Source organism: Streptomyces sp. BE303 (assembly GCF_036290945.1).
GTDB lineage: Bacteria > Actinomycetota > Actinomycetes > Streptomycetales > Streptomycetaceae > Kitasatospora.
Genome location: NZ_JAQYWZ010000343.1, coordinates 1 through 54,935, shown reverse-complemented (window position 1 = coordinate 54,935; position 54,935 = coordinate 1). Strand labels below are relative to the sequence as shown.

General features: G+C 74.6%; 54 protein-coding genes and 1 pseudogene (1 of these 55 running past the window's edge). 23 read left to right on the top strand and 32 right to left on the bottom strand.

The genetic code is table 11. From position 1 onward, the window contains the following. A protein-coding gene (locus PUR56_RS04890) for an NAD(P)-binding domain-containing protein (protein ID WP_329947982.1) crosses the window boundary here: on the bottom strand, positions 1–548 show its 5' portion. Its footprint begins 121 nt before the window's first position; only the first 548 of its 669 coding nucleotides appear in the window; the start codon lies at positions 546–548; the stop codon falls past the left edge of the window. 106 nt (positions 549–654) lie between these two features. Here PUR56_RS04890 and PUR56_RS04885 point away from each other — a divergent pair, with 106 nt between their 5' ends. Further along, entirely contained in the window at positions 655–1,155 is a 501-nt protein-coding gene (locus PUR56_RS04885; protein ID WP_329947981.1) for a winged helix-turn-helix transcriptional regulator, read from the top strand. An 83-nt stretch (positions 1,156–1,238) separates the two neighbouring features. Here PUR56_RS04885 and PUR56_RS04880 read toward each other — a convergent pair whose 3' ends face one another. The 3 genes from PUR56_RS04880 to PUR56_RS04870 all read right to left on the bottom strand — a co-directional run bounded on the left by PUR56_RS04880 (position 1,239) and on the right by PUR56_RS04870 (position 3,054). Then, positions 1,239–2,048, bottom strand: coding sequence for an alpha/beta fold hydrolase (locus PUR56_RS04880; RefSeq protein ID WP_329877394.1), 810 nt, complete (start codon positions 2,046–2,048; stop codon positions 1,239–1,241). 72 nt (positions 2,049–2,120) lie between these two features. After that, on the bottom strand, positions 2,121–2,843 hold the full coding sequence (locus PUR56_RS04875; RefSeq protein WP_329877392.1) for a hypothetical protein: 723 nt from the start codon (positions 2,841–2,843) through the stop codon (positions 2,121–2,123). Between the two features lie 10 nt (positions 2,844–2,853). Continuing rightward, on the bottom strand, positions 2,854–3,054 hold the full coding sequence (locus tag PUR56_RS04870; protein WP_329947980.1) for a hypothetical protein: 201 nt from the start codon (positions 3,052–3,054) through the stop codon (positions 2,854–2,856). A gap of 297 nt (positions 3,055–3,351) precedes the next feature. Between PUR56_RS04870 and PUR56_RS04865 the strand changes: the two genes are divergently transcribed. Then, positions 3,352–4,212 carry a helix-turn-helix domain-containing protein gene (locus tag PUR56_RS04865; protein ID WP_329947979.1) on the top strand — a complete coding sequence of 287 codons (861 nt, stop codon included), beginning with the start codon at positions 3,352–3,354 and terminating at the stop codon, positions 4,210–4,212. Next, complete coding sequence (locus PUR56_RS04860) at positions 4,209–4,442, top strand: DUF397 domain-containing protein (RefSeq protein WP_329947978.1); 234 nt, start codon at positions 4,209–4,211, stop codon at positions 4,440–4,442. Before PUR56_RS04865 ends, PUR56_RS04860 begins: the two co-directional genes overlap by 4 nt. Positions 4,443–4,520: 78 nt before the next feature. On the opposite strand, the gene PUR56_RS04855 is transcribed toward PUR56_RS04860, so the two are convergent. Further along, positions 4,521–5,144 carry a hypothetical protein gene (locus PUR56_RS04855; protein WP_329947998.1) on the bottom strand — a complete coding sequence of 208 codons (624 nt, stop codon included), beginning with the start codon at positions 5,142–5,144 and terminating at the stop codon, positions 4,521–4,523. A gap of 137 nt (positions 5,145–5,281) precedes the next feature. Next, positions 5,282–5,668 carry a VOC family protein gene (locus PUR56_RS04850; RefSeq protein WP_329947977.1) on the bottom strand — a complete coding sequence of 129 codons (387 nt, stop codon included), beginning with the start codon at positions 5,666–5,668 and terminating at the stop codon, positions 5,282–5,284. Between the two features lie 551 nt (positions 5,669–6,219). Here PUR56_RS04850 and PUR56_RS43285 point away from each other — a divergent pair. The 8 genes from PUR56_RS43285 (at position 6,220) to PUR56_RS04815 (ending at position 12,490) form a co-directional block, all read left to right on the top strand. Beyond that, positions 6,220–6,336: a tryptorubin family RiPP precursor gene (locus PUR56_RS43285; protein ID WP_355405772.1), complete on the top strand. Its 117-nt coding sequence runs from the start codon at positions 6,220–6,222 to the stop codon at positions 6,334–6,336. 96 nt (positions 6,337–6,432) lie between these two features. Continuing rightward, on the top strand, positions 6,433–7,479 hold the full coding sequence (locus PUR56_RS04845) for a cytochrome P450 (RefSeq protein ID WP_329947976.1): 1,047 nt from the start codon (positions 6,433–6,435) through the stop codon (positions 7,477–7,479). A 260-nt stretch (positions 7,480–7,739) separates the two neighbouring features. Beyond that, positions 7,740–8,195, top strand: a complete 456-nt coding sequence (locus PUR56_RS04840) for an SSI family serine proteinase inhibitor (protein WP_329947975.1) — start codon at positions 7,740–7,742, stop codon at positions 8,193–8,195. A 195-nt stretch (positions 8,196–8,390) separates the two neighbouring features. Further along, positions 8,391–8,756, top strand: a complete 366-nt coding sequence (locus tag PUR56_RS04835; RefSeq protein WP_329877377.1) for a PadR family transcriptional regulator — start codon at positions 8,391–8,393, stop codon at positions 8,754–8,756. After that, positions 8,753–9,400 (top strand): HAAS signaling domain-containing protein, encoded by a 648-nt coding sequence (locus tag PUR56_RS04830; protein WP_329947974.1) that lies wholly within the window; start codon positions 8,753–8,755, stop codon positions 9,398–9,400. Before PUR56_RS04835 ends, PUR56_RS04830 begins: the two co-directional genes overlap by 4 nt. Before the next feature lie 254 nt (positions 9,401–9,654). Beyond that, positions 9,655–10,020, top strand: coding sequence for a hypothetical protein (locus PUR56_RS04825; RefSeq protein ID WP_329877372.1), 366 nt, complete (start codon positions 9,655–9,657; stop codon positions 10,018–10,020). Between the two features lie 149 nt (positions 10,021–10,169). Next, positions 10,170–11,162 carry a serine/threonine dehydratase gene (locus PUR56_RS04820; RefSeq protein ID WP_329947973.1) on the top strand — a complete coding sequence of 331 codons (993 nt, stop codon included), beginning with the start codon at positions 10,170–10,172 and terminating at the stop codon, positions 11,160–11,162. Between the two features lie 143 nt (positions 11,163–11,305). After that, positions 11,306–12,490: an alpha/beta hydrolase family protein gene (locus tag PUR56_RS04815; protein WP_329947972.1), complete on the top strand. Its 1,185-nt coding sequence runs from the start codon at positions 11,306–11,308 to the stop codon at positions 12,488–12,490. A 159-nt stretch (positions 12,491–12,649) separates the two neighbouring features. Here the strand turns inward: PUR56_RS04815 and PUR56_RS04810 are convergent, their stop codons facing one another. Both PUR56_RS04810 and PUR56_RS04805 read right to left on the bottom strand, forming a co-directional pair. Continuing rightward, a complete protein-coding gene (locus PUR56_RS04810; RefSeq protein WP_329947971.1) occupies positions 12,650–12,865 on the bottom strand; it encodes a hypothetical protein in 216 nt (71 codons plus the stop codon). A 61-nt stretch (positions 12,866–12,926) separates the two neighbouring features. Further along, positions 12,927–14,003: an ArsR/SmtB family transcription factor gene (locus PUR56_RS04805; RefSeq protein ID WP_329947970.1), complete on the bottom strand. Its 1,077-nt coding sequence runs from the start codon at positions 14,001–14,003 to the stop codon at positions 12,927–12,929. Between the two features lie 116 nt (positions 14,004–14,119). On the opposite strand from PUR56_RS04805, the gene PUR56_RS04800 reads away from it, so the two are divergent. Together PUR56_RS04800 and PUR56_RS04795 are read left to right on the top strand one after the other, a co-directional pair. Further along, positions 14,120–15,373 (top strand): MFS transporter, encoded by a 1,254-nt coding sequence (locus PUR56_RS04800; RefSeq protein WP_329947969.1) that lies wholly within the window; start codon positions 14,120–14,122, stop codon positions 15,371–15,373. Positions 15,374–15,503: 130 nt separating this feature from the next. Further along, positions 15,504–15,773 carry a hypothetical protein gene (locus PUR56_RS04795; protein WP_329877360.1) on the top strand — a complete coding sequence of 90 codons (270 nt, stop codon included), beginning with the start codon at positions 15,504–15,506 and terminating at the stop codon, positions 15,771–15,773. A 142-nt stretch (positions 15,774–15,915) separates the two neighbouring features. Here the strand turns inward: PUR56_RS04795 and PUR56_RS04790 are convergent, their stop codons facing one another. The 6 genes from PUR56_RS04790 to PUR56_RS04765 form a co-directional block, all read right to left on the bottom strand. Further along, positions 15,916–16,185, bottom strand: a complete 270-nt coding sequence (locus PUR56_RS04790; protein WP_329877358.1) for a hypothetical protein — start codon at positions 16,183–16,185, stop codon at positions 15,916–15,918. 269 nt (positions 16,186–16,454) lie between these two features. Then, positions 16,455–16,868: a hypothetical protein gene (locus PUR56_RS04785; protein ID WP_329947968.1), complete on the bottom strand. Its 414-nt coding sequence runs from the start codon at positions 16,866–16,868 to the stop codon at positions 16,455–16,457. Next, the gene (locus tag PUR56_RS04780; protein ID WP_329947967.1) at positions 16,865–19,429 is read right to left on the bottom strand and encodes an Hsp70 family protein; all 2,565 of its coding nucleotides are present in this window, start codon (positions 19,427–19,429) and stop codon (positions 16,865–16,867) included. Before PUR56_RS04780 ends, PUR56_RS04785 begins: the two co-directional genes overlap by 4 nt. A 27-nt stretch (positions 19,430–19,456) precedes the next feature. After that, the gene (locus PUR56_RS04775; RefSeq protein ID WP_329947966.1) at positions 19,457–20,269 is read right to left on the bottom strand and encodes a nucleotide exchange factor GrpE; all 813 of its coding nucleotides are present in this window, start codon (positions 20,267–20,269) and stop codon (positions 19,457–19,459) included. A 5-nt stretch (positions 20,270–20,274) separates the two neighbouring features. Then, positions 20,275–20,700 carry a hypothetical protein gene (locus PUR56_RS04770; protein ID WP_329877350.1) on the bottom strand — a complete coding sequence of 142 codons (426 nt, stop codon included), beginning with the start codon at positions 20,698–20,700 and terminating at the stop codon, positions 20,275–20,277. A 142-nt stretch (positions 20,701–20,842) separates the two neighbouring features. Further along, positions 20,843–25,600: a hypothetical protein gene (locus tag PUR56_RS04765; RefSeq protein WP_329947965.1), complete on the bottom strand. Its 4,758-nt coding sequence runs from the start codon at positions 25,598–25,600 to the stop codon at positions 20,843–20,845. A 201-nt stretch (positions 25,601–25,801) separates the two neighbouring features. Between PUR56_RS04765 and PUR56_RS04760 the strand changes: the two genes are divergently transcribed. Further along, a complete protein-coding gene (locus PUR56_RS04760) occupies positions 25,802–27,601 on the top strand; it encodes a protein kinase domain-containing protein (RefSeq protein ID WP_329947964.1) in 1,800 nt (599 codons plus the stop codon). A gap of 51 nt (positions 27,602–27,652) precedes the next feature. Here PUR56_RS04760 and PUR56_RS04755 read toward each other — a convergent pair whose 3' ends face one another. After that, positions 27,653–27,808, bottom strand: a complete 156-nt coding sequence (locus PUR56_RS04755; protein ID WP_329947963.1) for a hypothetical protein — start codon at positions 27,806–27,808, stop codon at positions 27,653–27,655. A 222-nt stretch (positions 27,809–28,030) separates the two neighbouring features. On the opposite strand from PUR56_RS04755, the gene PUR56_RS04750 reads away from it, so the two are divergent. Further along, positions 28,031–28,612 (top strand): TetR/AcrR family transcriptional regulator, encoded by a 582-nt coding sequence (locus PUR56_RS04750; protein WP_329947962.1) that lies wholly within the window; start codon positions 28,031–28,033, stop codon positions 28,610–28,612. 237 nt (positions 28,613–28,849) lie between these two features. Then, positions 28,850–29,356 (top strand): hypothetical protein, encoded by a 507-nt coding sequence (locus PUR56_RS04745; protein WP_329877340.1) that lies wholly within the window; start codon positions 28,850–28,852, stop codon positions 29,354–29,356. 211 nt (positions 29,357–29,567) lie between these two features. On the opposite strand, the gene PUR56_RS04740 is transcribed toward PUR56_RS04745, so the two are convergent. Continuing rightward, on the bottom strand, positions 29,568–30,932 hold the full coding sequence (locus tag PUR56_RS04740) for an FAD-dependent oxidoreductase (RefSeq protein ID WP_329947961.1): 1,365 nt from the start codon (positions 30,930–30,932) through the stop codon (positions 29,568–29,570). Between the two features lie 379 nt (positions 30,933–31,311). Here PUR56_RS04740 and PUR56_RS04735 point away from each other — a divergent pair, with 379 nt between their 5' ends. Beyond that, entirely contained in the window at positions 31,312–32,424 is a 1,113-nt protein-coding gene (locus tag PUR56_RS04735) for a YncE family protein (RefSeq protein ID WP_329947960.1), read from the top strand. A 349-nt stretch (positions 32,425–32,773) separates the two neighbouring features. Here the strand turns inward: PUR56_RS04735 and PUR56_RS04730 are convergent, their stop codons facing one another. After that, positions 32,774–33,388 carry a TetR/AcrR family transcriptional regulator gene (locus PUR56_RS04730; protein ID WP_329947959.1) on the bottom strand — a complete coding sequence of 205 codons (615 nt, stop codon included), beginning with the start codon at positions 33,386–33,388 and terminating at the stop codon, positions 32,774–32,776. A 133-nt stretch (positions 33,389–33,521) separates the two neighbouring features. On the opposite strand from PUR56_RS04730, the gene PUR56_RS04725 reads away from it, so the two are divergent. The 4 genes from PUR56_RS04725 (at position 33,522) to PUR56_RS04710 (ending at position 37,244) form a co-directional block, all read left to right on the top strand. Further along, positions 33,522–34,505, top strand: a complete 984-nt coding sequence (locus PUR56_RS04725; protein ID WP_329947958.1) for an NADP-dependent oxidoreductase — start codon at positions 33,522–33,524, stop codon at positions 34,503–34,505. A gap of 859 nt (positions 34,506–35,364) precedes the next feature. Further along, positions 35,365–35,592 (top strand): hypothetical protein, encoded by a 228-nt coding sequence (locus PUR56_RS04720; protein ID WP_329947957.1) that lies wholly within the window; start codon positions 35,365–35,367, stop codon positions 35,590–35,592. After that, positions 35,585–36,775 (top strand): type III PLP-dependent enzyme, encoded by a 1,191-nt coding sequence (locus PUR56_RS04715; protein ID WP_329947956.1) that lies wholly within the window; start codon positions 35,585–35,587, stop codon positions 36,773–36,775. Before PUR56_RS04720 ends, PUR56_RS04715 begins: the two co-directional genes overlap by 8 nt. A gap of 109 nt (positions 36,776–36,884) precedes the next feature. After that, positions 36,885–37,244, top strand: coding sequence for a DUF6204 family protein (locus tag PUR56_RS04710; RefSeq protein WP_329947955.1), 360 nt, complete (start codon positions 36,885–36,887; stop codon positions 37,242–37,244). Between the two features lie 148 nt (positions 37,245–37,392). Here PUR56_RS04710 and PUR56_RS04705 read toward each other — a convergent pair whose 3' ends face one another. The 3 genes from PUR56_RS04705 to PUR56_RS04695 all read right to left on the bottom strand — a co-directional run bounded on the left by PUR56_RS04705 (position 37,393) and on the right by PUR56_RS04695 (position 40,126). Then, a complete protein-coding gene (locus PUR56_RS04705; protein WP_329947954.1) occupies positions 37,393–38,043 on the bottom strand; it encodes a hypothetical protein in 651 nt (216 codons plus the stop codon). Between the two features lie 166 nt (positions 38,044–38,209). Continuing rightward, a complete protein-coding gene (locus PUR56_RS04700; RefSeq protein ID WP_329947953.1) occupies positions 38,210–38,728 on the bottom strand; it encodes a hypothetical protein in 519 nt (172 codons plus the stop codon). 384 nt (positions 38,729–39,112) lie between these two features. Further along, positions 39,113–40,126 carry a YncE family protein gene (locus tag PUR56_RS04695; RefSeq protein ID WP_329947952.1) on the bottom strand — a complete coding sequence of 338 codons (1,014 nt, stop codon included), beginning with the start codon at positions 40,124–40,126 and terminating at the stop codon, positions 39,113–39,115. Positions 40,127–40,332: 206 nt separating this feature from the next. On the opposite strand from PUR56_RS04695, the gene PUR56_RS04690 reads away from it, so the two are divergent. After that, positions 40,333–41,370, top strand: a complete 1,038-nt coding sequence (locus PUR56_RS04690; protein ID WP_329877320.1) for a LysR family transcriptional regulator — start codon at positions 40,333–40,335, stop codon at positions 41,368–41,370. A 116-nt stretch (positions 41,371–41,486) separates the two neighbouring features. Here PUR56_RS04690 and PUR56_RS04685 read toward each other — a convergent pair whose 3' ends face one another. The 3 genes from PUR56_RS04685 to def all read right to left on the bottom strand — a co-directional run bounded on the left by PUR56_RS04685 (position 41,487) and on the right by def (position 44,752). Next, positions 41,487–42,941, bottom strand: coding sequence for an RsmB/NOP family class I SAM-dependent RNA methyltransferase (locus PUR56_RS04685; RefSeq protein WP_329947951.1), 1,455 nt, complete (start codon positions 42,939–42,941; stop codon positions 41,487–41,489). 164 nt (positions 42,942–43,105) lie between these two features. Continuing rightward, a complete protein-coding gene (gene fmt, locus PUR56_RS04680; RefSeq protein WP_329947950.1) occupies positions 43,106–44,065 on the bottom strand; it encodes a methionyl-tRNA formyltransferase in 960 nt (319 codons plus the stop codon). 141 nt (positions 44,066–44,206) lie between these two features. Then, positions 44,207–44,752, bottom strand: a complete 546-nt coding sequence (gene def / locus PUR56_RS04675) for a peptide deformylase (protein WP_329877314.1) — start codon at positions 44,750–44,752, stop codon at positions 44,207–44,209. A 242-nt stretch (positions 44,753–44,994) separates the two neighbouring features. Here def and PUR56_RS43280 point away from each other — a divergent pair, with 242 nt between their 5' ends. Further along, the gene (locus PUR56_RS43280) at positions 44,995–45,699 is read left to right on the top strand and encodes a hypothetical protein (protein ID WP_443034435.1); all 705 of its coding nucleotides are present in this window, start codon (positions 44,995–44,997) and stop codon (positions 45,697–45,699) included. Positions 45,700–45,748: 49 nt separating this feature from the next. Here PUR56_RS43280 and PUR56_RS04665 read toward each other — a convergent pair whose 3' ends face one another. From PUR56_RS04665 to carB, 9 genes and pseudogenes are all read right to left on the bottom strand, one after another. Next, on the bottom strand, positions 45,749–47,836 hold the full coding sequence (locus tag PUR56_RS04665; RefSeq protein ID WP_329947949.1) for a primosomal protein N': 2,088 nt from the start codon (positions 47,834–47,836) through the stop codon (positions 45,749–45,751). 109 nt (positions 47,837–47,945) lie between these two features. Continuing rightward, a complete protein-coding gene (gene metK / locus PUR56_RS04660) occupies positions 47,946–49,154 on the bottom strand; it encodes a methionine adenosyltransferase (RefSeq protein WP_329947948.1) in 1,209 nt (402 codons plus the stop codon). Between the two features lie 151 nt (positions 49,155–49,305). Beyond that, positions 49,306–50,541, bottom strand: a complete 1,236-nt coding sequence (coaBC, locus tag PUR56_RS04655) for a bifunctional phosphopantothenoylcysteine decarboxylase/phosphopantothenate--cysteine ligase CoaBC (protein WP_329947947.1) — start codon at positions 50,539–50,541, stop codon at positions 49,306–49,308. Between the two features lie 147 nt (positions 50,542–50,688). After that, positions 50,689–50,955 carry a DNA-directed RNA polymerase subunit omega gene (gene rpoZ, locus PUR56_RS04650; protein WP_030240625.1) on the bottom strand — a complete coding sequence of 89 codons (267 nt, stop codon included), beginning with the start codon at positions 50,953–50,955 and terminating at the stop codon, positions 50,689–50,691. Between the two features lie 36 nt (positions 50,956–50,991). Continuing rightward, positions 50,992–51,549: a guanylate kinase gene (gene gmk / locus PUR56_RS04645; RefSeq protein ID WP_327675652.1), complete on the bottom strand. Its 558-nt coding sequence runs from the start codon at positions 51,547–51,549 to the stop codon at positions 50,992–50,994. Between the two features lie 48 nt (positions 51,550–51,597). Continuing rightward, positions 51,598–51,924: an integration host factor, actinobacterial type gene (gene mihF, locus PUR56_RS04640; protein ID WP_030056187.1), complete on the bottom strand. Its 327-nt coding sequence runs from the start codon at positions 51,922–51,924 to the stop codon at positions 51,598–51,600. Positions 51,925–52,328: 404 nt separating this feature from the next. Then, positions 52,329–53,162: an orotidine-5'-phosphate decarboxylase gene (gene pyrF / locus PUR56_RS04635; RefSeq protein ID WP_329947946.1), complete on the bottom strand. Its 834-nt coding sequence runs from the start codon at positions 53,160–53,162 to the stop codon at positions 52,329–52,331. 28 nt (positions 53,163–53,190) lie between these two features. After that, positions 53,191–54,303 (bottom strand): quinone-dependent dihydroorotate dehydrogenase, encoded by a 1,113-nt coding sequence (locus PUR56_RS04630; RefSeq protein ID WP_329878688.1) that lies wholly within the window; start codon positions 54,301–54,303, stop codon positions 53,191–53,193. Positions 54,304–54,369: 66 nt separating this feature from the next. Next, positions 54,370–54,935, bottom strand: a pseudogene (gene carB, locus PUR56_RS04625) (carbamoyl-phosphate synthase large subunit); the annotation flags it as partial.

Below are 54,935 nucleotides of genomic sequence, written 5' to 3'. Positions count from 1 at the left end.
GCCCGCTCCAGTCCCCCGCAGCGGACGGCCGTACAGCCCATCGACGCGACGAGCTCGGTGACCAGTTCGGCCGCGGCCGGCGCGTCCGCGCAGAAGGGCACGGTGAGCGACACGCCCTCGAAGGCCGGGCGCGGCATGGTCCAGATGCTCTCGTGGCAGATGCCGAACACCTTGGCCACCCGGGCGCCGGGCGCCGCGGCCGCGAGCCGGACCGCCATGGAGTCGCCACCGCCGGCCGTGGTCAGGACCGGGCCGCCCGAGCCGGGGGCCATGGGCACGGTGCAGTCGAGGACGGTCCGGCCGGCCAGGTCCCCCGCAAGCCCTGCCACCACCCCGGCCGCGACCTCGGCGGGCAGGGCGACCAGCACCGCCTCGCCGAACCGTGCCGCGTCCGCCGGGCCGCCGCTGCCGACGGCCCGGATACGGGCGGCCGTCCTCGCTGCCGCGCCGGGGTTGCGCCCGCCCACCACGACCTCGTGTCCGGCCCGCACCCAGGCTCCGCCGAGGCCCGCCGCCATGGCGCCCGTTCCGAGAATGCCGATCCGCATACCGTGCTCCCCACCACTGTCCCGATGGCGGCCGACTGCCGCACCCCGGACCCTAGGCGGGCCGATACGCACCATCCGGTAGGCAATGGACCGGCAGGATGTGCGTATGGGAGACGCCGAGAGCCTGCGCAGCCTGCACGGACCGGTCGGGACCGTCGGAGTGGCCGGGACGGCCGGGGCTGTCGGGGCGGCCGGGCCTGAGGGACCGGACGACCTCGGTGGAGACGTGTTCGCGGCCGACTGCCGGGCCCGGATCGCCTTCGAGGTGATCGCCAACCGCTGGGACAGCGTGGTGGTCTACGTCCTCGGCGAGCAGGGTCCGATGCGCCCGCGCGCGATGCTCGCCCGGATCGGCGGGATCAGCCCGAAGGTGCTGAACGACGCGTTGCGGCGGCTGGAGTACAACGGGCTGGTCGAGCGCCGGCGCTACGCCGAGAGCCCGCCCCGGGTCGACTACACCCTGACGGCGGCCGGTGCGGCCCTGATCGGGCCGATCCGGGCGCTGGGCGCCTGGTCCGCCGTCCACGGCGACGCCGTCCTCGCGGCGCAGGAACGCTTCGCGACCGAGGATGCCGACCGCGCCGCCCGGCGCTCCCCGCCCGCGTGAGCCGACGACCCACGACCGGCCCACGACCGGCCCACGACGCCCCTGGGGCGTGAACCCCGCCCCGCACGCCCCCACCGCGCGCCTCACCCCAAGACGCGCGGCAGCATGACCCGCACCCATTCCTCGGGTTGCGACAGATGCGGAGCGTGACCGGCGCCGTGGTAGAGATGGCGTTCCGGCTTGGGCAGCGAGAGATCGATCAGGTCCAGCACCTCGCCGTACATCGGCTGGCTGTCGTCGCTCTGGGTGAGCAGCACGGGTTCGGTGAAGCGGTTCAGCGCCGTGAGGTCGAGGTCGAGCGCGTCGGGGTCGCGAAGCTCGTCCAGGTACGTGGGCGCGTTGCGGATGTACGTGTGCCGGACCGGCGCGGGCAGCTGCTCCCACGCCCCCGGGCCGAGGGCGATGGTGTCCACGTACAGCTCGGCCGCCGCGGCCGACTCCGCCTGCTCCAGCAGCTCCCGGACGGCGCTGATCCGCTCCGCGAAGGCCACCCCGATCGGACGAAGCTCGGGGTCGGCGAGCAGCACCCCGGTGGCGGGCGGTTCGTGCACGGCCACGCCGCGCAACAGGTCCGGCCGGGCGGCGGCCAGGCGGAGGGCGACGAGCGAACCGTAGGAGTCGCCGCAGACGTACGCGGGCGCGAGCCCGAGGCCCCGGATCAGGCCGGCCAGGTCGGCGGCGTCCTCGTAGACGGAGCCCTGGGTGAGGAGGTCCTCGCTGCGGCTGTGCCCGCGCCGGTCGTAGGCGACGACGGTCGTCTGCTCGGCGAGACCGGGCAGGACGCGCGCCCAGCTGTCGGCGTCGGTCCACGACCCGTGGACCAGGACCAGGCCGGGCCCGGCTCCCCGGGTCTCGTAGTACAGCGACACCCCGTTCACCCTGATCTCGGCCATCGCGAGCCTCCCGACCTCGGTCGTGCTCCAGCCCCGCCCCACCCCCCAGCGTGACACACCCGGTCGAACCGGTCAGATCAGCGGACCGAAGACCCCGCGTTCCCAGTGGCCGAGCCAGGACGCGGTCACGGAGTGCTGCGTCTGGCCGTCGGTCGACTCGTCGTACGGGAGGACGGCGGTGGGCGCGAACCAGCCCTCACCCGGGTCGATGCGCAGGCGCAGGACCCGCAGGGGGCGGCGGAGGGTGACGTAGAGGCCCAGGTCGGAGGTGGCGGGGCGGTGGCTCTCGTAGCGGTCGTGGACGGTGCGGCAGACGGACTTGATGTCGGTGTCGGCGAGGAGGACGTACCGGCTGCCGGGGCCGAGGTTGACGCAGAGGCGTCGACGGGCGGTCTCGCGGTCGGCGTACGCGAGGCTCTGGTGGTTGTCGACGTGGAGGCCGGGACGGAGGCCGGAGTCGGGGCTGACGTGGGTGACGGGCAGGCCGGGGGCGTCGCAGGTCTCACCGAGGGTGACGGGGAAGGGGTCGCCCAGCCCGTACACCAGGGTGGCGAGGGTGCGGATGTCGACGACCGAGTCGGGGAGCCGGAAGAGTTCGACCAGCCCGCCGTCCCGGGTGAGGAGGCCGGGCGCGAACCGCTCGGGGTAGCCGGCCGGAAGCGGTTCCCAGGCGCCGTCGGGGAGGACGACGGAGCTCTCGTACCCGGGCTGGAAGGTGAGGCGCCGGACGCCGGCGATCTCGCAGCGCGCGTGGAGGCGGCCGGGGTCCTGGAAAGCGATGGCAGCGGGGTGCATGGGGCGGGTGTCACTCCCTGTCGTGGCGGCGGGTGTCGAGGAAGTCGTCGGACCAACGGGTCTCCCGGTTCACGGCAGTGGCGAACGTCATCCACCGGATGAGGCCGGCGGAGGGCGGATCGACGAGGGAGAAGGCGAGGGAGGAGGCGAGGGACCCGAGCCCCGCGGCGGCGACCTCGACCGGGGCAGGCCGGTCACCGCTTCTGGACATGGGGTCAACTCCGGATCTCCGGAGATGGATTGACTCGCTCGTCGAGCAGGACCCGCACCCACACCCGCTTGCCGACCCCCCGCCTGATCACGACACCGAAGCCGAAGGCGAGCCGACGGACCATCGATCGCCGGACGCTCGGTCAGAAGCATTCTCATACAGTCACGTTGAGTGTGGGTCTCCTTGATTCGAAAACACAACAGAAAGCCGAAGAAAATAGGTGGATCTTGAGGGCGCTTGAGTGCCGCCGCAGAACAGAGCAAGACTGTTCATCAACATCCGAAGGGAGGGACCCACTTGACCACTGACCTCTCCGCGATCCGGCAGATCAGACTCGGCGACGAACTGCGAGCCCTACGACTGGATCAGAACAAGAAGCTCCTGGAGGTGACGCGCGGACTGAAGGGCTGGAGCGCCGCCAGGCTCAGCAAGATGGAGCGAGCCGACCAGCCTGTCGGTCCCCAGGACCTCGCCACACTCCTTGACTACTACGGAGTCGGAGGAGCGGACCGCGAGTACTACGAGAACCTCCTCGGCAGCGGCCCGCCCAAGCAGTGGTGGCGCAACCTCGACTTCGCGAACTCCATCACGGCAGCCTTCGCCGAGTACCTGGCACTCGAGGCCGACGCCTCGCACATGCTGGAGTACTTCCCATCCGCCTTTCCAGGGCTTGTCCAGACTGAAAGCTACGCGCGGGAGATGATCGCCGCCGGCCTCAGCGCACCCAATGACGAGCAGATCGAGACCGCAGCCGAAGTTCGAATGATGCGGCAGCGTCGCCTGGCCGACGAGAATCCGCTCGATCTGGAGACCTACTTCGGGGAGGTCACGCTCCTGGTCGCAGGCGACCGAGACACGCTCATCGCGCAGATCCGCCACACCATCGAGGTTGCGCAGCGTCCGAACGTCACGATCCGGATGGTCCCTCTGAGCGCCGGACGCCAGGGGATCCTGACTTCAGGACTCGTACTCATGAGATTCCCCGACGACCTCGAAAATGGCTTCGTATTCATCGAAGCCGTCGGCGGTACGCTCCCGCGTAGAACGGGACGCGATGTACGCCGTGCCGAACGGGCCTTTGCCCGCGTCAAGGCGTGCGCGCTGTCACCGGAGGAGACCATCGCCGCACTTGAGCGCAGGCTGGAAGAGATCACGTGAGCGAGAAGCACGACCCGTACGACCACAACCCCGCCGACGCCGTTTGGACAAAGTCCCCGTTCTCCGGCGACGACAACGGCTCCTGCGTGATCATCGCCCGCTTCCCCAACGGCGATGTCTGGCTCGGCGACGACAAGAACCCCGACCGCCCCCACCTTGCCTTCGACCAGGCCGAGTGGGCCGCCTTCGCCAAGGCCATCACGAGCGGCTCCCCCGACTTCACCGCCTGACCGACGACCGAAGGCCCTACCCACCCCGGCAGGGCCTTCGGCGGCGCCGGCCCCTGCCCCGACCCAACCTGCGCCGACTCAACCGACGCCGAAGGAGGCGACGACGCGGGCCGGGGCACGGAAGGCGTTGCCGTCGACGGGGGAACCCTCGACCGTGAACGTGACCGCCGTACCCGGGCCCGGCCTGTCGTACCGCCAGGCCGGCCCCCTGAGGGCCGGGCCGCAGAGCCCCTCGGGCAGCTCGCGTTCGTCCGGCCCCAGACCGTACGAACTTCCGCCGTCGCCCCTGTCGAACAGGGACGTCCCCTTCGTGACGAACCCCGCACGGCGCAGGTGGTCCGGCATCCGGTCACTCAGGAAGGAGACTCGGGCGACGCCGGCCCTGGTGAAGTAGTGGATGTCCGAGGCGTCGGCGGGGAGCGCCGTTCCCCCGGCCGAGATGACCGGCGGCAGCATGGTGTCACTGCCCTTGCACGCCCGGGTGTCCCCGAACGGGTGGAACAACTGGTCCTGGAGCACCCAGACGACGCCTCCCGCCACCAACCCGACGACGGCCACCACGAACGCCAGGCACGACAGCGGCCCCACCCGCCCGGAGGCCGGACGGGGCACGTCCTCCGCGAACTCCGACCAGGCCCCCTCCTCGTCGAGCCCCTCCGGATCGGGCAGAAACCCCGGATCCTCCCCGCCCTCGGACCGCATCAACTCCCCCTCCGTACACGTCCGTCCGCAGCATAGTCCGGACCGACGCGCACCCGGCGGGAACCCCCGGAACGCGCCACGCACTCCCCCCGCGCACGGGAAGTCGGACCCGCCGACTTCCCGTGCCGGCCGAGTCCCTACGCGTGGTGGGTGATCTGGATCAGGTTGCCGCAGGTGTCGTCGAGGACCGCGACGGTGACCGGCCCCATCTCCTGCGGCTCCTGGGTGAACCGCACCCCGAGCGCGCGCAGGCGCTCGAACTCCGCGGGCACGTCCTCGACCGCGAACGAGGCGGCCGGGATGCCGTCCCTCACCAGCGCGGTCTTGTACGGCTTCACGGCGGGGTGGCCGTCGGGCTCCAGCAGCAGTTCGGTCCCGTCCGGGTCCTCCGGCGAGACGACGGTCAGCCAGCGGTCCGCACCCACGGGGACCTCGGTCTTCTTCACGAAGCCCAGCGCGTCCGTGTAGAAGCGCAGGGCCTTGTCCTGGTCGTCGACGAAGACGCTGGTCAGGTGGATCCTCATGGGGTTCTCCGGGACATCGGGCCTGAGCCACCGCGTCACGGCGCACCCAGGGAGGCTTAGGCGTTCCGACCATGAAACCGGGTGTCCCGGCCCCGCCCGGCCAACGACACGGGCCGCCCCGGCCGGCGACGCGATCTCCCCGCCGCACCGGCCCGCGCCACTTGATCGCGTACTGCCCAAAGGGGCATACCTAACGTTCGGTCGGGCAGCGGGCCATCCCGACGCCGAGTCGGCGACATGCTGCCGCAATGCCCCGTTCACGTTTCCGCGGGCTGCGGGCGCAGCGTCTCCGACCAGCGCTGTCGCGTGCACCTCACGTCGCAACAACCACCCCCATCGACAGAATCCGCCCGAATCGGACCATCTCCCCCATTCCGCCACCAACCAGATTCCGGCGAACTTCAAACATGCAGCCTCGCGGCAATCGGCAGATGGAACCGACCACTTGACGCTAAATCCCGACGAAGATTCACTTCTGGGCGACGGGAAGCGGGCCTCGGATTCCACGGGATCCGCAGGGCTTTCCACCGCGACCCGTCGAGCACCGTTCCATGAATCGCCCGGTTCGCCGGCTGTCGAAGGGATTTTCCATGAAGCTCGTGCATTTCGTGAGGAAGGCCATGCCGGAGAAGAGCCTGAAGGCCTACGCCTGGTACCGCTGGATCTGACCGTTCGGCCCCCCTTCCTGATTCGTGCCCGGCGGACTCGAACCCGCCGGGCACGATCCGTTCACGAGCCGGCCGCTCACCCCTGGAGTGCAACCGATGTCCCTGTCCAGCACGGGAAGAAACGCCCGGGTCACCGTCTTCGCACCGCGGATCGAAGAACTCCTCCGCACGCACCGCGGGGCGGACCTCTTCCGCCTGGAGCGCGACACCGTCGGGGTCGCCGGCGCCGACCTGTTGGACGGCCTGCTCCGCGCCAGGCCGGCCAACCCCGAGGAGCGGCCCACCTTCAAGCCCGTCCTGGGGAGGCAGATCGGCCGGACGGACGCGTCGGCCCTCATGCAGGCCGTGTCGTCCGACGTCCGGGCCGCGCTGAAGAAGCCCCTGGACGAGACGGACGACCTCACGGGGAGGTGGCCGCACGCCCCCCACGTCCACCTCCGGGACCTCGTCTTCGGTCGGGAGAGCCTGCGTTTCAGAATCCTCGTGGACCGAAAGCTGGAACTCACGCCCAAACTGACCTGGATGGCCGTCGCGGCGGGCACCGCCATGCTCGGAAAGCCCGGGACGGAAATCCCGCTCTCCCATCTGGCGGCCCGGGTGATGGAGGCCGATTCGTACGCCGACCGGCGCTACGCCATGTATTTGTACCGGCGGGTCGCCGCTCCGATCTGCTTCACCGTGGCGGCACTCGTCACGAACGCGGTCTGGCTGGGTTCCCCGTTCGACGACGACGTACCGAACCGGGACATCCTGTGGGAGACGCTGCGGCTGCTGCCCCCCTCCTGGAACATTCTCCGGGTGGCCTCCCCCGAGTTCCACGCCCTGGACGACCGGATCGGGGTGCGGGACGACATCCTGATGCTCCCGCTGCTGAGTCACCGCGACCCCCGACTCTGGGACGCCCCCGACGAGTTCCGCCCGCAGCGGTGGGCCGAGCTCGACCCCGAGAGCCACCCCGGGTACCTCCCGTTCGGGCACGCCAACGAGCGCTGCTGGGGGCGGCACATGGTGCTGCCGCTGGCGGAACGCCTCCTCGACATCGTCCGCCGCGACGGGCTCGTGGTGAGCCCCGACCAGACCGTCGGGAAGGTCGAACTGGACGGCCTGCTGGAGGTCTCCGGCGTCCGGATGGTCCGCCGCTGACCCGGTCCGGACCTGATCCGATCCGATCCCCGGTCCTGCGCCGGGGCGCCACCCGGCCGACCGTGAACTCCCGCCCCTCCGGCCCGTCCTGCCCCGGGCCGCACGCCGAAGGCGCACCCCGAGGCTTCGCACCAGGACTGCGCACCGGGACTGCGCACGGGACTGCGCACGGGACTGCGCACGGGACTGCGCGCCGGATCGCGGGCCACGCACGCCGGGCCAGGGGTTACCAACGTCCGCACACGCTCGTTTCCCGGGGTGTGAAGACCCGAGCCTCCGCCTCCGCCGCCGTCGCGGCCGTCCTGCTGTCCGTAGGCCTCACCGCTGCCGCCGTGACCGCGACGACGACCGCGACCGCCGCCGAAGTCGACACCGGAGCCGCCGCCGCAGCCGATGTCGAAGCCGTCACCAGCCTCCGTCTGACCGTCACCCACGGCGCGACCCCCGTCGCCGGCACCCCGCGCCTCGCCACCCTGGAGTGCCCGCCCGGCAGCGCCACCACCCATCCGGACCCGGCCACGGCGTGCCGCCTCGTCGACGCGGTCGACGGCGATCTCGACCGCCTCGACGTCGACCCCGGCATCTGCACCGCCGAGTACGACCCGTACACCGTCACCGCCTCCGGCACGTACCGGGGCCGGCCGCTCTCCTTCCGGCGCACCTACGGCAACCGTTGCACCCTGGCCCACACCACCGGCGCCGTCTTCGCCTTCTGACCCGGCGGGCGGACCCTCCCTCGACGGCCCCGGCCCACGCCCGCCACGGGCGGGGCCGGGGCCGCCGCACGTCTCCCCCGGCCCCGGACCGAACCCGCCCCGGCCCCTCCGCCGGGCCCCTCCGTCCCCCGGGACCGCGTCACCCACCTGCGGATCCTTGCTTCGCCTGCTATCTTGCTGTGCATGGTACCTGGTATGACAGACCCTGACGGGGCCGGCGCAGCCGACGGGTCGGTGGCCACCCAGCTGCGCAAGGGAGTGCTGGAGTACTGCGTGCTGGCCCTGCTCCGGGACGGCCCGCGCTACGGCGTCGAGCTGCTCCAGGAGCTCGGCCGGTTCCCGATGCTGGCGACCAGCCAGGGCACGATCTACCCCCTGCTGTCCCGGCTGCGCCGCACCGGCCTGGCCGACACCTTCCTCCGCGACTCGGCCACCGGCCCGTCGCGCCGCTACTACACCCTCACCCCCGCCGGCCGGAGCGCGCTGGAGGAGTTCGCCACCCTGTGGCCCGACTTCCGCACGGCCGTCGACCACGTCCTCACCCCGGGAGAGCAGTCATGAACACCCCGATGGAGCACCCGCTGGTCCTGGCCTACCTCGACGAGATCACCCGCCGCACCAGCGCGTTGCCCGCCGAGCGCCGCCGCGAACTCCTGGCCGACCTGCGCGAGCACGTCGAGGTCGCGCTCGCCGAGCACGGCCACGGCCACGGCCCCGTCGACGACGGTGCGGTGCGGCAGGTCCTCGACCGGCTGGGCCGCCCGCAGGAGGTGGCCGGCGCCGCTCTCGCCGAGGAGGGCCAGGGGCGGCCCGAGCCGGAGAGCGCCGTCCGCACCCACCTCACGCTCGGCCTCGTCCTCCTCTCGCTGCCGCTGCTGGTCGTCCCGGCCGTCGGGCCCGTCCTCGCGACGGCTGCCGCCGTCACCGCCCTGGTCAGGATCTGGCGGTCCCCCCAGTGGGACCGCCGGGAGAAGAGGCAGGCGACCCTGCTGCTGCTCTCACCGGTCCTGGTCACGCCCCTGGTCGCGGGCGCCCTCTCGATGTCCTCGATCGGCCTGGGCCCGCTCGCCGTCCTCGCCGCCTGCCTGGTCGGCGCCTGCCTGCCCGGCATCGCCGTGATCCGGCTGGCCCGCTCCGCCGCCCTCCTCCGCGCCGACACCGGCCGAAGCGGCGGCGGCAGCAGCGGCAGTGCCGTGACCGTCTGACCCCCGGCCGCCCCACCACCGCTGCCGCGCCCGCCCGCCGACGCGGCCCCCGCGGGCGAACCGGTGCAGCCGGTGGACGCGGACGACGTGGTCATCGGCGCGGCGGAGCTCGGTCAGGTCGTCCGGCACGGCACCGACCGGGCCACCGGCCGAACCGCCCGGGGGCGCGGCCCTTCAGGACCCGCCCGACTGCCGCCGCGATCACGGCCTGTGGAATGCTCTTCCCTTCCACCACACCGGGGACAGGGGAGGCCATGGCGGTAGCGGAGCTTCTGCAGGACCACGACGAGCGGGCGTGGCGGAACGCCCACCGCCGCCACCGCTGGGGCGTGAACCTCCTCGGGGTACTGGCGGTCGTCGGGTGGATCTGGGCGATCGGCCTCGCCTTCCTTCCGGTCGCGGCGGGCAGTAGCAGCTCGACCGGCTGCGGGTCGCCGGCGCTCGTCGACGACTCCCCGCGCACCTACTCCCGCGAGCGCTGCGCCCGCGTCATCGACGGGCGCATCCGCGGGGCGGTCGGCCTCACGGTCCTGACGGTCCCGCTCTCCGCGGCGTGGATCTGGGGCGCGGCCACCCTCCGCCTCCAGCGCCTCGCGGACACGGCCACCGCCGAGCGGTAGCCCCGGGGACGACAGGGCCCGGCGGGACAGGGCACAGCACCGGCACCGGCACCGGCACCGGCACCGGATTTCCCCGACGCCGCGGCGGCTGCGAGGCTGGACCCGATCCCCCCGCCACCGGCCGACCGTTTCCCCACAGGAGCAGCGACGTGCACGACCTTTCGTACGACGACATCAAGTCCGCCGCCGACCGGATCGCGGGGCACGTGCGCCCGGTCGCGATAGCCCCGGGGCCGGACGGGGTGTGGCTGGCGCTGGAGCACCTCCAGCACACCGGCTCGTTCAAGGCGCGGGGCGCGCAGAACTTCCTCCGGGCCCACCGCGAGGCCGGCACCCTCCCCGACGCGGGGGTCACCATCGCCTCCGGCGGCAACGCCGGCCTGGCCTGCGCCTGGTCCGCCCTCCGCCAGGGCGTGCGGGCCACCGTCTTCCTGCCCGCCAACGCGCCGCGCGTGAAGGTCGCCCGGCTCCGCTCGTACGAGGCCGACGTCCGGCTCGTCGGTACGGAGTACGCCGAGGCGCTGGCGGCCTGCGAGGAGTTCGCCGCCGCCTCGGGTGCGCTCGCCAGCCACGCCTACGACCACCCGCTGATCGCCGCCGGGGCGGGCACGCTGATGGAGGAGATCAAGCAGCGGATCCCGGACCTGGACACGGTGGTGGTCGCGGTCGGCGGCGGCGGGCTATTCGCCGGGGTGGCGACCGCCGCCCGGCAGCACGGCGTCCGCACCGTGGCGGTCGAGCCGGAGAACTGCCGCGCGCTGGACGCCGCGATCGCGGCCGGCGCGCCGGTGGACGTCACCGTCGACTCGGTCGCCTCCGACTCGCTCGGCGCCCGCCGCGCCACCTCCCTGGCCGTGCAGGCCGCCCGCCGGGGCGACGTCCGCCCGGTGCTCGTGCCGGACGGCGGGATCGTCCGGGCCCGCCGGGCCCTGTGGGACGACCACCGCCTCGCGGTCGAGCACGCCGCCGCCACCGCGCTCGCGGCCCTGCCCGCCGCCTCCGACCCGGCCGCCGGCCCCGGCACCGCCGCCTACCGGCCCGAGGACGGCGAGAAGGTCTGCGTCATCCTCTGCGGCGCCAACACCGACCTCCGCACCCTCACCGACGACGAGCGGGACGGGACCGACGGTCCGGTCACGTAGCAACGCCTGTCCGGCAGTTCACGTCGGATCGGCACGCGGGGCCGAGGGGTGTGCGCCCGGACGGGGCGGGTGCGCACCCCTCCCCCCTGTCGCCTTCCGGAAAATTTAGGTAAGCCTTGCCTATGTTCTCTAGGATGCGATCCATGAAGAAGATCATCCGCACGTTAGCGGCCGTCACCGTCGGCCTGATCCTGGCCGCCCCCGGTGTCGTCGCGGCCCCGGCCACCGCCGCCACCGGCCCGTCGGAGAGCCCGGCCGGAAGCCCGGCCCGGCTCGAACTCCCGCGCCCCACCGGCGACCTCGCCGTCGGACGGGACACCCTCCACCTGGTCGACCGGAGCCGCAAGGACCCCTGGGTACCCACCGAGGACCGGGAGCTGATGCTGTCGCTCTACTACCCGGCGGTCGCCCGCACCGGATCCCCCGCCCCCTACATGGCCGTCGCCGAGGCCAAGGCCCTGCTCACCGACCGGGGACAGCTCGGCGAGTACACCACCCCCGAGCGCGTGGCCGCGACCCGCACCCACGCCCGCACCGACGCGGTGCCCCGGATCTCCGCCCACCGCTACCCGCTGGTCGTGCTCTCCCCCGGTTTCACCATGCCGCGCGCCGCACTGACCAGCCTGGCCGAGGACCTCGCGAGCCGCGGCTACGTGGTGGCCGCGGTCGACCACGCCTACGAGTCGGACGGCACCGTCTTCCCGGGCGGACGGGTACTCACCTGCAAGGCGTGCGAGCAGGTGTTCCCCGACGGCTCGCTGCACCGGGTGTCCGACGGCCGGGCCCGCGACGCCTCCTTCGTCCTGGACCGGCTGACCGGCCCGCACCCGGCGTGGCGGTACTCCTGGCTGATCGACGCCCGGCACATCGGCATGGCCGGTCACTCCATCGGCGGCGCGGCGGCCTCGGCCACCATGGCCACGGACCCGCGGGTGGACGCGGGCGTGAACATGGACGGGACGTTCTTCACCCCGGTCCCCGAGGCGGGCCTCGGCGCTCGCCCCTTCCTGATGCTCGCCGGTGACCCCGCCCTGCTGCCGCCGGACTTCCCCGACACGTCCTGGGAGGACACCTGGCCCCGGCTGGACGGCTGGAAGCGCTGGCTGACCGTCACCGGGGCGGGCCATCCCGCCTTCACCGACTGGCCGGTGCTCGGCGACTCGGCCGGCTACCCGCACCCGGAGACCCCGCTCTCGGGCACCCGCTCGCACCAGATCACCCGGGGCTACGTCGGCGCGTTCTTCGACCTGCACCTGCGCGGCCTCGCGTCGCCCCGGCTGGACGGCCCGACCGCGGCCGACCCGGAGGTCGTGTTCCACCGCCCCTGAGGCACGGGCCTGGGGTGCCTGCCTGCGGCGGGCACCCCAGGCCGGAGGAACAGGGCGCCCCTCCGGGGCCTGCTGGAACGGGCCGTCGCCTCCCCGTGAGCCTCGCGCGGGTGAGGGGCAGCTCCGGGCCCGACGCCTGCGCCCGGCCCGGCGGCCGGGTCACTCCCCGTCGCCTCCGTCACCGCCCCGGTCGGCCGTGATCCCCCTCCCGCCCCGCCGCCGGTTCCGCCCGGACCGGCGCACCAACTCACCGGCGCCGAGCGTCACGGCGGCCACCCGACGCGCCCAGCGAGGCCCGCCGCGCTCCGCCCACACCACGCACGCGCACCCGCCGACGACCACCACCAGGATCCCCAGCAGCACCAGACCGATCATGCCTTCCCACCTTCGTACTCGCACGGTGCCGGCGATACTCCCAGACCGCGGCGGAAACGCCTCACGCTTCCGGCCGCGTCTTCCCGTTCCGCGACTCGGCCACGCCCGCCAACCCCGCCGCACCCGTCCGCGCCTCATCCGCCACATCCGCCTCGCCTGCCGCGCCGGTCAACCCGTCGCCCAGCGCGCTGCGGCGGTAGAGCACCTGGCGGCCGTCGCGGGCACGGGTCAGCAGGCCCGTGGCGTGCAGGACGCGGAGGTGCTGGGAGACGGCGCTCGGGGTGACCCGGAGGCGGCGGGCGATCTCGACGGTGGGCAGGGGCTCGTCCAGGAGGCCGAGCAGCCGGGCCTTGGGCGCGCCGAGGAGCGCCACCAGCGCGGCGGAGTCCGGGGCCGGCGGCCGGAGCCAGAGCGTCGCCACGCCCCGGCTCGGGTAGGCGAGCGTCGGCGCCTCGTCCGGACCGACCGGGGGCGCCGGCTTGTGGGCGAAGACGGACGGCACGAGGAGCAGACCGCGGCCGGACGCGGCGACGTGGTGGTGGCTGATCATGTCGGCGATGTGCAGGGCCCCTTCGTGCCACCGCAGGTTCGGGTGCATGTCGGCGAAGAGCAGCCTGGCCCCGCCGAGGGCGAGCCGGCGCGCGCGGTAGGTCATGTCGGCCTCCAGCACCAGCCGCATCTGCGGCCACACCGGCCGGACGGCGATCTCCCAGTACCGGCCGAGGAGTTCGCAGATGTCGTCGCGGAGGCCGGCGACCGGCGCGTCGGCGGCGTCGCCGGCGGCCGCGAGCAGGGGCGCGGGCAGCGGGTCCGGTGCGTGGGTGGCCAGCAGGTCGCGGCGGACCACCTCGGGGGCGGTCCGGCGGACGGCGGCCAGTTCGTCCTCGAAGGCCGGGGCGAAGACCACCGGGCGCGGCGTCAGGAAGTCCGGCACGGTGCGCCGCACGGCGACCAGGGAGAGCAGCAGACGGGTGTCGAGCGCGCCGAGGCGGCCGAGGACGGCCCGCCGCCACGGCAGGTGCAGCGCGGAGAGCCCCGGCTCGCGCAGGACCCGGAGGCTGAGCACGGTCTCGTGCAGGGGCGAGAGCGCGAAACGGGTGTCCGCGAGATCCTCGACGCCCAACCCGAAGCTGATCATTGAGCCCCACGCTACATCGGTTGGCGGCGGCGCGGGGATGCCGTGCACTTCGGGTATGACACACCTGGCAACCCGGACGCAGCGCCCCAACGCCCCGCTCGGGGCGGTGGTTTGAGGTGAGCCGCCGGCTTCTCCTGCTCCTGTCGCTGACCTGCGCCGTCGGCGTGGGCACCCTCTACTTCCCGCAGGCGATCACCCCGTTGGTCGCCGACGGCCTGGGCGAGCCGACCGACGCCGCCGCCCTCGTGGTGACCGCCACCCAGATCGGTTACACGGTCGGGATCTTCCTGCTGGTCCCGCTCGGCGACCGGCTCCCGAACCGGTCGCTCCTCGTCACCCTGCTCGGCCTCACCGGCATCGCCCTGCTCGCCGCCGGCTGCGCCCCGGTCCTCCCCGCACTCGTCGCCCTGAGCGCCGTCATCGGCGTCACCACGGTGGCCGCGCAGATCATCTCGCCGATGGCGGCCGGACTGGTGCCCGCCGACCGGCGCGGGTCGGTCGTCGGCACCCTGATGAGCGGGTCGATCGGCGGCATGCTGCTGGCCCGCACCTTCGGCGGGACGCTCGGCGAGTGGCTGGGCTGGCGCGCCCCGTACCTGGCGGCCGGCACCGTGGTCCTGCTCCTCGCCGCCGTCCTGGCCCGCGTCCTGCCGGCCGGAGCCGCCCCGCCGGCCCCGCACCGGCCGTACCCCGCGCTGCTGGCCGAACCGCTGCGCCTGCTGCGCACCGAACCGGAGCTGCGCCGCTCGTGCTTCTACCAGGCCACGGTCTTCGCGGGGTTCTCGGCCGCCTGGACGTGCCTGCCGCTGCTGCTCACCGGCCCGGCGTACGGGCTCGGCGCCCAGGCGGTGGGCCTGCTCGCCCTGGTCGGTGCGGCGACCATGGTCTGCACCCCGCTCGCCGGGCGTCTGGCGGACCGTCGGGGGCCGGACCCGGTGAACCTGGTCTGCCTGGTCGGGACCCTCGCCTCCGCCGGGGTGCTCGCCGCGGGCGGGTGGGGCGGCGCGGCGGGCATGACGGCCCTGGTGGTCGGCACGCTGGTGCTGGACGTGGCGATGCAGTCGGGCATGGTGGCCAACAAGACCCGGGTGTACGCGCTCGATCCCGACGCCCGGGGCAGGCTCAACACCGCCTACATGAGCTGCGCCTACCTGGGCGGCAGCGCCGGGTCCTGGCTCGGGCTGCGTGCGCACGACCGGGCGGGCTGGCCGGGCGTGTGCACGCTCGTCGCGGTACTCGCGGCCCTCGCCCTGGCCCGTCACCTGCTGCCGCCGCGCCGGGACCGGACCTCGGCCGGGCGGGCCGCCGGCCCCGGAACCGCCGCCGGCGCGACCGCTCCGGCCGACGCCACGCCGACCCGGCCGGCCTGATCACGGCCGGGCACCTCCGTTCTCACCGGGTGGAACAGGGGGTTCCGCTCACGGAGGTTCCTGACAGACTGTGCCCCACATGCGCCCGACACCACGGGCCCGTACCCAGCGACCGTGCCAGGAGGCCGACATGACCGCGCCCAGCACCACCAACACCGACATTCGCGACGCCGGAACACCGGGTGTCGTGCGGACCTCCCTGGTCAGCGGTGTCATCGGCGGCGTGATCGGAGCGGTGATGAGCGCGGCCGCCAACTACCTGATCGTCGGCACCCCGGACGACGAGACGGCGAACGCCGTCAACCACGCCGTGTCCGGCCTGATCAGCGGGTTCATGGCCGGCTTCGTCGGCCTGCTGATCCACCAGCGCAAGGCGGCCTCCGCGGCCCGTGCGCGGTAGCACCACCCCGGCGGCCCGGCCCCGGTGGCGCGAACCCCGGTGACACCGCCTCGGTGACGCGGCCGCGCCCCGCCGAACGCCGCGGCGGTCCGCCCCTCCTCCGGTCCCGGAGGGGCGGACCGCCGCGGCTTCTTTTCACGGGTCAGTCCCAGTTGACCGAACCGCACTTCCGGCAGATCGTCGGCTGGCCGGCGATGAGGTTGAAAATGGGATTCCAGTCGGCGCCGATCCGGTTGACGACCTCGCTGAAGGTGCCGGGCTTGGCCCCGAAGGCCCTGGCGTTGCTGATCCTGACCTGGTCGGTCACCTGCCGGCAGGCCTTGTTGTCGCAGTAGGCGGACACGGCCTCGCCCACGCCGGTGTTGAGCAGTCGCTTGATGATCGACGACGGGACGGAGATATTCGCGGTCACGGAACCCCCTCGAACGGTTTCTGTCATGCGCAACGCCGAATTCGTTGCGAGAAACTCGACCTGCAAGCAGGTTAACCACACGTGCGGTCGCCCCGAAAGGGAATTCACGAAACACGGAAAACAACGCCCCGGCGCCACTCGGAATTGATTCCCGAATTCCCGCGAACCCGCAACAGGACCGGGACGGCGGCCGAAAAACCCGTGGCCCACCCCCTCCGCGAGGGGGTGGGCCACGGGCCGGACGGACTCGGAAGCGGGCTGCCGGAGCGTTAGTCCGCCGGACGGCGGGCCGCCGCGAGCCGGGCCGAGACGGCCGTGAACAACTCGCGGGCCGGGTGCAGGTCCGGCTCCACCGCCAGCGCCCGCCGCAGCAGCACCAGCGCGGAGGGGCCGTCGCCGGACCGGGCCAGCTCCAGCGCCTCGTTGTAGTCGATCCGCCCGGCGTAGCGCAGCCTCACCAGGGCCGCCAGGTCCTCCCGGCAGGAGGGGCAGCGCAGGGTCTCCGGATCGGCGGGGACGGCGCACTGCGGGCAGGGCACCTCGATCGGCGCGACCGTGTCCGCCGGCCCGTCGCCGGGCGGGCCCTCACCCGGCCACGCGTCACTCACCGGCGCCCCGCCCGCACGCTCCCCGTCCACGGATGCCCCGCCCGCACGCCCCCCGTCCACGGATGCCTCGCTCATCGCGGCCCCGCCTCCTCCGGGCGGACCGGGCCGAGCGACTCGGCCGTCGGCTCGCTGCCCATCTCGCGCTGCGCCTCCGCGTACAGCTGCAGCAGGGCCGAGGTGTGCCGGTTCGCCGCCTCCATGTTGGCCGACTCGACCGCCGAGTCCAGGCCGCGCAGCTCCGCCATGATCCGCTGGGCCAGGGCCGGCGAGACCAGGTTCTGGTTGACGTAGACGTTGCACATGGTGAGCATCCGGAAGGTGTGCCCGAGCGAGTCGCACAGCTCGTCCGCGCGGGCGGCGGCGGCCATCGCGCCCTCCCAGTCGGCCGCCTCCCGGCGCAGCCGCAGCTCCGCGGCCACCGAACGGAGCCGGTCCAGGTCGCTCGGATCGAGGTGCTTCTCGCAGTAGTGCAGGAACAGGCTCAGGTACGCCTCCGAACCGCGCACCCAGCGCTGGGCCTTGAGCTGGCGCTGGGCCCGCTCCAGGGCCTCGTCCACCGACTGGCCACGGCTCTGGCCGGCGGCCAGGTCGTCGAGGGTGTCCATCAGCCGCTGCGCGTCGCGCATCTCGGCCTCGGTGAGCTCGGTGCCCCAGCGGTCGGTGAAGCTCTCGATCTGCCGCTGCTGCTCCTCCACCTGGACCTTCAACTCCGGGTCGAGGGTGACGCGTTCCAGCTTGACCGTCTTCTCGCCGCCGCCCTGGATGCGTACCGAGAGCGTGATGGTGCGGTCCCGGTCGAGGCCGAAGGAGACGTCGATCGGGGTACGGCCACCGAGTCCGGCCGGCAGGCGCAGGGTCAGGTGCCCGATCAGCTCGTTCCGCTGGGCGGTCTCGTGCTCGCCCTCGTAGACGGCGACCTCCAGCCGCTGGCGCCCACTGCCGGAGACCACGAACTGCCGGCTGACCGGCGAACTCGTCGGGTAGCTGGTGTTCTTGGGGATGATGACGGCGAGACGGCCGTCGTTGAGCTCGATGCCGAGGTTCTTCGGGGTGATGTCGAAGGGGTTGGTGACCTGCATCAGCTCGCCGCAGCCCGTACACACCTCGACGCCGGGCGGGTTGACGATGCCGCAGGATGCGCAGCGCAGGCCCATGTCCTCGGCGGCGGACGGGCCCACCCGGGTGTTCCCCGGGGCGGCGGAGTTCAGCGCCTCCCCGCAGAGTTCGCAGGAGGTGACGCCGGGGGCCGCCGGGGTGCCGCAGCGGGGGCAGTTGTCGCTCCGGACGACGGTGGCGGCCCGGGACGGCTGCGGGGCCGCACCGCCGGCCGAACCCGCCATTTCCTGACCGCACTTGGGGCATTCGGAGGCCGCGGTGTCCACCGGGACGTGGCAGCCGGGGCAGGAGATCCGGTCGCCGCCCAGCAGCGAGGTCGCGCAGTTGGAGCAGGCCGAGGCGGCCAGGTCCGCGGGGGCCCGGCACTCCGGGCACTCCACCTCGCCGACCAGCGCGGACTGGACGGCCGCGCCGAGCGCCACGCACTGCATCGGGTTGACGCCGCGGCGGACCCGCCGGGGCCCGAACACCTCGCCCAGCCGGCGCGCCACCAGCGGGATCGAGGTGGAGCCGCCGACCAGCAGCACCTCGTCGATGTCCCCGACGGTGAGGTTGGCCTGCATGATGGCCTTGTGGGTCAGTTCGATGGTGCGCTCGATCTGGGCCTCGATCAGCTCCTCGAAGCGGGCCCGTTCGAACTCCGTCTCCAGCACCAGCTGACCGGCGCCGAGGCCTGGCAGGATGACCTCCGAGGCTTCCTGGTGGGACAGTTCGATCTTGACGGTCTCCGCCGTGGACGCGATCTTGGGCCGGTCCCGCAGGTCGGGCTGGTAGTCGGAGCCGTACTCGGCCCTGATGTCCTCCAGCAGCGCGGTGGTGATGGCGCGGTCGAAGTCGTCGCCGCCGAGCAGGTTGTCGCCCTCGATGCCGAGGACCGACACCGAGCCGGGCACCAGCAGCAGGATCGAGATGTCGAAGGTGCCGCCGCCGAGGTCGTAGACGAGGACGGTCCGGCCGTCGACCCCGGCCTCGGCCGTGATCCCGTAGGCGAGGGCGGCGGCCGTGGGTTCGTTGATGACCCGCAGCACGTGCAGGCCGGCCATCCGGCCCGCCTCCTGGGTGGCCGCGACCTGGCGCTCGCCGAAGTAGGCGGGGACGGTGATGACGGCCCGGTGGAAGGGCTCGCCGAACCGCTGCTCGGCGTCCTCCTTGAGCCGGTGCAGGATGATCGCGGAGATCTCGATCGGGGTGTAGGAACGGCCGTCGAACCAGACGTTGACGTCGCCGTCGGCGCCCGCGGTGACCCGGTAGTCCAGCTCGCCGAGGGCGGCCTGGACCTGGGGGTCCTTGAACTTCCGCCCCATGAAGCGCTTGACCGAACGGATCACGTTCTCGCCGTCGAGGGCGAGGCGGCTGCGGGCGGTGGAACCGACCAGCAGTTCCCCCTTGCGGCCGCGGCCGACGACGGAGGGTGTGGCCTCCTGGTTCTGCCGGTTGAAGACGATCTCCGGCTCGCCGCGGCGCAGGTGGGCCACCACGGAGTTGGTGGTGCCCAAGTCGATACCGAGTGTGCGGTACATGTCGTTCCCCTCTTGCCCCTCGTGTTCCTAACGCTTCTTCCGCTTGCGCCGGTTGGCCGCCGGACCACCTCTGGTGCTCCCGGTCCGGGTCCGCCTCGCCTGCTCGGGGGCGGCCGGCGGTTCGGGAGACGTCCGTTCGGCGGCCGGCGGTTCGACCGCGGCGGCGCCGGTTGCGGCGGCGGGTCCGGCGGGTCCGGCGGGTCCGGCGACGCGCGGGTCGGCGAGCGGGTCGGCGCCGGCGGTCCCGGCGGCAGGCTGCGGCACGTACACGGTGTCGTCGTCCGCATCGACGCCGGTACCGGCCCCGGTACCGGCCGCGGGCCCCTGCCCGGAGCCCGGCCCCGGCTCCCACGGCACGTGCTCCGCCGGCGCGGGCACGTGCGCGGCCACCACGACCTGGGCCCGGCGCAGCACCTCGTCCCCCCAGAAGAAGCCGGTGACGACGGTCTCCACCACCGTCTCCGGCTCCACGCCGCGCCTCGGCTCGCTGCCCACGATCTCGGTCAGCGCCGGGTCCGCCGCGAGCCCGTCCAGCCGCATCGGCCGCACCCCGGCCTTGGCGAGCTTGCCCAGCAGCCGGCGGCGGGTGGCCTCGATGCCGCCGCCCCGGCCCAGGAGCACCAGTTCACGGTCCAGCCCCAGCGACGCCAGCGCGTCGTCCACCTCCACCAGGGCTGCGATCAGCTCCCGCTGGGCGGCCTTGGCCGCCTGGGCCTCCTCGGCCCGGCGGCGCTGCAGCATCGAGGCCCGGAAGAGCAGTTGGCCGAAGGCCTGGGGCAGGTCGACCTCCAGGGCCCGCTGCGGGACCTCCAGCGGCTTGCGCGGCTCGGGCGTCGTCACGTGGTTCACTCCGGGATCTCGATCTGCGGCAGCACCGACAGGTCGGCGGCGAAGCGGGCGGGGACGGCGGGCTCGGGGTCGACCCCGGCCGGGGCGGGCTCGGCGAAGTCCGCGGCCAGCTCGGCCCCGTGCAGCACGAGCAGCGAGGAGACGGGCGGCAGCGGCGGCCGGTCGATCACCAGCAGGGGTTCGTTCAGCGCGGGTGCCAGCAGGCCGGCCGCCTGGTCCACCGGCTCGGGCGGGAGCGGTTGTTGGAGGTCGAGTTCCAGCCGCCGGTCCGGGTTGCGGAGCTGCGCCGCGGCCTCCTGGATCTGCTGACGGCTGAAGCGGCCGGCCCGCATGGCGGGCCCTACGGCGAGGTTGATCTCGCGCACGCCGGCCGAGAGCGGGACGCCCAGGACCTCGTACGGTGACGGTTCGTGCAGTGGCATGGCGAGGGTCGTCTCTCCTTCTTTCCTCCGGGCGGACGGCCGGGCCGCGTCTGACGGCCGGGCCGGGCCGACCGGTCGCCCCGGCGGCCGGGGCCCCGGGTGACCGGGCGGCCCCGGCCACCGGACGGCGGGGGTGGTGGCCTCAGTAGAGCGAGCTGATCTTCTTCTGGAGCTTCTTCAGCTCCCGGTCGTCGGGGCAGTACTGGACGGCCGTCTTGACCAGCTCCCGGGCCTGCCGGAACTCCCGCAGGTTGGCCCGGGCGACGGCGTAGCTGCCGTACACGACGCCGAGCTCCCGGTGGAGCTTGGCCGTCTCCTCCTGCGAGGGGGAGAACTCCAGCGCCTGCTCCAGCAGTCTGGTGGACTCCAGGTAGCGCGTGGCCTCGAACAGGTCGGCCGCCTCGCTGCGCCAGACCCCGACCATCAGCTGGCGGATGTCGACGGAGTCGTCGAACGACCGCGCCTTGCGGAGGATCGCGGCGCGCTCGGAGAACGGGCGGCCGGTCATGTCGTCGAGCATGTGGTTGGCCAGCATCACCGAGACCCTGCGGCGCGACTCGTGCCCGGTCTCACCCGTCCACTCCGGATCGGCCTCCAGGGCCGCGGTCATCCGGCTGACGGCGAGGGCGGCCTTGTCGGCCATCGCGGCGTGACGGGCCAGGTGGCGCATCACGAAGACGTAGCCGAGCAGGTGGTCGGCGTCCGGGTTGAGCGCGTGCAGCTCCTTCCAGAGCTCGGCCGCCTCCAGCAGGTCGGCCTCCGGGGCGTCGGCCTCGGTCAGGGCGCCGGCCCGGTTGCCGAGCACGGCCTCCAGGAAGTGCCGGGCCGTCGGGTCCTCGGGGGCGAGGGCCATGCCCTTGCGGAGCAGCGCCAGGGCGCGGAAGTAGTCCTTGTTCTCGTTGTTGATCTTGCGGGCCCACTGGGCGTAGGTCGCGCCGAGGTCGCCGCGCACCTCGGGGTGGTCCGGAGCCAGCTCCAGCGCCTGTTCCAGCAGCTTCGCCGCCCCTTCCTGGTCGTCGTCGCTGGCCTTGAGCAGGGCGCGGGCCGCGCGCACGCCGGACTCGGCGGCGATGTCGGCGACGTCCGAGGGGAGTTCGACGCCCGGGACGGTCCGGACCCGGGCCAGGCAGTCCAGCGCCTCACGCCACTCCTGGTGCCGGTGGTGCTCCCGGGCCTGGCCGACCAGTGCCTCGGTCAGCAGGTCGCGCCAGGCTTCGCCGCGATCGCCGCCGGCTATCGCGTCCAGGGCGCTGACGGCGGCGGACTGGCGTCCCTGGAGCAGCAGGTAGCGCTGCGGGCCGAGCTCGTCGAACAGGCCGAGCGACTGGCCGAGCGGGTGGTTCTCCTCACCCCGCCAGGCCCGCACCGCACGGTTGAACTGCCGCTCCCACAAGGGGATCCCGGGCTCGTCGCAGAGTTCCCGGTGGAGCAGGGGGCCGATCACGAGGCGCCGGAGCGGGCGGTCCGGCAGGGTGATCCGCGCGTCCTCCCCCGCGAAGGCGGCGGCGCAGTGCGTCTCCATACCGAGGCGCACGGTCCAGGCGTCCAGCTCGTCGCCGCTTCGGCCGCGGGTCACGTCCAGCTCGCGCAGGTCCGTACGGAGCCGGTCGAGGAGCGCGGTCCGGGCGGCGGCGACGCGCTGCTCCTCGGCCGGGCGGCCGGTGACCCGGGCGGCCTCCGCCCAGAGGTCGGGCAGGTGCAGGGCCGCGGTCAGGCAGCCGACGGTCCAGGCCCAGAGCTGCTCGTCGGCGAGCGGGGCGGCGCCGCCGGGGGCCGCGCTCCCCGCCCCCTCGGTGGTGGACCCGGCCCCGGACGCGGACACCGACGCGGACACGGCGCCGGGCGCGGCGAGCCGGTAGCCGGCCAGGCCCAGCGCGTGGAGCAGCCGGGGGTGGGCGGGATCCTTGAGCAGCAGCGCCCGGTAGCCCTCCCAGGCCTCCCGGTGCCGGCCGTCCACCGCGTGCTGCCGGGCCTCGTGCTCGGCCAGCAGGCCGAGGGCGGCGGCGGCCTGCGGGTGGTCCGGTACCGGCTCCAGCGCCCGGCGCAGGTCCGCGGCGGCCCGGCCCGCCTCCCCCGCCTCCAGCGCGGCCGCCGCCCGGCGGACCAGCACGGCCGCGCGCTCCCGGCCGGCCGTGTCCGGGAGCTGGGCCAGGGCGGCGTCCAGCAGCCCGAGTTCGGCGCGCAGCAACGCGAGGTCGAACCGGACGGGTGCGGCGGCGGGGCTGTCGCCGAGCGCCTCGGCCCAGTCCGCGAGCACGTCCTCGGCCTGTTCGGGGAGTCCGGCCCGGCGGGCGCAGTCCAACACCGCGCGCAGCGCGGGGGCCGCGCAGTGGACGCACCGCGGCGAGGCGGCGGAGCCGGGCCGGTGCAGGTGTGCGGCGCAGCCCTCCCGGCCGCAGCCGCCGCAGGTCGCGGTCGCGGGGGCTTCGCAGGTGGTGCAGGTGCCGGACGGCGGGCCCGCGGGGTCGGGATCCGTGGCGGACGCGGACCGGGGGCCGGGTACGGTCCCGGAGACGGCAGCGGACCGGGCCGCGGGGACGGCGGGGCCGGACCGGGTGTCCGGCTCGGACCGGGCGCCGGGGGCGGCCGGCGCCGAGAGGAAGTGCCGGTGCCACTCCAGCGCACCGGACCAGTTGCCGGCCCGTTCGGCGAGCAGCGCCCGGAGCCGGGCGACGCCCGGGTCGCCGGCCGGGTCGGGTTCGAGCGGCGCGAGCAGGGCGATCGTCTGGACCGGGCGGCCCGTCAGCAGGGCGACGGCGGCCAGGTGGTAGCGGTCGCGCGGTGCGGCGGCGGCCTCCAGCAGGCCGCCCGTCCGCTCGGCCGAGCCCTCGGCCAGGGCCAGCGCGGCCCGCAGCCGGTTCCGCCGCAGCAGGGCGACACCGGGCGCGGGGGTGAACGCGGGCGCCGGTGTCGCGGGCCCGGTGCCCGCCGCCGCCCCGACCGGGGCCGGCGCGCCGGTCGGGTCCGCCTGCGGCAGGACCCGTCCGAGGACCAGCGGCGCTTCGGCCTGCCGTCCCGACGGACCGGAGCCCGGAGCCGGGCCCGTCGCCGGGGGCGGCCCCAGCACGACCGTGCCCGTCCGGGGCGTCGCCGGTCCGGCCGGCGGCGCCCCACCGACGGAGGCCCCCTCGGGGGAGGCCCCGCCGGACCGGGGCGCCGGGAGCGCCTCCACCGGCAGCGAGTCGGCCAGGTCGAGCGCGGCGCCGGCCCGGTCCCGGTCCTCGGCCCGGTCCCGTCCGGTGACCAGCAGGTGGGCGGCCTCGCGCAACGCGGCCTCGGCCAGCGCCACCGGGTAGCCGGGTGCGGCCGGGTCGTCCGCGGCGGCCCGCTGCCACAGCTCGCGGGCCGCCACCGGGTCGGTGGCGAGCCGCTCACGGGCCAGCCGGTCGCGCAGCAGCGCCAGCCGGTCCAGCAGGTCGGCCGCGCGCAGGGGCTCCCAGCGTTCGAGCGCACCGGCCGGGTCGCCGGTCCGGGCCAGGGCCAGGCCGTGGTGGAAGGCGGCGATCTGTCCCCAGCGGGAGTCCGTCCCGGACTCGGCGCGCAGCAGCGGTTCCGCCTCCGCCGTCCGTCCGGCCGCGAGCAGCGCCGCGCCGAGCCTGACCCGCGCGGGGCGCCAGCCGGGCGTGAGGGCGAGCGCCGCCTGGTAGTCGACGGCGGCCTCGGCCGGGTGCCCGGCGCGTTCGTGCACCAGGGCGAGTCCGAGCCGGGCGGGGGCGAACGAGGGCCGGGCGGCCAGCGCGGCGGCGAACTGTTCCTGGGCGCGGTCGTCGGCGCCGAGCAGCAGGGCGAGCCGCCCGAGCGCGTACCGGGGGCGCGGGTCCGCGGGGGCCTCGGTGGCGGCGGCGTTGAGGTCGGCCCAGGCCGCCCCGGTGTCGCCCAGGCGCTGCTGGGCGAGGCCGCGGAAGAGCAGGATCTCGGCCCGCAGGGCGGTGCCCCGGGACCACGGGGAGGTCTCGCCCGGACCGCGTCGCAGCGCCTCGTCGAGGGCGGCCACGGCCGGGGTGTCCTGGTGCAGGGCGTAGAGCTGGGTGCCCCAGCGGAACCAGAGTTCGCCGCTGCCACCGGGGGCGGCGGCGGCGAGCAGCGGTTCGGTCTCGGCCGCCCGGTCGGCCAGTGCGCGCAGCAGCGCGGCACGGGCCAGCACCGGCCACTCCCGGTTCGGGAGGGCGGCCATCGCCTGGGCGGTCGCGGTCTCCCGCCACTCGGGTGTGCCCTCCCGGCAGAGACGTTGCAGCCAGTCCAGGGCCAGGGCGGCCGTCGCGGCGTCGGCGCCCGCCTCGGCCGTCAGGTCGAGCCCCCGCCCGGTGTCCGGAACGGCGCCGGGCACGCCGGTCCGCACGCCGCCCTGCACACCGTTCTGCGTGACGCCCCGGCCGGTGACCGGTCCGGCGACCGGCTCGGTGACCGGGTCGGTCCCGTCGGCGGTCCCGTCTGCGGTCCCGCGCACGGCCGCCCCGGCCGCCGCCGGTTCCATCGCCCGGAGGAAGGCGAGCAGCGGCCCGAGTTCACCGTCCGGGGCCTGCATCCGTTCCTCGGCCATCCGCCGCAGGCTCCACCGGGGGAGCTGCCGGGCCGGGTCGGACAGCAGGGGGAACGCCTCGCGGTGCAGCGCGGACGTGGCCGCGGCGTCCCCGGCCGCGGTGGCCGCCTCGGCCTGTCCGAGCAGGGCGAGGCCGCGCTGGGGCCGGAGCGCCTCGGGCGCCGCCGCCAGCCGCTTGGCCAGCCGGGCGTACCGGCGGCGGGCACGCTGCGGCTTGCCGGCCGCGAGCTGGGCGGCGGCCCGGCTGAGCGCCGTCGCCACCGATGCCGGGTCATGGGCCTGTCGGCGGCGGACGAGGACGGTGCCGCCCGCGCCTGCCAGTGCCGCCACGACCAGCAGCAGCACCACGAGCTGCGCCATGCACTGTCCCCCTGCAGTCCGGAATCCGCCCAGTTCATGATCAACATCCTTCTGTCGATCACGAGTTGACGGCTCTTCATGATGTTGCTCGGTGGCCATCAGGATAGGCCCTCTTCAGGGCGGACGAACAGAAAAGAGCACTATCCTGAGTTCCGCGAAAGACCGACGGCGAGTCGGTGCCGGTCGTCGGTCGGGGGTCGAGTGTCACAGTCGCGTTGGGTTCCCGGGCTCCGGTTCGGGCCGGAGTTCGACCCCGAGCAGTACGAACTCCTGGAGTTCCACCACCGGGGCGGCGAGGCCGAGGTCTGGCGGGCCGTCCGCACCGGCCACAGCGGCCTCAAGGAGCTGGTCGCCGCGAAGATCATGCTGGAGCGCGACCCCTCCGAGGTGCGTCGCTGGCTCGGACGCTGGGACGACGTCTCGCACAACGCCCACCGACTGGGCGTCAACGACCTGGTGGTGCCCAGCTTCCTGCTCGGCCCCTCCCCGCACCGGCCGGGCAGCCGGCCGACCGGCGGACTGCTCGGCTACCAGATCTCGCCCTGGGTCGAGGGCGTGCCGCTGCACACCTGGGCCCGCACCAACCGCGGCGGACTGCCCGCCGCGGCCGAGGTGCTGGCCCGGCTCTGCCTGATCGTCGACGAGTTGCACCGCAAGCGCTGGGTGCACCGGGACATCTCCCCCGCCAACGTCCTGGTCGACGGCGAGGGCCAGGTCAAGCTCATCGACCTCACCTTCCTCGCGCCGCTCGACCACGCACTCACCGTCGCGGTGTTCACCCCCGGGCACGTCCCGCCGGAGGCCGAGCGGGTCGGCGGGTTCCCGACCACCGCCAAGGACCTGTTCGCCGTCGGGACCCTGGCCCGGACCCTGCTGCTGCCCGAGCACGGACGGCTCGACCACCGGCTCGCCGCCGACCAGGCCCGGAGCGAGCTGCTGGCCGCCGGGTTCGGCGAGGACCTCGCCCAGTGGGCCTGTGAACCGCTCGCCCGCGAACCGGACCGCCGGCCCGCCCCGCTCGGTCCGTGGGCCGCGCGCGGACGCGAACTCCTGCGCGCCCACCGGACGATGCCGCGCACCTCCTGCCTGGCCGTCCTGCCGGACGCGGCCGGTCGGCCGCTGCTGGTCGCCGGCGGCGCCGACGGGGTGGTGTTCGCCGGCCCGGGCCTCGCCGGGCACCGGCCCCTGCCCGGCCCCGGGCCGCGCGCCGTCCGCACCCTGGTCTGCGGCTGGGCCGGGCCGCAGGCCGAACTCGTGGTGTTCGCCGAGGACCAGACCGGCACCCTCTGGGTCGGCAACGCGGCGGGCTGGTGGGAGGCCGCCCGCGGTGTCGGCGGGCTCGCCGGGGCGGTCAACTCGGCCGGCGAGCTGGCCGTGTGGACGGCCTCCGGCGGCACCCTGCGCTCGTACCGCTGGGCGCCCGGCCTCACCCTGACCGGCCAGGAGCTGGCCGGCTGCCCTGCCGACCGCGTCCTGGCCGCCATGGAGGAACGGCCGGGCGTCTGGCTGCTCCTCGTCGAACACCGGGAACGGCTGCTGCGCTGGCGGGTGGGGGCGGAGGAACGGCCCGAGCCGCTGGGCCGCCCCGGCCCGGTGCGGGCCGGGGCGCTCGCCCGCTCCTCGGCCGGCCCGCAGGCCGCCGCACTGCGCCGGGACGGCTCGGTCCAACTGCACGGCGCCGACCCGGCCGGGGCGGCGAGCGAGATCGGCGACGGCGAACCGGCGCTCGACGTCGCGATGGCCGGACACCGCGGCGGCCCGACCGTCGCCCTGGCCGGCGAGGGCGGCGTACGGCTGCGCCTGCCGGCCGTCGGCAGCTCCCGCCGCCCCCGCTGGTGGCGGCCGACGCTGCGCCCGGCCACCCAGGTCGCACTGGCCGTCGGCGACGACTGGCGGCTCTGCCTGGCCGCCGTGGTGGAGGGCGAACTCCATTGCTGGCACGAGGACTCCGGCTACCGCTGGCAGCCGGTCACGCTCCCCGGCCAGGGCGGGGAGGACTGAGCCCCCCACGAGGACCCGGCCCCGGGCGGCCCCGCCCGGTGCGCCCCGGAGCTACTGCCCGGTGCCGCCCGGGGAGCGACGGCGGACACGGCGGTCGCAGCGGATCCGAGCGTCCCGGCGGTCCCCCGTGCCACCGGTGCCCGGGACCGCGCGGGCGTCGGGGGCGTCGGGGGTGTCCGCGACGTCCCAGGCCGTGTCGTGCGTCATCAGGGCTCCTCGATTCCTCGCGAGCGCGCCGTCCCGGCGCAGGGCCTACGGGAGGGCCCGAACGGGCACGACCCGACCGGGGACACATCCGGAGAGCCTCTCCGTTTCCCCCGGACCTACGATACGGAGAACCTCTCCGCTTGACCACCCACCCAGGGCCGGGACGCCGGCCCCGACCCCCGACCCGCCGACCGCCCGCCCCTTGGAGACCAGAACCCGCCGATGCCCACGACCCAGCGCACCGACGCCCGACGCAACCGCGAACGCCTCCTCGACGCCGCCCACGAGGCCTTCGCCGAGGCGGGCGCCGACGCCTCGCTCAACGACATCGCCCGGCGGGCCGGCGTCGGCCCGGGCACCCTCTACCGGCACTTCCCCACCCGGTCCGCACTGCTGGCCGCCGTGCTGCACGAACGCATCGAACGCCTCTGCGCCCACGCCGACCACCTGATCGAGACCCGGCCCGCCGACGAGGCCCTCGCCGAATGGCTCCGCGCCTTCATCGCCCACAACCTCGCCTACCACGGCCTCGCCAGCGCGCTCTTCCTCGAAGCCCCCGACACCCTCAACGCCAACTGCCACGAGGACATCAGGAACGCCGGAGCCGCCGTCCTCACCCACGCCCAGCGGTCCGGCACCGCCCGCCCCGACCTCTCGGCCCCCGAACTCCTCCTGCTCGCTCTCGGCATCGCCCTCACCACCGCCCGCCCCGCCTCGCGGCCCGCCCCGGCCGGAACCCCCACCCCCGACCGCCTCCTCGCCCTCCTCCTCGACACGGTCCACCCCCGGCCGCACACCCCCTGAACCGGCGACGCCGTCGACGCCCCCGACCCGCCCGGCCGCCACCCCGGCGATCCGGAGTACGGGGTTCACCTGCCGGTCCCGGGCCGGGAAAGCTATAGTCGGCAACGTAGTCGCGAACATGACAAAAGAGTGCCGCGCTCCCACCCGGCGCCGGCGCCCGTCCCGGCAGGCCGTAGATTCGCACTCCACCGCTCCACGCCCCGCTCCCCAGCCCGTTCCGCTCATCGGAGGTCACCCGTGGCCCGGCTGCATGTCCGTACCGGCATCAACCCCGACGACCCGGACGCGCCCGTGGTGGCGCTGCTCGTCGACCCGGAAGGCCCGCCCGGCGAGCAGGCCGTCGCGAAACTGGGCTGGTACGGGCACGAGGGGGACGGCGCGCTCTTCCTGCTCCCGACCGACGGGTGGGCGGAACACGCCCTCGACGGGGACCGGCTGGCCGTCGAGGTCGCCGTCTACCCGTTCACGCTGGAGCAGATCGGGGCCGACCCGGCGGACTTCCCGGCGCGCTCGCCGATCGTCCCGGAGGCGACGCTGGTGCTGCGCGCCGAGACGGCGGTGGACCCCGCGCTGTACGCGCGGGCCGCCGACACCGGAACCGCCGTCTTCACGGCCGCACCGGACCGCACCCTCGACGAGGTGCTCGCCGGCGACGACGCCTGGCCGGTCCTGCTCTCCCCGCCGCCGGCGCCGGACGCCGACGCCCCGGACGACCTGCCGGACCCGGACCACCTCCGGGGCTGACCGGGCGGCGCCGACCGGCCTCCCCCGCGCCGGCGCCCCGGCGCCCGTCGGGGCGGACGCGGCCCGAGCGGTCCGGCGGCCCGAGGACCTGACGACCGGATCCGGAGGCCGGGGCCTGCGAACGGCCCCGGCGAACAGACCCGGCGAACGGACCGGGCCCGACGACCGGAACCGGTCGCCGGGCCCGCGGACCGAGGGCACGCCGTCCCGGCTACGCCCCGCTGCTGCGCAGCATGTCCTCCCGCTCCACGACCTTGACCCGCTCGCGCCCCTCCGCCGCACCGAGCGCGCGCTCGTGTGCGTCGAGCAGCTGCCAGCCCTCCCAGGTGGTGAAGCGGACGCCCCGCCCGCGCAGGTGCGCGAGGACCGCGTCGGGCTCGGGCTCGACGGCGCCGGGGAGGCGGCCCTCGGCCCGGTCCGCGAGCAGGCAGGCGACCGTCTCGTTGGCGTCGCCCTTGGTGTGTCCGATGAGGCCGACCGGGCCGCGCTTGATCCAGCCGGTGACGTACGTGGCGGCCTGGTGCGAGCCGTCGGCCGCGAGCACCCGGCCGGCCGCGTTCGGGACGGTGCCGGACACCGGGTCGAACGGCAGCTTGGGCAGCTCGTCCGAGTAGTAGCCGATCGCCCGGTAGATCGCCCGGACGTCCCAGTCGGTGTGCCGGCCGGTGCCGCGCACGTTGCCGGTGCCGTCGAGTTCGGTGCGCTCGGTGCGCAGCCCGATCACCTTGCCGTCGGCGCCGAGCACCTCCACCGGGGACTCGAAGAAGTGAAGGAAGATCCGGTGCGGGCGGTCGCCGACGTCGCGGATCGCCCAGTTCTCGATGGTCGAGGCGACCATGTCGACGTGCTTGGCACCGCGCCGCTCGGCGATCGAGCCCTCGTCGTAGTCGATGTCCTCGGGGGCGACGATCACCTCGATGGTCGGCGAGTGGTCGAGCTCGCGCAGCTCCATCGGGCTGAACTTGGCCTGGGCGGGTCCGCGCCGGGCGAAGACGTGCACCTCCAGGGCCTTGTTGCGGCGCAGGCCCTCGTGGACGTTCGGCGGGATCTCGGTGGGGAGCAGCTCTTCCGCGGTCTTGGCGAGGATGCGGGCCACGTCCAGCGCGACGTTGCCCGCGCCGAGCACGGCGACCTTCTCGGCCTCCAGCGGCCAGGTGCGCGGCACGTCCGGGTGGCCGTCGTACCAGGAGACGAAGTCGGCCGCCCCGTAGGAGCCTTCGAGTCCGACACCGGGGATGTCGAGCGCCCGGTCCGCCATCGCGCCGGTGGAGAAGACCACCGCGTCGTAGAAGCGGTGCAGGTCGTCGAGCGTGACGTCGGCCGGGTAGTCGACGTTGCCGAAGACCCGGATCTGCGGCTTGCTCAGCACCTGGTGGAGCGCCGTGACGATCCCCTTGATCCGCGGGTGGTCGGGCGCCACGCCGTACCGGATCAGCCCGAAGGGCGCGGGCATCCGCTCGAAGAGGTCGACCGAGACCCCGGGCTGCTGGGCGGCGTCGGACTTGAGCAGGGCGTCAGCGGCGTAGATTCCGGCGGGGCCGGCGCCGACTATCGCGACTCGGATCGGACGGGACATGGCGGGGCGATCCTCCGAACGGGAACACGGACGGGCGGGCAGGAGGGCGAGGGCGACCCCACGACCAGCCAACACGGGTGGTACGTGCCGACAGTAGTCGGTGTGGATCTATGAGGTCATAGAGCTGACCTATGGCCGGTTCGGGAACTTCCCGGCGCCCCGGGCCCCGCCTCCGGACCGCGGCCCCGTCGGCCCCGGCTCCGGCCTCGGCCCCGACACCGGACCGACCGGGTGCGATCGGGCCATGCCCGCGTGGCCGGCCGGCCACGTCCCGCCCCCGTCCGCACGAGGGCCGGAAACCGCCCCCGGAACGCCCTCCCGGTGCCCTAGCCTGACCCTCGCACCACGACATGATGTCTAGACCACAGGGTGGGGAATCATGAATTCGCGCGTGTCAAAGGCCCGCTGGACGGGCTCGCTGGTGGCCTCGGCCGTCCTCCTGCTGACCGGCGCGGGCGCCGGGGCGGCCGTCGCCGACACCGTACCGGGTACGCCCGGCGGCCACGACGGTACCGCCATCGGGTGGCGGGCGCTGGGGCTGGCGGTCGGTCCGGAGGGGAACAGGGCCTACGTCGTGGCGTCCGACCGGGCCGGCAGCCGGACCCCGGTCGTCCTGCGGACGGTCGACACCCGGTCCGGCGCGGTGGTCGCCGAACTGCCGCTGGCGGACGACGGCACCGCCGGGCGGCCCGTGGTGAGCCAGGACGGCCGGCGCCTCTACGTCCTGGTGTCGGACCACCTGGTCGCCGTCGACCCGGCCGCCAACACCGTGGTGGCCCGCACTCCCGCACCGGACCAGCCCAGGCCGGCCGGCTGGTCGGCGGGCGGCCTGACCGACCTGGCGGTCAGCCCCGACGGATCCAAGGTCTACGTCGACCAGTACGGTCCGCAGCTCCACGGCCAGGGCGTGCGGCCGGGCCGGGTGCTGGTGTTCGGCACCCAGCAGGGCGCCTTCACCGCGACCGTGCCGCTGCGCGGCCACGCGGTCGACGCCATCGCCCTGCAGCCGGGCGGTGCCGGCGCCTACGTCTCCACCGACGCCGGTCTGGAACACCTCGACACCACCGCGCCCGTCCCGACCGTGCTGCGCACCGTCGAGAGGATCGGCGCCACCAAGGAGCTGGCCGCCTCCCCCGACAGCCTGCACGTGTACGCCCTGGGCGCCCAGGTCAACGCCGGGACCGGCTACGCGGTCGACACCGTCAACGACACGGCCCGGCCCGTCTTCACCTTCGCCGACGGACCGGTCGACCTCCACTACGTGGCGGTCGGCACGGACGGCGGCCGAATCCACGTGCTCAAGGACGGCTGGACCCCGCGCGCCTCGGTGCTCGCCTACGACACCGCGACCAACGCCGGCCTCCCCGGCGAGACGCTCACCGGCTTCGGCCTGGACGGGGTCTCCGCGACCGCCCTCGCCCCGGGCGGGCACACCCTCTACCTGGCCGGAATTCGCGGCGACTCCTCGTACCTGAAGACCGTCAGGTTCTGACGACCCGCCCCGCGGCGCGCCCCCGCCCCGCGGGGCGGTGGCGGTGGCGGTTCCCGGACGGTACTCCGGTCCGGGAACCGCCACCGGAGTACCCGGCGGGCCACCGCCGCGCTGCCCGCCCGTGCACCGGGCGTCCACCGGCCCGCCCTTCCGTACCGGCGTCCGGTGCCCTTCACGACCGGCCACCGGCCGATGGCGCGGCACGGGTCAGGCAGGTCCGCGACGGTCGCCGGCACCGGCGACCGCCCTCGGCCGGGTCCTCACACGCCGCCCCGGAATCAGCGCCGCGCACCTCGGCGCCCCGCACCTCGGCGCCCCGGAATCGGCGCCACCGGTTCGCTCCCGATGTTCAGCGCCCCGCGGACGCGGCATCTCCGCCCCGGGGCGCCAGGCCGTCCAGCACCAGACCGAAGAGGCGATCGCGCCGCTCCGCGAGACTCGGGGCCTGGTCGGCGATCCACGCGAGGGCGTTGGCCAGGGCGAACAGGTCGACGGCGTCGACGTCCGTGCGGACCAGGCCGTCCCGCTGCGCCGCCGACAGCAGCCGACCGCACGCCTGGCGCATCGTCAGGCACGCGGCGTGCAGGGGCGACTCGGGATCGCCGAGAGTGGCCAGCAGGGCGGCCGAGAGCCCCTGGTAGGCGCCCGCACCGAGGGTGAACTCGTGCAGCCAGACCCCCAGCGCCCGCTCCGGCGGCTCCGCGACGGCCAGCGCGTCCGCCCGGTCGGCGAGGAGTTCGAAACGCCGCCGCAGCAGGGCCTCCAACAGGGCGTCCCGGGTCGGGAAGTGGCGGTAGAGCGTGCCGAGGCCGACGTCGGCGCGGCGGGCGACGTCGCGCAGGGACGCCTGGGCCCCCTGTTCGGCGACCACCTCCGCCGCCACCTCCAGCACGCGGTCGCGGTTGCGCCGCGCGTCGGCGCGCGGGGCGCGCCCGGCGGAGGGCGGGGCGGGCTCGACGGGCATGGGAATCCTCACCGTTGACAAGTGGAGCACTGCTCCGGTTTTCTTACCGGAGCACCGCTCCGGATTCTACCGGGCGGTCGCCCCCGCGGCCGGGGAGAGGCCCGGGGGCGCACGGGGAGAGGAAGAGACAGCCATGGGAAACCACGCCGCGACCATGCGGGCCGTCCGCCTGCACGCCTTCGGAGGCCCCGAGGTACTGGTGTACGAGGAGGTCCCCCGGCCGGTGCCCGGGCCGGGCGAGGTGCTGGTCCGGGTGCACGCCGCCGGAATCAACCCGCCCGACCTGTACGCGCGCACCGGCTTCGCCCGCATCCCGGCCGGGCTCCGGCCCCCGTGGACGCCGCCGCTCGTCCTCGGCAGCGATGTCTCCGGCGTGGTGGCCGCGCTCGGCGACGGCGTCACCGCCTGGCAGCCCGGGGACGAGGTCTTCGGGATGATCCGCTTCCCGGGGCAGGGCTCCGGGTACGCCGAGTACGTCACGACACCCGCCGACCACCTGGCCGCCAAGCCGGCGGCGCTCGACCACGTCGAGGCCGCCGCCGTACCGATGGCCGGGCTCACCGCCTACCAGTTCCTGATCCGGGAGCTGCGCCCCCTGTCGGGCGGCACCGCCCTGGTCAACGGCGCGGCGGGCGGGGTCGGACACTTCGCCGTCCAACTCGCCCGCCTCGCCGGCGCGGAGCGGGTGATCGGCGTCGCCTCCGGGCGGCACGAGGAGTTCCTCCGCGGGCTCGGCGTGGACCAGTTCGTCGACTACACGCGGACGCCCGCGGCCGAGGCCGCCCGGGACGCGGCGGATCTCCTGGTCGACACGGTCGGCGGGCCGGACGCCCACCGCCTGCTCCCGGCCGTCCGGCGCGGCGGCCTGATCCTGCCCGTCTACCTGGGCGACTACCACCGCGAACGGGCCACCGGACTCGGCATCTCACTGCCCGACCGGATGCAGCAGGTGCGGTCCGACGGGGGCGACCTCGGCGAGCTCGCCGCACTGCTGGACGACGGCCGGATCCGTGTCCACGTCGACGGCGTCCACCCGCTCCCGGAGGCGGCGGCCGCGCACCGGCGCGCCGAGCAGGGACACCTCCGGGGCAAGCTCGTCCTTCAGGTCCACCCGTAGCCCCATCGCCGGCGCCGCACCACCTCCCCGGGCCGGGGCCTCCCGGCCGGATTCCGACCGCCCCGGCCCGCCCCCTCCAGCCCGCCCGCCCCGCCCGATGCCCCCGGTGCTCCGACGCCCCGGGGGCATCGGCCGTCCCGGGCCGCACGGCCGACCGGGCCCTCGCAAAGGCCGGACGCATCGTCAATGCCCGCCGAGCGGGGTGCGGTTGGTGCCCTTTCGGACGCCGCCCTGCGCGAACAGGCACCCTCCACTGCCCGTTCGGCCGGACACCTCCACAACCCGTTCGAACGAGGACGGGTCCGGAGGCTCCGGCGCAGGTCATGCCCGGTTCGCCACCTTCACGAAGCCACCCCCAGAGCTCTCCCGAGCAAGGGTTGACACCGCAAGTTGGTCTAGTCCACGGTAGAGGGAACGCAGGTTTAACGAGGCCGGAACACCTCCCGAGACACCTTGGCGAACACGCGAGTTGACGAATGACGCCACCTGTTCCAGCGAGGGTGTCAGCCCCCACGCGGGGGAATCGACCGAGAAGGAGGCCAGGAATTCCGGCCACGGCATCCGCCCGCACGCCTGGCGATGCCGACCGCCGACCGGCGCCCCGGTACGCCCGGCCGCGCGACGGCGCGCCGCCGGAGCCTCCCGCATCCCGCCCTCCTGCGCCGACATCCGACAGCCCACCACCTGACCCTCCCGCCGTCTGACGCCCGTCAGTCGGCACCACCGCACGTCCGACTTCTCCTCAGGGCCGCGTCCGGCCCTGCCTCACCATGCGCGCGAACCGGCGCTCCGGCATGCCCGGGCGCCGCCCGCCTGCACGGCCATCAGCCCGATGCCCCGACCCGAACCTTGGAGTGACGTGATACCGAAGCCCGACGGGTACCTGTATCGAGCCGCTTCCGAGCACCCCTGCTTCAGCGACGACGGCGAGGCCCCCCTCGCCCGCACCACCACCTCCGCCGCAGGCGTCCGCGCCGTCCGGCAGCTGTCGACGACGCCCGCCCCGGAGACGCACGCCCGCAGCTCTTCGCCGGACGGGCCCGACACGGCCCCCGCCGGCCCCGGTTGGAGTACCGACGATGCCTGAGTACGACCGGCTGCGCGCCGCCCTGGCCACCGGTGAGGACGACCGACTCGTCCTCGACCTGGACGGCATCGAGGCCCAGTACGACGCCCTGCTGCGCGAACTGCCGGATGTCGCTGTCCGGTTCGCCATGAAGGCCTGTCCGGTGGACGAGGTGCTGGCGGCCCTGGCCGCACGGGGCTCCGGCTTCGACGCGGCCGGACCCCAGGAGATCGCCCAGGCCCTGCGCACCGGCGTCCCGGTCGACCGGATCCACTACGGCAACACCATCAAGTCGGACCGCCAGATCGCCGAGGCGTACGGGCTCGGCGTCCGGGACTTCGCGACCGACAGCCTGGCGGACGTCGCCGCGATCGCCGTGCACGCCCCCGGCGCCCGGATCTTCTGCCGGCTCGCCACCACCGGCGAGGGCGCGCTCTGGGGCCTCAGCCGCAAGTTCGGCTGCTCGCCCGAGGACGCCGTCCTGGTCCTGGAGGCGGCCCGCGCCGCCGGACTGACCCCGGCCGGGCTCTCCGTGCACGTCGGCTCCCAGCAGCTCACCTCGGAGGCCTGGCAGAACGCCCTGGAAGCCCTGACCGCCGTGGTCGAGGAGGCCGGCCGGCGCGGAATCCTGCTGGACCACGTCAACCTCGGCGGCGGCCTGCCCGCCCTCGGAGTCCTGGACCGGAAGGGCCGCCCGCTCGACCCGCCGGTGGACAAGATGTTCGCGGTGATCCGGGAGGGCATCCAGCGCCTGCGCGACGCGTCCGCCGCGCCGCTGGACTTCCTGATCGAGCCCGGCCGCCACCTGGTCGCCGACCACGGCGCCATCCGCGCCCATGTGACGCGCCTGACGGAACGTCAACAGCTCGACGGCGAGAGGGTGCACTGGCTCTACCTGAGCTGCGGCAAGTTCAACGGCCTGTACGAGATGGACGAGCTCCGGTACCGGCTGGAGTTCCCCGGCCGGGCCGGCGCGGAGACCGTCCCCGCCGTGGTCGCCGGCCCCACCTGCGACAGCGACGACGCCTACGCCGACGAGGGCCCCGGCATGCCGGTGCCCCGGGACGCCGCCTCCGGCGACCCGGTCTGGATCCTCTCCTGCGGCGCCTACTCGACCGCCTACACCACCCAGGGGTTCAACGGCATCCCCCCGCTCCCCTACAGCTGCGTCCGCACCACCGCCGGCGGCCCCGAGGAGGTCTGAGCGCCTCCACCCCCGAACGTCCGGCCCCCGCCCACCCCCGTGGCGGGGGCCGGACCGCGTCCGCCGAAACCCGTGGCACCCGCTCCGAGCCCCTCACTAGGCTCGACGGATGACCACCCGCACCTTCCGCATCACCGTCCGCGGCGTCTTCGACGGCCTCACCCCCGAGCAGCTCGCCGAACTCCGGTCCCGAGCCGCCGAGCACGACGTGCTCCACGCGTCGTTCACCCCCGAGGGGCACCTCAGCTACGACCTCGACGCGCGCGCCGTCTTCACCTTCCGGTTCCAGGACACCGGCGAGACCGAGGAGGACATCATCGAAGCGGCCGACCGTGCCGAGCGGTCCGCCCGGACCTGGCTCGACGACCGCGGCTACGGTCACAAGAACCTCCGCTCCCAGTCCGAGGACCTCTCGCAGGCCCCGCTCGGCAAGCGCCGGCGTCGCGCCGCCCGGTCCGCCACGGGCTGACCGGGCCGCACCGGCCTGCTGATCGGCCCGCAGGTGCGCCCGCCGGACGCCGTCGGCCCCGCCCGCGCGTTCTCCGCCGCGCGGGGTCACGGGTGCGCGATCGCCCGTGCCGAGCAGGAGGGCGCCCCCGCCGCGCGGGGGCCGACCGTCAGGTGCCCGCCGCACCCGCCGCCGAACGCTCCCCGCCCCCGACACGGGGATCCCCGAGGTCCTCGGCCCCCTCAACACTCCCGGCACCGCCGTCGGGGGCACCGTCGTCGGCAGCGCCGTCCGGGCCGGCCGCGCCCGCCGCACGCTTCCCGGGCCCCCGGACCCGGCTCCACGCCACCACCCACGCCAGGAACAGCACCAGCCCGTCCGCCACCACCGCGAACGCCCCCGGCACGGCGACCGACGTCCACGCGTGCTCGTCCAGCTCCGCCCGCCCCGGTGTGGCCCACCGCCGCAGCTCGTGCCCGTCCGGGTACCGGCGGTCCGCCGCACGCCGCTCGTCGAACACCCGGTCGCCGACCGACCAGGTGTGCCGGCACTCGACCCGCTCCGACCACCCCCCGACCTCGTCCCACTGCCGGTCCGTCACCCGGCAGTCCCCGAGCACGACCGTCACCCGCTCGGTCGTCCGCCCCCACCGCAGGACGTTCCCGGCCGTGCCGGCCGTGGTCCCCACCGCCACCAGGACCAGCGCCGCCACCCCGCCGACCACCAGCGCGTCGAACCACCGGTCCGCGCCGGGAGCGAGCAGCAGTCCGGCCGAGGCGGCCACCAGCCCCGCGCCGAGCAGCACGGCGGGCCAGGTCACCCACGGCCACCCCACCGCCAGGTTCCACAGCATCACCGCCGCGCCGAGGACGGCGCATGCCGCCCCCCAGCCCGCCACGGTCCGACCCGCCGTCCGTCCCACCGCACGCCCCCTCCGGGAGTCCTCCCCCGACCCGTCCGGCAAGCCACGGGCCCTCGTCCTCGCGCTACCCGCCCGCCCGTTCGTGCAACCAGGCCCCGACCGCCGCGTAGTCGCCGTCCGTCAGCCCGACCGCCGGATCGACCCACCACAGCAGCGCCCGCCCCTGGTGGTGTCGCGCCACCCAGGTCCGGTCGGGGCCGCCGATCTCGTCGTCCACCCAGACGAAGTCCCGGCCGGCCGCGAACGCCACGATCCCGCGCGTCTTCGGGCTCAGCCCCGCCCACGCGTCGGCCGCGGCCTCGCCGTCCTCCGCCCGTTGCGGCAGTTCGCGCAGCTCCGGCAGCCCGAGCAGGGGCGCGAGGTGCGCATTGGCGTCGGGCCCCCACGTCGTCGCCCACACCGGCTCGCACGGCAGCGCCGCCAACCGGCGCCCGTGCGCCGGATCGAGCCGCCCCAGCAGCGGATTCGACGGATCCTCGCTCTGCGGGAACACCGGATACCGCCCGGCCGGGCCCCCGAACGGGATCAGCGGTCCGTCGACGTCGAGGAAGAGCAGCGGCAACAGCCCGGCACCGGTGGTCATCCCCGCACGATAGCGGCCGTCAGGTCCCGGATCCTCAGCGGTCCACCGGGAAGGACCGGTCCCGTCCGCCGCCCCGGGACCGGCGAAACGGGGCGCCCAGGACGGGCCGCACGCCCCGCGCGTCAGACATCTCGCGCGCCCTGAGAACCCTGCGCGCTCCTTTCCGTCCCGGCACGAGACGGCCCGCCACGGGCCGGGAACCGTCCCGCTCCGGCGGCGAGTCGCCCCACCCCACGCCCCCCGGCGCCCGCGCCCCCTCCCCGCCCTGCGGCCACGCCCGGGACCACGAGGTCCCCGCCCCGCCCGCACCCCGCGAACCGCGGAACCTGCTCGCCGGGCGGGGCACCACCGTGATCGGCCACCGCCCGGGCGGGGCCGGCGTCGCTACCGGGGCGCCGGCACGTACGCCAGCCCGTGGGGCCCGGCGCCCCGGCCCAGGTCCACCTCGCGGACCACCCGGCGCTCGGTCAGGTCCACCACGGTCACCGTGTCCGAGGCGATGGTGGCGACGTACCCGAACCTGCCGTCCGGCGACGAGTGGACGGTCAGCGGCACCTGTCCGACCGTCACCTCCCCCAGTTCCACCAGTTCCTCGGGTCCCGCGTGCCCCCCGTCGGCCGCACCGAAGATCCGCAGCCGCCCGGCCGCCGGCACCGGCCCGCCGTCCGCCGCCGGGGCCGCGAGGTGGACCTCCCCGGCCAGCACGAGGCCGCCCGCCGTCCGGTGCACCGGGACGGCCGGCGCCGCCAGCGGGAGCGTGCGCACCACCCGGTCGGTCCGGACGTCGACCACCGTCAGGGCGGGCGGTGCGGCGAGGGCGCCCGTCAGGTCCAGCTTCGGCGTGGCCACCACCGCGTACCGCCCGTCGGCACTCATGGCGATGCCCTCGCTGCCGGGCACCGCCACCGTCCGCCCGGTCCGGCCCCGGCCGCCGGGACCGGACGCCGTCTCCACGACGGTGAGGAACGGGGCCTCCTTGTTCGTCGTGTAGCCCTTGGTCCCGTCCGGCGTGAGCGCGAACCAGTGCGGCCCCGGCGCGCCGATCCCGGTCCGCTCCACCACCTTGCGCGCGGCGAGGTCGACCGTGAGCACCGCCCCGTCCCCGGCAGGCCCGGCCTCCACGCTCACGTACAACAGCGCGCGCGCCGCATCGAGCGCCAGCCCGTGCGGGGCGCACTCCGGCGCCAGGTCAATGGTCTCGACCACTACCCAGTGATCCGGATCGATCAGGACCAACTCGGTAGCCTGCTCGCCGTGGTGCTCGTAGAAGCCCGAGCGGTAGGTGACCGTGCAGTACAGCAGCCTCCGGTCGGCGTCGAACAATATCTCGTGCGGCTCGGGCGGCAGCGGCACCTCACCGAGCCGCCGAGAGCCGTCCGCAGAGAGAAAGACCAGCACACGGCCGCCTTGGCAGGCTACCGCCAACATGTCATTGTCATTCATCGCGTCAGATCCTTTACTCCGAAGGGGAGTTGTCACGATCGACGGTAGATGCCGAATCTGCATGCACTCCAGTGAAAGCCTGGTCACCATACTTTCCAGTTCTGGTCATCCACCTCCCCCACCACCCCCACCCAGTCGACCGAACACTCGCGGAGAAGCCCATGCCCGATCTCGACCTCAACCTGCTCGTCGCCCTGGACGCCCTGCTCGACGAGGGCAGCGTCACCGGCGCAGCCGAGCGGCTGCACACCTCGGCTCCGGCGATGAGCCGCACCCTGGGGCGGCTGCGCCGCGTCCTCGGCGACCCGATCCTCGTCCGGGCCGGCCGCGGCCTGGTCCCGACCCCGCGCGCGGTGGAACTACGGGCGGAGGTCCGGGCGCTGGTCAGCCGGGGCCAGGCGCTGCTGGTCCCCCACACCGCCACCGAACCCGCCCAGCTGAACCGCCGCTTCACCCTCCAGACCGGGGACGTCCTGCTGACGGCGATAGGCTCCACGCTGGTCGAGACGGTCCGCGCGCAGGCGCCGGCCGTGACGCTGCGCTTCCTCGGGGAACACCTGGAGGGGACGACGGCGATGCGCGACGGCGTGGTGGACCTGGAGGTCGGCGTGATCGACCACCTGGACCCCGAGACCCGGACCGAGCCCCTCACCACCACCGGTCTGGTCGGCGTCGCCCGCACCGGGCACCCGCTGACGGTCGGCCCGCCGCCCACCGCCCGCGAGTTCGCGAACGCCGACCACCTCGCGGTCTCCCGGCACGGCCGCGGGCCCGGCCCGGTCGATCAACGGCTGGCCGACGTCGGACTCTCCCGGCGGGTGGTGACCATCGTGCCGAGCTTCACCGCGGCACTGTTCCTGCTCCGCGAGACCGAGCTGGTCGGCCTGGCACCGGCCCGGCTCGGCGGCGCGGCGGCCACCGCGCTGGGGCTGACCACGTTCCCGCTGCCGGTGGAGCTGCCCGAGGTGGTACTGAGCATGGCCTGGCATCCGCGCAACGACCAGGACGCGGGCCATCGTTGGCTGCGCGAGCTGGTCCGCGGCGTGGTGACCTCCCAGGCCGGGCCGAGCACCGCCCCGAACGGTTCCACCACAGTCCCGGCCGCCACGAGGCCCCACGCGGCGGGCTCGGCCACGGTTGCGGCCCGCGCCACGACGCCCAGGGAGACACCCCACTCGCCGGCGCTCAGCGGCCGCTGAGGCCGTACCCGCACCGCCCGCCGGGGCCCGGTGGACGGCCCGACCGGGCGCGGCGGGCGGGCCGGGGCCGTCCGCCGGGCCCCGGCCCGTCGCGTCGTCCGTCCTGCCGCGCCCCGCTACGCCGTACGGCGCAGCAGCGCCAGGTACATCGCGTCCGTCCCGTGCAGGTGCGGCCAGAGCTGGACGTCCGGCCCCTCCCCCAGGGCCGGGACGCCCGGCAGCAGCGGTCGTGCGTCGATCCACTCGACCCTGCCGCCCTCGGCCCGCAGCACGTCGTCCACGACGGCCCGGGTCTCGGCGAGGTGCGGCGAGCAGGTGGCGTAGCCGACCACACCGCCCACCCGCACCGCGTCGATCGCCGAGGTGAGCAGGTCGCGCTGGAGCGGGCCGAAGGCGGCGACGTCCTGCGGGCGGCGCCGCCAGCGGGCCTCCGGCCGGCGGCGCAGCGCGCCCAGGCCGGAGCAGGGCACGTCGACGAGCACCCGGTCGAAGCCGCCGGACTTCCAGGCCGGCCGGGTGCCGTCGGCGGCGATGACGGTGTACGGGCCGGGGTTGCCGGCGAGCGTGCGGGCGACCAGCCGGGCCCGGTGCGGCTGCTTCTCGCTGGCCACCAGCGCGGCGCCGCGTTCGGCGGCGAGCGCGGCGAGCAGCGCGGCCTTGCCGCCGGGGCCCGCGCAGCCGTCCAGCCAGAGCCGGTCGGGGCCGTCGAGCGGGGCGGCGGCGAGGGCGAGGGCGACCAGTTGGCTGCCCTCGTCCTGGACACCGGCCCGGTTCTCCTGGACCGCCGCCAGCGCACCCGGGTCGCCGCCCTCGGCGAGCCGGAGCGCGAACGGGGACCAGCGGCCCGGCTCGGCCTCGGGCAGCGCCTCGGCCAGCTCACCGACGGTCGCCCGGCCGGGCCGGGCGATCAGGGTGACCTCGGGGCGCTCGTTGTCGGCGCGCAGCAGTTCCTCCACCGCGGCGCGCCCGGAGGCGTCGGGCTGCCAGCGGCCGAGCGAGTCCCAGAGCGCGGCGACCACCCAGCGCGGGTGCGAGTGGACGACGGCGAGGTGGTCCTCGGCGTCCTTCTCGTACGGCGGGGCGACCAGGCCGATCCACTCGTCGAGGTCGTGGGCGCTGATCCGGCGCAGCACGGCGTTGACGAACTTGGCCTTGCCGTCGCCGAGCACCACCCGGGCCAGCTCGACGGTGGCCGAGACGGCCGCGTGGCTGGGGATGCGGGTGGTGAGCAGCTGGTGGGCGCCGAGCGAGAGCACGTCGAGGACCGGCGGGTCGACCTTGCTCAGCGGCCGGTCGATGCAGGCGGCGATGACCGCGTCGTAGGTGCCCTGGAGGCGAAGGGTGCCGTAGACCAGCTCGGTGGCGAGCGCCGCGTCGCGCCGGTCCATGCCCTTCTGCTCGGCCTCGCGGAGCAGCGAGGGCAGGATCAGGTTGGCGTAGGCGTCACGCTCGTCGACGGCGCGCAGGGCGCGGAAGGCGACGATCCGCGCCGGGTCCTTCTTCGGCCGGCGGTGCGGACGGGGCGCCTGCTTGGCGCCGCGGATGCCGGGGGTGCTGCTGGGCGTGCTCATGGGATGTGCCTCAAAGTGCTGCGGGGGTTATCTCGGGATCTCCGGATCCCGGGATCTCTGGAACAGTAACGCGAAACCCGGACCGCGGGCTCACCGGCGGGACCGACCCGGGCCGGGGCCTCTTCGGACCGACCGCCGGCCGGGCCGGTGGCCCGACCGCCGGACTACGCGCCCGGCTCCCCGATCGGCTCCTCGCCGAGCCGCTCGCCGGACTCGATCCGCGCGCCGCGCGCCCAGTCCGCGGCCCGCATCGCCTTCTTCCCCTGCGGCCGCACCTCGCCCAGCTCGACGTCGTGGCTCCCGGTGCCGACCCGGACGGAGTTCTTGCCGACGGCCAGCTCACCGGGGGCCAGCTCCGCGGAGCCCGGCAGCAGCCCGACCGGGCCGGTCACCTTGAGCCGCTCACCGCGGAAGAGCGTCCAGGCGCCGGGGGCGGGGGCGCAGCCGCGCACCACGCGGTCGATCCGCAGGGCGGGGGTGGTCCAGTCGATCCGGGCGTCCTCGACACTGATCTTCGGCGCGAGCGTGACGCCCTCACCGGGCTGCGGGCGGGCGTGCAGGGCGCCGTCCTCGATGCCGTCCATGGTGGCGACGAGCAGGCGGGCCCCGGAGTGCGCGAGGCGGCCGAGCAGGTCGCCGCTGGTGTCGGTGGGGCGGACCTCCTCGGTGAGCACGCCGTAGACCGGCCCGGAGTCCAGGCCCTGCTCGATCAGGAAGGTGGACGCGCCGGTGACCTCGTCGCCGGCCATCACCGCGTGCTGGACGGGGGCGGCGCCGCGCCAGGCGGGGAGCAGCGAGAAGTGCAGGTTGACCCAGCCGTGTACGGGGATCTCCAGGGTGCCCGGGCGCAGCAGCGCGCCGTAGGCGACGACCGGGCAGCAGTCGGGGGCGAGCTCGGTGAGGCGGGCGACGAAGTCGGGGTCGCTCGGCTTCGCCGGCTTGAGGACCTCGATCCCGGCCTCCTCCGCGCGCTGGGCGACGGGGCTGGCGACCAGCTTGCGGCCACGTCCGGAGACGGCGTCGGGGCGGGTGACCACCGCGACGACCTCGTGCCGGTCGGAGGCGAGCAGGGCGTCCAGGGCGGGAACGGCGACCTCGGGGGTGCCGGCGAAAACGAGGCGCATCAAGTGCCTTTCTGCTGTACCGGGTCCGGGCTGTACGGAGCCCGGCTGTACTGGTCGGGGCGGTACCGGGCCCGGGCGGTGCCGGGTCGGGGTGGTACCGGGTCGGGGAGGGAACGGGCGGAGCGGCGCGGGCCGGGACGGTCAGCGCGCCGAGCCGAAGGTGCTGTGCGGGGAGACCTTGACCACCGGCGCGGGGCCGCTGCCCCAGTCGGAGTCCCGGATCGCCTTGAGCGCGGCCTTCCGCTGCTCGGTGTCCAGGCGGTCGATGAAGATGATGCCGTCGAGGTGGTCGGTCTCGTGCTGGATGCAGCGGGCGAGCAACTGGGTGCCCTCGACGGTGACCGGTTCGCCGTGCATGTCGAAGCCCTTGGCGACGACTCCGTACGAGCGCCGGGTGTCGTAGCGCAGGCCGGGCAGCGAGAGGCAGCCCTCGGGGCCCTCCTGCTCCTCGTCGCTCAGCGACAGGTCCGGGTTGATCAGGTGACCGGTGACGCCGTCCACGTGGTAGGTGAACACCCGCAGGGAGATGCCGAGTTGAGGCGCGGCCAGACCGGCACCCGGGGCGTCGAGCATGGTGTCGGTGAGGTCCTTGACGAGGTTCCGGAGTTCCTTGTCGAAGGTGGTGACGGGCTGCGCGGTGGCCCGTAGGACGGGGTCTCCGAAGATGCGGATCGGCTGGATCGCCACGGATGCGGGCTCCTGTCCGTCGGGGTGCTGGTCGGGTGCGGGCGGCTGGCTTCGGCCGTCGGGATCGGCCGCCGATCAGTCTATGCAATCCGTCCGTGCCGGTTTCTGGCATATCCCGACCCACCTTGCCGCGTGACCCCGGTGGGCGGTCCGGCGTTGGTCAAGTGGGATTGACCAACGCCGGAGCGCGCGGGAAGGGCGCTCCGGTCGAGCCGAACCGTACGGAAGGTGGCACGTAGGCCATGGCCGAGCAGATCAACCACGACGCCCGGGCGCGGGCGAGCCTGCACCTGCTGGTGCGGGACATCGAGCGGGTGAGGCGGCAGGTCGACGCGCTGCGGACGCTCACCGCCCAGTTGGGTAACGTCTACCGGCCCCGCCGGCCGAGCACCTCGGCGGGGTTCGTCGTCTACGGGCGCGCCCCCGCGCCGACGGTGCGCCTGGCGCAGGAACTCAGGGAGAGCGTGGAGACGCTGGTGGCGGCGGCGGTCGAGTTCGACCGCGCGCTGGGCTTCTCCTGGGACTCGGTGGGCTCCGCTCTCGGGGTCACCAAGCAGGCGGTGCACCGGCGCTACGGGATGCGCCGACCGGCCGGCGAACTGCTGGCCGCGGGCGGCACCGTGCCGAACCCGAGCCGCCCGGACCGCTCCGAGGACCTGCCCGCCGCGCACGCTCCGGGCCACAACCCGGCCCCCGCACCCGCCCCGACCGGCCTCGCCGCCACCGTCCCGGCCGCCCGCCAGGGCGGGCTCGACCGCAGCAGCCTGGACCGGGCCGCGATGGAGCGCGGCAGCCTGGACCGCCCCCCGATCGACCGCTCCACCCTCGACCGCTCCACCCTGGACCGCACCGCCCTGGACCGCACCGCCCTCGACCGAACCCCGATCGACCGCACGCCGATCGACCGTTCCCCCCTGGACCGCCCCGGCGTCCCCCTCCGCGGCTGACCAACCCACCGGCCACCGGGCTGGGGGGCGGCTCAGCCCGTCCCGCCCCTCACCCGATGTCCGTCGGATCGATCCGCACCTTCACCGCCTCCGGCGTGCGCAGCGCGATCCGCGCGATCTGCGCCGCCTTCAGCGCCGCCGCCAGCGCCGCGCCCTGCCCGGGCGGGACCCGCAGCAGCGCACGCTCCTGCTCCTCCCCCCGCAACGCCGGAACCGGCACCGGCCCGAGCACGTCCGCCCCCTCCGGCAGCCGGATCAGCCCCAGCAGGTCGGCCACGGCCGCCGGGCTGCCCGCCACCGAGGCCATCCGCGCCACCGGCGGGAAGTGCAGCTGCGCCCGCTCGTCCAGCTCCAGCCCCGCGTGCCCCATCGGGTCCCAGCGCACCAGGGCCTGCACCGGCCGCGTGGTCGGCTCGGCGACGACGACCACCGTGCCGCCCTCGGTCGACGGCCGCACCAGCGCCGCGGCGGCCAGCCAGAGCCGCAGCGTCTCCTCCCCCGCCCGCAGGTCCGGGCGGCTGAGCAACGCCCAGCCGTCCAGCAGCAGCGCCGCCGCGTAGCCGTTGCCGCTCTCGACCACCGGTTCGGCGCCGGGGGTGGAGATCACCAGCGCGGGCTCGTCCGGCACCGTGGTCAGCACCGCGTCCCGCCCGGAGGTCCGCACGGGCACCTGCGGGAACGCCTTGCCCAGCTCCTCCGCCGTCCGCCGCGCCCCCACCACCGAGGCCCGCAGCCGGAACGATCCGCACTCGGGGCAGTGCCAGTCCCGTTCCTCCTCCCCGCACCACCCGCAGTGCAGCGGGGCGTCGGCGCCGGCCGCCTCCAGCGGGCCCTCGCAGCGCCGGCAACGCGCCGGCGTGCGGCAGCGGCCGCAGGACAGCCGGGGCACGTAGCCGCGCCGGGGCACCTGGATCAGCACCGGCCCGCCGGCCGCCAGCCCTTCCCGGGCCGCCTCCCAGGCGATCGAGGGCAGCCGGGCGGCCTGCGCGGCGGCGTCCCGGTGCTGGTCCTGGTCGGTGACGGTCCGCACCCGCGGCGCGACCTTCCGGACGGTCTCCCGGTCGGCGGCCAGCGGCCGGGCCCAACCGGTCCGCACCAGCTGCGCGCCCTCCACGGTGACCACGTGCCCGCCGAGCAGCACGGCGGCGCCCTCCTCGGCGGCGCGCAGCAGGGCCACCTCGCGGACGTGCGGGTGCGGGGCGCGCGGGTCGCTGTGGCTGGAGTCGCCGTCGGACCAGACGACGACCAGCCCGAGGTCGCGGACGGGCGCGAACATGGCGGCCCGGGTGCCGACGGCGGCGTGCACCGAGCCCCGGCTGACCATGAGCCAGCGCCGGTAGCGTTCGCGCGGGCCGAGGTCGGCGGCCAGGGTGGCGTGCATGCCCTCGCCGAGCAGCTCGGTCAGCGCCCGGTCGACCCGGGCGACCGCCTTCCCGTCCGGGACGACGACCAGGGCGCCGCGCCCGCCGGCCAGGGTGGCGGCGACGGCGCGGGCGACCTCGTACGGCCAGCCCGGTCCGGGCAGCGCCGTCCAGACGGCGCGCGGCGCGCCGCCGGCGGCCAGCGCGGTGAGGAAGTCGGGTCCGGCCGGGTAGCGCGACCAGCCGCCGGGTTCCGGCACGGGCGGGCGGGGGCCCGGCGGCGGCGAGGGCTCGGCCTCGGCCTTGGCGTGCCGGGGCGGGACGGCCAGCTGGAGGACGTCGGCGAGGGTGCCTGCGTACCGGTCCGCGACGGTGCGGCAGAGCCGGAGCAGCTGCGGGGTGAGGACCGGCTCGGGCGAGAGGACCTGGGCGAGCGGGGCCAGCGGTCCGGGGAAGTCGCTCTTCTCCAGCCGGGCGACGACGAACCCGTCGTGCAGTTCCCCGCCCTCGCGCTGCCCCTTGACCACGCGCGCCCCGAAGCGCACCCGGACCCGGACGCCGGGCTGCGCCTCCTCGGCCATCGCGGCGGGCACCGCGTAGTCGAAGAACTTGTCGATGGTGAGGACGCCCTTGTCGACGACCACCCGGGCCACCGGCAGGTGCTCGGCCCGCTTGGCCCCGTGCCAGGTGCGCGGCTTGGCCCGGCGGACCGTCTCCCGGATGAACGCCAGCTGTTCCGGCGCCCCGCCCTCGTCACTCCCCTGCGTGCTGCTCATCGCCCCAAGTACTACCAGGTCCCACCGACAGAAAACCGCAGGTGGTGGCCGTCCGGCACACCGGACGGCCACCACCTGCGGTCAGAGCTCAAACGGTCGGACGACCGGATCAGGCCTGGACGGCCTTCTTCAGCTGGTCGACGCGGTCGGTGCGCTCCCAGGTGAAGTCCGGCAGCTCACGGCCGAAGTGGCCGTAGGCGGCGGTCTGCGAGTAGATCGGCCGCAGCAGGTCCAGGTCGCGGATGATCGCGGCCGGACGCAGGTCGAACACCTCGGTGACGGCCTTCTGGATGGTGAGGACCGGCACGGTCTCGGTGCCGAAGGTCTCCACGAACAGGCCGACCGGCTCGGCCTTGCCGATCGCGTACGCGACCTGCACCTCGGCGCGGCGGGCGAGGCCGGCGGCGACGATGTTCTTCGCCACCCAGCGCATCGCGTACGCGGCCGAGCGGTCCACCTTGGACGGGTCCTTGCCGGAGAAGGCGCCGCCGCCGTGGCGGGCCATGCCGCCGTAGGTGTCGATGATGATCTTGCGGCCGGTCAGGCCGGCGTCGCCCATCGGGCCGCCGATCTCGAAACGGCCGGTCGGGTTGACGAGCAGGCGGTAGCCGTCGGTGACCAGCTTGATGCCCTGCTCGGCCAGCGCCTTCAGCTCCGGCTCCACGACGAACTCGCGGACGTCCGGGGTGAGCAGCGAGTCGAGGTCGATGTCGCTGGCGTGCTGGGTGGAGACGACCACGGTGTCGAGGCGGACGGCCTTGTCGCCGTCGTACTCGATGGTGACCTGGGTCTTGCCGTCGGGGCGCAGGTACGGGATCGTCCCGTTCTTGCGGACCTCGGTGAGACGGCGGGAGAGGCGGTGCGCCAGGGTGATCGGCAGCGGCATGAGCTCGGGCGTCTCGTCGGACGCGTAGCCGAACATCAGGCCCTGGTCACCGGCGCCCTGCTTGTCCAGGGAGTCCTCGTCGCCCTCGACCCGGGCCTCGTACGCGGTGTCGACGCCCTGCGCGATGTCGGGAGACTGCGCACCGATGGACACCGACACGCCGCAGGAGGCGCCGTCGAAGCCCTTCTTGGAGCTGTCGTAGCCGATCTCCAGGATCTTGTCCCGGACGAGCTGGGCGATCGGCGCGTACGCCTTGGTGGTCACCTCGCCGGCCACGTGCACCTGGCCGGTCGTGATCAGCGTCTCCACGGCGACCCGGGAGGTCGGGTCCTCACGGAGGAGAGCGTCAAGGATGGTGTCGCTGATCTGGTCAGCGATCTTGTCGGGGTGTCCCTCGGTCACGGATTCCGAGGTGAACAGGCGGCGAGACACAGCGCTCCCTGGGGTTGCAGCGGCTGCTGACTGAAAGCCCCGGTCGGACCCGGGAACTTCCGGAAAGACTTGATTCCTGGAGTGTAACGGTCGGCTTCCGACAATCGTCACGCGATTCCGCAATTGGAGACCGCCCTCCCACCCTTCGAGATCAGTCGACGGGCGGATCCAGCCGTTCGGCGACCAGGCCCCAGACGACGTCCGCGAGCGCCTCCTTCGGACCCACCGGAACGGGCGTCTCACTGCCGTCCGAGCCCAGTACGACGGCCTCGTTGACGTCCTGGCCGAAGGCCTTGCCGTCCCCGACCTCGTTGACGACGAGCAGGTCGCAGCCCTTGCGGGCGAGCTTCGCCCGGCCGTTGGCGAGCACCTCGTCGGTCTCCGCCGCGAAACCCACGACCAGTTGGCCCGAACGGGGACGGTGGGCCGAGAGCTCGGCCAGGATGTCCGGGTTGCGGACGAGCTCGACGGGCGGCTGCTCGACCCCGTCGACCTTCTTGATCTTGCCGGTGGCGTAGACCGCGGGGCGGAAGTCCGCCACCGCCGCGGCCATGACCACCGCGTCCGCCTCGGTGGACGCCGTCAGGACGGCGTCCCGGAGCTCCAGGGCGGTGGCCACCCGCACCACGTCCACCCCGGCCGGGTCGGGCAGCTCGGCATTGGCCGAGATCAAGGTCACACGGGCACCACGCGCCGCAGCGGTCGCCGCGAGCGCGTACCCCTGCTTTCCGGAGGAGCGGTTGCCCAGGTAGCGGACCGGGTCGAGCGGCTCCCGGGTGCCGCCGGCCGAGACCACCACGTGCCGCCCGGCGAGGTCGGTCCGGACGCCGCCGTAGCGCAGCACCGCCCGGCAGGCGTCGAAGATCGCGGACGGCTCGGGGAGCCGCCCCTTGCCGGTGTCCTTGCCGGTCAGCCGCCCGCTGGCGGGCTCCAGCACGATCACGCCCCGGCGGCGCAGCGTGGCGACGTTCTCCCGGGTGGCCGGGTGCTCCCACATCTCGGTGTGCATCGCGGGTGCCAGGACGACCGGGCAGCGCGCGGTGAGCAGGGTGTTGGTGAGCAGGTCGTCGGCGAGCCCGTGGGCGGCCCTGGCCATCAGGTCGGCGGTGGCGGGGGCGACCACGACCAGGTCGGCGCTCTGCCCGATCCGCACGTGCGGCACCTCGTGGACGCGTTCCCAGGTCGCGGTGGCGGCCGGGCGCCCGGAGAGCGCGGCCCAGGTGGCCTCGCCGACGAAGTGCAGCGCCGCCTCGGTGGGCACCACGGTGACCTGGTGGCCGGACTCGGTGAACCTGCGCAGCAGCTCGCACGCCTTGTACGCGGCGATGCCGCCGCTGACGCCGAGGACGACGCGCGGTGCGCCCGCCTGCTCCGTGCTGCCGCCCATGATCCCCATCTCTCCTCGCTCGGTGCGTGCTCACCCTACGGCCCGCCGGCGATCACCCGCACGGTGGCACCCCCACGGCCCCCGCGGCAACGCCGCAGGGCCCGTCGGAGCGAACTCCGACGGGCCCTGCGGGCGAAGGCGGGTGCCTCAGGCGGCCTCGATCGCCTCAGCGGTCAGCATGCCTGCGTTGATCTCGCGCAGCGCGATCGACAGCGGCTTCTCGTGCACGTGGGTGTCGACCAGCGGGCCGACGTACTCCAGCAGGCCCTCGCCGAGCTGGGAGTAGTACGCGTTGATCTGACGGGCACGCTTGGCCGCGTAGATCACCAGGCTGTACTTGGAGTCGGTGGCCTCAAGCAGCTCGTCGATCGGCGGGTTGATGATGCCCTCGGGCGCGGTCATGGAAGAGGACACGCGAAAACCTTCCGAAAGGGTGGAAAAGACAAAAGCTCAGCCTACACCGAGCAAGGCTAGCAGTTCGGTCGCCACCTGCTCGACGGAGGTGTTGACGAGCGTGCTGTCGAACTCCGGCTCGGCGGCCAGCTCGACCTTCGCCGCCTCCAGGCGCTTCTCGATCACGTCCTGCGGCTCGGTGCCGCGGCCGGTGAGCCGGCGGACCAGCTCGTCCCAGCTCGGCGGAGCCAGGAAGACGAGCTGCGCCTCGGGCATGGACTCGCGCACCTGGCGGGCGCCCTGCAGGTCGATCTCCAGCAGCACGGGCTCGCCGCGCTCCAGCTTCTCCAGGACCGCGGAGCGCGGCGTGCCGTAGCGGTTGCCCGCGAACACGGCCCACTCCAGCAACTCGCCGTTGGCGATCAGCTTGTCGAACTCGTCGTTGTCGACGAAGTGGTACTGGACCCCGTTCTGCTCGCCCGGCCTCGGGTGGCGGGTCGTCGCCGACACCGAGAGCCAGACCTCGGGGTGCTGCTTCCTCATATGAGCGACGACCGTGCTCTTGCCGACCCCCGAGGGGCCGGAGAGCACGGTCAGCCGCGGACGCTCACTCATGCACCGATTATCCCGGATCGCGGACGATCCCGGGACCACGGGGCACGGTCAGGCGGCACCGCCGCCGAACTCCCGCTCCAGGGAGGCGATCTGGTTGGTTCCGAGACCACGGACACGCCGGCTCTCGCTGATACCGAGCCGCTCCATGATCTGCTTGGCCCGAACCTTGCCGACGCCCGGAAGGGACTCCAGCAGGGCGGAGACCTTCATCTTGCCGATCACGTCGTTGTCAGCCTTGCCGGCCTTGATCACCTCGTGCAGCGAGGCGCCGGAGTGCTTGAGCCGGTTCTTCACCTCGGCGCGCTCCCGGCGAGCCTCGGCGGCCTTGGCGAGCGCGGCGGTGCGCTGTTCAGGGGTAAGGGGCGGAAGAGCCACGCCGTTCACCTCAGGTGTGGATGGAAGGGATTGAACTATGACTGGTTTGGTTCCCAGGACACCGGTCCACAGGGCGAACTCGCCGCCCCTGACCTGCGAGAGCAACGAGTTTCGCGGCTCTTCGATGACCTATCGCCGGACACTACCCGGATTGCGGCGCCGCGTCAGGAAAAGAACACGAAAAGTCCTGGTCAGCCAAGGCCGACCAGGACTTTCCCGGGCAAAATGACCGCGATTGCGGACCTTTGGCGCCACCGATGTGACGGCGCTCACGTCAACTCCTGAGATGGCGCGCCGCCCCGTCGCGCCACTTGCCCGCCCGCCTGCGGACCGTGCCGGGGCGGTTTCGGAGCGACACCGGCCCCGACGGGCGCGCGCGGCGGCGAATCCCGCCGCCTCGGGCGCTACTTGACCGCGTCCGCGTACTCCTGCACGAAACGGTCGGCCGCCGCCCGCAGCGCCTCGACCGAGGGGCCCTGCTTCAGCACGTCGCGGCTCACGCTCGGCACCACGTTGCGCACCGAGTCGCCGAAGACCCGCGGCAGGTCCGCCATGGTCGCGCCCTGGGCGCCGATCCCGGGGGCGAGCAGCGGGCCGTTGATCGCCAGGTCCACCCCGGCGTCGGCCAGGGTCGCACCGACCACCGCGCCGAACGAGCCGAGCGGCTCGGCGCCGGCGTTCTCGGCGGCCAGCTGCCGCAGCACGGAGGCGGCCACCGGCAGGCCGTCGGAGCCGACCGCGCGCTGCACCTCGGCGCCCTCCGGGTTGGAGGTGAGCGCCAGCGCGAAGACGCCCGCGCCGTGGGCCGTGGCCAGGTCCAGCGCCGGGCGCAGCGAGCCGAAGCCCAGGTAGGGGCTGACGGTGACGGCGTCGGAGAAGAGCGGGCTGCCGGGCGCGAGGAACGCCTCGGCGTAGGCGGCCATGGTGGAGCCGATGTCCCCGCGCTTGGCGTCCATCAGGACCAGCGCGCCGGCCGACCGGGCCTCCTCGACGGACTTCTCCAGGACGGCGACGCCCCGGGAGCCGAAGCGCTCGAAGAAGGCGGCCTGCGGCTTGAGCACGGCCACCCGGCCGGCCAGGGCCTCGACCACGGTGCGGCTGAAGGTCTCCAGGCCCGCGACGGAGTCCTCCAGGCCCCAGGCGGCGAGCAGGGAGGCGTGCGGGTCGATGCCGACGCAGAGCTGGCCGCGGGTGTCGAGGGCGTGGCGCAGCCGGGCGCCGAAGGGGGCGAGGGTCATGACGTCCTTCCGGGGAGGTGAGGGGGGTTCAGGCGGCCTTGGGCGCGTCGACCGCGCTGCCGACGGCGGCGGCCAGGTTGCGGAAGCCGCCGGCCCGGACGCGGGCGGAGAGGCCCTTGTGGATGCGGCGGCACCAGAACGGGCCCTCGTAGATGAAGGCGCTGTAGCCCTGGACCAGGTCGGCTCCGTGGATGATCCGCTGCCAGGCGTCCTCGGCGGTCTCGATGCCGCCGACGGAGACCAGGACGAGCCGGCCCTCGGTGCGGGCGCGCAGCCGCTGGAGGACCTCCAGCGCGCGGCCCTTGAGCGGGGCGCCGGAGAGGCCGCCCATGCCGATCTCCTCGACCCGGTCCGCGGGGGTGCGCAGGCCCTCGCGGCCGATCGTGGTGTTGGTGGCGATGATGCCGTCGAGGCCCAGCTCCAGGGCGAGGTCGGCGACGGCGTCGACGTCCTCGTCGGCCAGGTCGGGGGCGATCTTGACCAGCAGCGGCACGCGGTGCGGGGTGGTCCGGTCGGCGGCCTCGCGGACGGCGCCGAGCAGCGGGCCGAGGTGCGAGACGGCCTGGAGGTTGCGCAGCCCGGGGGTGTTCGGCGAGCTGACGTTGACCACCAGGTAGTCGGCGTACCGGGCGAGCCGCTCGGTCGACTTGACGTAGTCGGCGATCGCGTCGGCCTCCTCGACGACCTTGGTCTTGCCGATGTTGACGCCGACGACCGGGGTCGAGGTGGTGTGCGGGCGGGCGGCCAGCCGGGCGGCGACCCGGGCCGAGCCCTGGTTGTTGAAGCCCATCCGGTTGATCAGGGCGCGGTCCTCGACCAGCCGGAAGAGCCGCGGGGCCGGGTTGCCGGGCTGGGCCTCACCGGTGACGGTCCCGATCTCGACGTAGTCGAAGCCGAGCATCGACAGGCCGTCGATGCCGACGCCGTTCTTGTCGAAGCCGGCCGCGAGGCCGAACGGGCCGGGCAGGTCGAGGCCGAGGGCGCCGGTGTGCAGCGCGCGGTCGCGGGGGGCCAGCACCAGCCGGACCAGGCCGCGCAGGCCGGGCACCGAGGAGGCGAGCCGGACCCAGAAGAAGGCGAGGTGGTGGGCCTTCTCCGGGTCCATCTTCTTGAAGACGAGGTCGAACAGCAGCTTGTACACAAAGTCCTCCCAGGGCATGGAAGTGGGGGGCACCCGGCGGTACTGGTGCCCCCCACTGCGGTGGTGCTACTTGGCGCGGCCGGCGTTGATCAGCTCGGCGTGCTCCTGGAGCGACATGACGCCGACCTCGTCGCGCAGCAGCCGGTCGATGCCCTGGACGGCGGCGCCCATGGCCTGCACGGTGGTCAGGCAGGGCACCGAGCGGGCGACGGCGGCGGTGCGGATCTCGTAGCCGTCGAGGCGGCCGCCGGTGCCGTACGGCGTGTTGATGATGAGGTCGATCTCGCCGTCGGGGATCAGCTGGACGACGGTCCGCTCGCCGGTCGGGCCCTCGCCCTCGCTGTGCTTGCGCACCACGGTGGCGGGGATGCCGCCGCGCTGGAGCACCTCGGCGGTGCCGGCGGTGGCGAGGATCTCGAAGCCCAGGCTGGCCAGCGCCCGGGCCGGGAAGACCAGGTTGCGCTTGTCCCGGTTGGCGACCGAGATGAAGACCTTCCCCTTGGTGGGGAGGGCGCCGTAGGCGCCGGTCTGGGATTTGGCGTAGGCGGTGCCGAAGACCTTGTCGATGCCCATGACCTCGCCGGTGGAGCGCATCTCCGGGCCGAGGACGGTGTCGACGCCGCGGCCGTGGA

What these genes read in the sequence shown, in the direction of transcription:
- PUR56_RS04875 (WP_329877392.1), bottom strand. Translation starts at nt 2,843, where the DNA reads ATGCACCCCGCTGCCATCGCTTTCCAGGACCCCGGCCGCCTCCACGCG.
- PUR56_RS04810 (WP_329947971.1), bottom strand. Translation starts at nt 12,865, where the DNA reads ATGATCGGTCTGGTGCTGCTGGGGATCCTGGTGGTGGTCGTCGGCGGG.
- PUR56_RS04795 (WP_329877360.1), top strand. Translation starts at nt 15,504, where the DNA reads ATGACCGCGCCCAGCACCACCAACACCGACATTCGCGACGCCGGAACA.
- PUR56_RS04885 (WP_329947981.1), top strand. Translation starts at nt 655, where the DNA reads ATGGGAGACGCCGAGAGCCTGCGCAGCCTGCACGGACCGGTCGGGACC.
- gmk (WP_327675652.1), bottom strand. Translation starts at nt 51,549, where the DNA reads ATGAGTGAGCGTCCGCGGCTGACCGTGCTCTCCGGCCCCTCGGGGGTC.
- fmt (WP_329947950.1), bottom strand. Translation starts at nt 44,065, where the DNA reads ATGCGCCTCGTTTTCGCCGGCACCCCCGAGGTCGCCGTTCCCGCCCTG.
- PUR56_RS04765 (WP_329947965.1), bottom strand. Translation starts at nt 25,600, where the DNA reads ATGGCGCAGCTCGTGGTGCTGCTGCTGGTCGTGGCGGCACTGGCAGGC.
- PUR56_RS04750 (WP_329947962.1), top strand. Translation starts at nt 28,031, where the DNA reads ATGCCCACGACCCAGCGCACCGACGCCCGACGCAACCGCGAACGCCTC.
- PUR56_RS04710 (WP_329947955.1), top strand. Translation starts at nt 36,885, where the DNA reads ATGACCACCCGCACCTTCCGCATCACCGTCCGCGGCGTCTTCGACGGC.
- PUR56_RS04700 (WP_329947953.1), bottom strand. Translation starts at nt 38,728, where the DNA reads ATGACCACCGGTGCCGGGCTGTTGCCGCTGCTCTTCCTCGACGTCGAC.
- PUR56_RS04845 (WP_329947976.1), top strand. Translation starts at nt 6,433, where the DNA reads ATGTCCCTGTCCAGCACGGGAAGAAACGCCCGGGTCACCGTCTTCGCA.
- PUR56_RS04725 (WP_329947958.1), top strand. Translation starts at nt 33,522, where the DNA reads ATGGGAAACCACGCCGCGACCATGCGGGCCGTCCGCCTGCACGCCTTC.
- PUR56_RS04685 (WP_329947951.1), bottom strand. Translation starts at nt 42,941, where the DNA reads ATGAGCACGCCCAGCAGCACCCCCGGCATCCGCGGCGCCAAGCAGGCG.
- PUR56_RS04740 (WP_329947961.1), bottom strand. Translation starts at nt 30,932, where the DNA reads ATGTCCCGTCCGATCCGAGTCGCGATAGTCGGCGCCGGCCCCGCCGGA.
- PUR56_RS04855 (WP_329947998.1), bottom strand. Translation starts at nt 5,144, where the DNA reads ATGCGGTCCGAGGGCGGGGAGGATCCGGGGTTTCTGCCCGATCCGGAG.
- PUR56_RS04835 (WP_329877377.1), top strand. Translation starts at nt 8,391, where the DNA reads ATGACAGACCCTGACGGGGCCGGCGCAGCCGACGGGTCGGTGGCCACC.
- PUR56_RS04735 (WP_329947960.1), top strand. Translation starts at nt 31,312, where the DNA reads ATGAATTCGCGCGTGTCAAAGGCCCGCTGGACGGGCTCGCTGGTGGCC.
- PUR56_RS04785 (WP_329947968.1), bottom strand. Translation starts at nt 16,868, where the DNA reads ATGAGCGAGGCATCCGTGGACGGGGGGCGTGCGGGCGGGGCATCCGTG.
- PUR56_RS04815 (WP_329947972.1), top strand. Translation starts at nt 11,306, where the DNA reads ATGAAGAAGATCATCCGCACGTTAGCGGCCGTCACCGTCGGCCTGATC.
- PUR56_RS04805 (WP_329947970.1), bottom strand. Translation starts at nt 14,003, where the DNA reads ATGATCAGCTTCGGGTTGGGCGTCGAGGATCTCGCGGACACCCGTTTC.
- PUR56_RS04780 (WP_329947967.1), bottom strand. Translation starts at nt 19,429, where the DNA reads ATGTACCGCACACTCGGTATCGACTTGGGCACCACCAACTCCGTGGTG.
- PUR56_RS04755 (WP_329947963.1), bottom strand. Translation starts at nt 27,808, where the DNA reads ATGACGCACGACACGGCCTGGGACGTCGCGGACACCCCCGACGCCCCC.
- PUR56_RS04825 (WP_329877372.1), top strand. Translation starts at nt 9,655, where the DNA reads ATGGCGGTAGCGGAGCTTCTGCAGGACCACGACGAGCGGGCGTGGCGG.
- PUR56_RS43285 (WP_355405772.1), top strand. Translation starts at nt 6,220, where the DNA reads ATGAATCGCCCGGTTCGCCGGCTGTCGAAGGGATTTTCCATGAAGCTC.
- PUR56_RS43280 (WP_443034435.1), top strand. Translation starts at nt 44,995, where the DNA reads ATGGCCGAGCAGATCAACCACGACGCCCGGGCGCGGGCGAGCCTGCAC.
- PUR56_RS04830 (WP_329947974.1), top strand. Translation starts at nt 8,753, where the DNA reads ATGAACACCCCGATGGAGCACCCGCTGGTCCTGGCCTACCTCGACGAG.
- PUR56_RS04870 (WP_329947980.1), bottom strand. Translation starts at nt 3,054, where the DNA reads ATGTCCAGAAGCGGTGACCGGCCTGCCCCGGTCGAGGTCGCCGCCGCG.
- PUR56_RS04715 (WP_329947956.1), top strand. Translation starts at nt 35,585, where the DNA reads ATGCCTGAGTACGACCGGCTGCGCGCCGCCCTGGCCACCGGTGAGGAC.
- pyrF (WP_329947946.1), bottom strand. Translation starts at nt 53,162, where the DNA reads ATGACCCTCGCCCCCTTCGGCGCCCGGCTGCGCCACGCCCTCGACACC.
- PUR56_RS04665 (WP_329947949.1), bottom strand. Translation starts at nt 47,836, where the DNA reads ATGAGCAGCACGCAGGGGAGTGACGAGGGCGGGGCGCCGGAACAGCTG.
- PUR56_RS04770 (WP_329877350.1), bottom strand. Translation starts at nt 20,700, where the DNA reads ATGCCACTGCACGAACCGTCACCGTACGAGGTCCTGGGCGTCCCGCTC.
- PUR56_RS04690 (WP_329877320.1), top strand. Translation starts at nt 40,333, where the DNA reads ATGCCCGATCTCGACCTCAACCTGCTCGTCGCCCTGGACGCCCTGCTC.
- PUR56_RS04730 (WP_329947959.1), bottom strand. Translation starts at nt 33,388, where the DNA reads ATGCCCGTCGAGCCCGCCCCGCCCTCCGCCGGGCGCGCCCCGCGCGCC.
- PUR56_RS04850 (WP_329947977.1), bottom strand. Translation starts at nt 5,668, where the DNA reads ATGAGGATCCACCTGACCAGCGTCTTCGTCGACGACCAGGACAAGGCC.
- PUR56_RS04880 (WP_329877394.1), bottom strand. Translation starts at nt 2,048, where the DNA reads ATGGCCGAGATCAGGGTGAACGGGGTGTCGCTGTACTACGAGACCCGG.
- coaBC (WP_329947947.1), bottom strand. Translation starts at nt 50,541, where the DNA reads ATGGGCGGCAGCACGGAGCAGGCGGGCGCACCGCGCGTCGTCCTCGGC.